This is a genomic window from Corynebacterium bovis DSM 20582 = CIP 54.80, from assembly GCF_030408615.1.
GTDB classification, from domain to species: Bacteria; Actinomycetota; Actinomycetes; order Mycobacteriales; family Mycobacteriaceae; genus Corynebacterium; species Corynebacterium bovis.
Window position 1 is genome coordinate 115,343 of the sequence record NZ_CP047187.1, and the last position, 57,671, is coordinate 173,013.

At 74.4% G+C, this 57,671-nt stretch carries 40 protein-coding genes (2 of these 40 running past the window's edge); 21 read left to right on the forward strand and 19 right to left on the reverse strand.

Annotation, left to right across the window (positions count from 1 at the left end):
- Positions 1–7,074, forward strand: partial view of a non-ribosomal peptide synthetase gene (locus CBOVI_RS00330; RefSeq protein ID WP_183273685.1) — the end only. It extends 8,286 nt beyond the left edge of the window; 7,074 of the gene's 15,360 nt are visible here — the last part of the coding sequence; its start codon lies beyond the left edge, outside the window; the stop codon is at positions 7,072–7,074.
- Positions 7,074–12,188, forward strand: coding sequence for a condensation domain-containing protein (locus CBOVI_RS00335; protein ID WP_183273686.1), 5,115 nt, complete (start codon positions 7,074–7,076; stop codon positions 12,186–12,188). Before CBOVI_RS00330 ends, CBOVI_RS00335 begins: the two co-directional genes overlap by 1 nt.
- Before the next feature lie 118 nt (positions 12,189–12,306).
- Here the strand turns inward: CBOVI_RS00335 and CBOVI_RS00340 are convergent, their stop codons facing one another.
- From CBOVI_RS00340 to CBOVI_RS00360, 5 genes are all read right to left on the reverse strand, one after another.
- Positions 12,307–13,359, reverse strand: a complete 1,053-nt coding sequence (locus CBOVI_RS00340; protein ID WP_010264581.1) for a hypothetical protein — start codon at positions 13,357–13,359, stop codon at positions 12,307–12,309.
- Positions 13,360–13,637: 278 nt separating this feature from the next.
- Entirely contained in the window at positions 13,638–14,531 is an 894-nt protein-coding gene (locus tag CBOVI_RS00345; protein WP_010264576.1) for a 3-hydroxyacyl-CoA dehydrogenase NAD-binding domain-containing protein, read from the reverse strand.
- A 1-nt stretch (position 14,532) separates the two neighbouring features.
- Entirely contained in the window at positions 14,533–15,759 is a 1,227-nt protein-coding gene (locus CBOVI_RS00350) for an acyl-CoA dehydrogenase family protein (protein ID WP_010264572.1), read from the reverse strand.
- 13 nt (positions 15,760–15,772) lie between these two features.
- A complete protein-coding gene (locus CBOVI_RS00355; RefSeq protein WP_010264568.1) occupies positions 15,773–16,939 on the reverse strand; it encodes an acyl-CoA dehydrogenase family protein in 1,167 nt (388 codons plus the stop codon).
- Between the two features lie 115 nt (positions 16,940–17,054).
- A complete protein-coding gene (locus CBOVI_RS00360; RefSeq protein WP_010264565.1) occupies positions 17,055–18,377 on the reverse strand; it encodes a CaiB/BaiF CoA transferase family protein in 1,323 nt (440 codons plus the stop codon).
- A 411-nt stretch (positions 18,378–18,788) separates the two neighbouring features.
- Between CBOVI_RS00360 and CBOVI_RS00365 the strand changes: the two genes are divergently transcribed.
- The 7 genes from CBOVI_RS00365 (at position 18,789) to CBOVI_RS00395 (ending at position 26,411) form a co-directional block, all read left to right on the forward strand.
- Positions 18,789–19,652: a LysR family transcriptional regulator gene (locus tag CBOVI_RS00365; RefSeq protein WP_010264561.1), complete on the forward strand. Its 864-nt coding sequence runs from the start codon at positions 18,789–18,791 to the stop codon at positions 19,650–19,652.
- Positions 19,653–19,936: 284 nt separating this feature from the next.
- Positions 19,937–20,866 carry a 3-hydroxyacyl-CoA dehydrogenase gene (locus CBOVI_RS00370; protein ID WP_010264559.1) on the forward strand — a complete coding sequence of 310 codons (930 nt, stop codon included), beginning with the start codon at positions 19,937–19,939 and terminating at the stop codon, positions 20,864–20,866.
- The gene (locus CBOVI_RS00375) at positions 20,856–22,181 is read left to right on the forward strand and encodes a M20 metallopeptidase family protein (RefSeq protein WP_010264556.1); all 1,326 of its coding nucleotides are present in this window, start codon (positions 20,856–20,858) and stop codon (positions 22,179–22,181) included. The genes CBOVI_RS00370 and CBOVI_RS00375 overlap by 11 nt, the downstream gene beginning before the upstream one ends.
- A 340-nt stretch (positions 22,182–22,521) precedes the next feature.
- Positions 22,522–23,472, forward strand: a complete 951-nt coding sequence (locus tag CBOVI_RS00380) for an amidohydrolase family protein (RefSeq protein ID WP_010264553.1) — start codon at positions 22,522–22,524, stop codon at positions 23,470–23,472.
- Between the two features lie 61 nt (positions 23,473–23,533).
- Positions 23,534–24,187 (forward strand): hydrolase, encoded by a 654-nt coding sequence (locus tag CBOVI_RS00385; RefSeq protein WP_010264551.1) that lies wholly within the window; start codon positions 23,534–23,536, stop codon positions 24,185–24,187.
- Positions 24,188–24,413: 226 nt separating this feature from the next.
- Positions 24,414–24,887: a DoxX family protein gene (locus CBOVI_RS00390; protein WP_010264548.1), complete on the forward strand. Its 474-nt coding sequence runs from the start codon at positions 24,414–24,416 to the stop codon at positions 24,885–24,887.
- Positions 24,888–25,208: 321 nt separating this feature from the next.
- On the forward strand, positions 25,209–26,411 hold the full coding sequence (locus CBOVI_RS00395) for an MFS transporter (protein ID WP_232625749.1): 1,203 nt from the start codon (positions 25,209–25,211) through the stop codon (positions 26,409–26,411).
- Here CBOVI_RS00395 and CBOVI_RS00400 read toward each other — a convergent pair.
- Positions 26,380–27,507, reverse strand: coding sequence for a pirin family protein (locus CBOVI_RS00400; RefSeq protein WP_010264543.1), 1,128 nt, complete (start codon positions 27,505–27,507; stop codon positions 26,380–26,382). The genes CBOVI_RS00395 and CBOVI_RS00400 overlap by 32 nt on opposite strands.
- Positions 27,508–27,646: 139 nt before the next feature.
- On the opposite strand from CBOVI_RS00400, the gene CBOVI_RS00405 reads away from it, so the two are divergent.
- Positions 27,647–28,261, forward strand: a complete 615-nt coding sequence (locus tag CBOVI_RS00405; RefSeq protein WP_125175353.1) for a cysteine hydrolase family protein — start codon at positions 27,647–27,649, stop codon at positions 28,259–28,261.
- A 296-nt stretch (positions 28,262–28,557) separates the two neighbouring features.
- On the opposite strand, the gene CBOVI_RS00410 is transcribed toward CBOVI_RS00405, so the two are convergent.
- From CBOVI_RS00410 to CBOVI_RS00430, 5 genes are all read right to left on the reverse strand, one after another.
- On the reverse strand, positions 28,558–30,291 hold the full coding sequence (locus CBOVI_RS00410; protein WP_010272404.1) for a hypothetical protein: 1,734 nt from the start codon (positions 30,289–30,291) through the stop codon (positions 28,558–28,560).
- Positions 30,288–31,004, reverse strand: coding sequence for an ATP-binding cassette domain-containing protein (locus CBOVI_RS00415; protein ID WP_010272406.1), 717 nt, complete (start codon positions 31,002–31,004; stop codon positions 30,288–30,290). Before CBOVI_RS00415 ends, CBOVI_RS00410 begins: the two co-directional genes overlap by 4 nt.
- Before the next feature lie 401 nt (positions 31,005–31,405).
- Positions 31,406–33,244 carry an alkaline phosphatase D family protein gene (locus tag CBOVI_RS00420; protein WP_232625751.1) on the reverse strand — a complete coding sequence of 613 codons (1,839 nt, stop codon included), beginning with the start codon at positions 33,242–33,244 and terminating at the stop codon, positions 31,406–31,408.
- Positions 33,245–33,684: 440 nt separating this feature from the next.
- Positions 33,685–34,569: a chymotrypsin family serine protease gene (locus CBOVI_RS00425; protein ID WP_125187225.1), complete on the reverse strand. Its 885-nt coding sequence runs from the start codon at positions 34,567–34,569 to the stop codon at positions 33,685–33,687.
- 245 nt (positions 34,570–34,814) lie between these two features.
- Positions 34,815–35,729 carry a phospholipase A2 family protein gene (locus CBOVI_RS00430; protein ID WP_125197000.1) on the reverse strand — a complete coding sequence of 305 codons (915 nt, stop codon included), beginning with the start codon at positions 35,727–35,729 and terminating at the stop codon, positions 34,815–34,817.
- Between the two features lie 226 nt (positions 35,730–35,955).
- Here CBOVI_RS00430 and CBOVI_RS00435 point away from each other — a divergent pair, with 226 nt between their 5' ends.
- Together CBOVI_RS00435 and CBOVI_RS00440 are read left to right on the forward strand one after the other, a co-directional pair.
- Positions 35,956–36,465, forward strand: coding sequence for a hypothetical protein (locus CBOVI_RS00435; RefSeq protein WP_125187223.1), 510 nt, complete (start codon positions 35,956–35,958; stop codon positions 36,463–36,465).
- Between the two features lie 2 nt (positions 36,466–36,467).
- Complete coding sequence (locus CBOVI_RS00440) at positions 36,468–37,322, forward strand: DUF998 domain-containing protein (protein WP_157998210.1); 855 nt, start codon at positions 36,468–36,470, stop codon at positions 37,320–37,322.
- Positions 37,323–37,411: 89 nt separating this feature from the next.
- Here the strand turns inward: CBOVI_RS00440 and CBOVI_RS00445 are convergent, their stop codons facing one another.
- Positions 37,412–38,830, reverse strand: coding sequence for a lipase family protein (locus CBOVI_RS00445; protein ID WP_183273687.1), 1,419 nt, complete (start codon positions 38,828–38,830; stop codon positions 37,412–37,414).
- A gap of 798 nt (positions 38,831–39,628) precedes the next feature.
- On the opposite strand from CBOVI_RS00445, the gene CBOVI_RS00450 reads away from it, so the two are divergent.
- Positions 39,629–41,179, forward strand: a complete 1,551-nt coding sequence (locus CBOVI_RS00450) for an amino acid permease (protein WP_125187221.1) — start codon at positions 39,629–39,631, stop codon at positions 41,177–41,179.
- A gap of 160 nt (positions 41,180–41,339) precedes the next feature.
- Complete coding sequence (locus tag CBOVI_RS00455) at positions 41,340–42,383, forward strand: ABC transporter substrate-binding protein (protein WP_029157792.1); 1,044 nt, start codon at positions 41,340–41,342, stop codon at positions 42,381–42,383.
- A gap of 10 nt (positions 42,384–42,393) precedes the next feature.
- Here the strand turns inward: CBOVI_RS00455 and CBOVI_RS00460 are convergent, their stop codons facing one another.
- The 3 genes from CBOVI_RS00460 to CBOVI_RS00470 all read right to left on the reverse strand — a co-directional run bounded on the left by CBOVI_RS00460 (position 42,394) and on the right by CBOVI_RS00470 (position 45,432).
- Positions 42,394–43,506 (reverse strand): aldo/keto reductase, encoded by a 1,113-nt coding sequence (locus CBOVI_RS00460; protein ID WP_043361005.1) that lies wholly within the window; start codon positions 43,504–43,506, stop codon positions 42,394–42,396.
- An 81-nt stretch (positions 43,507–43,587) separates the two neighbouring features.
- Positions 43,588–44,133 carry a hypothetical protein gene (locus tag CBOVI_RS00465; RefSeq protein ID WP_010267120.1) on the reverse strand — a complete coding sequence of 182 codons (546 nt, stop codon included), beginning with the start codon at positions 44,131–44,133 and terminating at the stop codon, positions 43,588–43,590.
- A gap of 123 nt (positions 44,134–44,256) precedes the next feature.
- The gene (locus tag CBOVI_RS00470) at positions 44,257–45,432 is read right to left on the reverse strand and encodes a glycoside hydrolase family 26 protein (protein WP_010267121.1); all 1,176 of its coding nucleotides are present in this window, start codon (positions 45,430–45,432) and stop codon (positions 44,257–44,259) included.
- A gap of 370 nt (positions 45,433–45,802) precedes the next feature.
- Between CBOVI_RS00470 and CBOVI_RS00475 the strand changes: the two genes are divergently transcribed.
- Together CBOVI_RS00475 and CBOVI_RS00480 are read left to right on the forward strand one after the other, a co-directional pair.
- Positions 45,803–46,447 (forward strand): FadR/GntR family transcriptional regulator, encoded by a 645-nt coding sequence (locus CBOVI_RS00475; RefSeq protein WP_029157793.1) that lies wholly within the window; start codon positions 45,803–45,805, stop codon positions 46,445–46,447.
- Positions 46,448–46,494: 47 nt separating this feature from the next.
- Positions 46,495–47,967 (forward strand): MFS transporter, encoded by a 1,473-nt coding sequence (locus CBOVI_RS00480; RefSeq protein ID WP_125187220.1) that lies wholly within the window; start codon positions 46,495–46,497, stop codon positions 47,965–47,967.
- Between the two features lie 159 nt (positions 47,968–48,126).
- Here the strand turns inward: CBOVI_RS00480 and CBOVI_RS00485 are convergent, their stop codons facing one another.
- Positions 48,127–48,972 carry a PaaI family thioesterase gene (locus CBOVI_RS00485; protein ID WP_010268192.1) on the reverse strand — a complete coding sequence of 282 codons (846 nt, stop codon included), beginning with the start codon at positions 48,970–48,972 and terminating at the stop codon, positions 48,127–48,129.
- A 216-nt stretch (positions 48,973–49,188) separates the two neighbouring features.
- Here CBOVI_RS00485 and dps point away from each other — a divergent pair, with 216 nt between their 5' ends.
- The 5 genes from dps (at position 49,189) to CBOVI_RS00510 (ending at position 54,172) form a co-directional block, all read left to right on the forward strand.
- Positions 49,189–49,695 carry a DNA starvation/stationary phase protection protein Dps gene (gene dps / locus CBOVI_RS00490; protein ID WP_010268188.1) on the forward strand — a complete coding sequence of 169 codons (507 nt, stop codon included), beginning with the start codon at positions 49,189–49,191 and terminating at the stop codon, positions 49,693–49,695.
- A 634-nt stretch (positions 49,696–50,329) separates the two neighbouring features.
- The gene (locus CBOVI_RS00495) at positions 50,330–51,676 is read left to right on the forward strand and encodes a glycosyltransferase 87 family protein (protein WP_010268184.1); all 1,347 of its coding nucleotides are present in this window, start codon (positions 50,330–50,332) and stop codon (positions 51,674–51,676) included.
- A gap of 119 nt (positions 51,677–51,795) precedes the next feature.
- The gene (locus CBOVI_RS00500) at positions 51,796–52,362 is read left to right on the forward strand and encodes a hypothetical protein (protein ID WP_029157851.1); all 567 of its coding nucleotides are present in this window, start codon (positions 51,796–51,798) and stop codon (positions 52,360–52,362) included.
- Positions 52,363–52,792: 430 nt separating this feature from the next.
- Complete coding sequence (locus tag CBOVI_RS00505) at positions 52,793–53,074, forward strand: hypothetical protein (protein ID WP_125186350.1); 282 nt, start codon at positions 52,793–52,795, stop codon at positions 53,072–53,074.
- Between the two features lie 273 nt (positions 53,075–53,347).
- On the forward strand, positions 53,348–54,172 hold the full coding sequence (locus tag CBOVI_RS00510) for an HNH endonuclease family protein (protein WP_185741552.1): 825 nt from the start codon (positions 53,348–53,350) through the stop codon (positions 54,170–54,172).
- A 141-nt stretch (positions 54,173–54,313) separates the two neighbouring features.
- On the opposite strand, the gene CBOVI_RS00515 is transcribed toward CBOVI_RS00510, so the two are convergent.
- The 3 genes from CBOVI_RS00515 to CBOVI_RS00525 form a co-directional block, all read right to left on the reverse strand.
- Positions 54,314–55,066 (reverse strand): CPBP family intramembrane glutamic endopeptidase, encoded by a 753-nt coding sequence (locus CBOVI_RS00515; RefSeq protein ID WP_010273281.1) that lies wholly within the window; start codon positions 55,064–55,066, stop codon positions 54,314–54,316.
- Between the two features lie 187 nt (positions 55,067–55,253).
- Entirely contained in the window at positions 55,254–56,249 is a 996-nt protein-coding gene (locus tag CBOVI_RS00520; protein WP_010272385.1) for an NAD(P)/FAD-dependent oxidoreductase, read from the reverse strand.
- A 106-nt stretch (positions 56,250–56,355) separates the two neighbouring features.
- A protein-coding gene (locus CBOVI_RS00525; protein WP_029157993.1) for a hypothetical protein crosses the window boundary here: on the reverse strand, positions 56,356–57,671 show its 3' portion. 283 nt of this gene lie beyond the right edge of the window; the window shows 1,316 of its 1,599 coding nt (coding positions 284–1,599); its start codon lies off the right edge, out of view — the gene reads right to left on this strand; it ends in the stop codon at positions 56,356–56,358.

Here is a 57,671-nt window from a genome sequence, read left to right on the forward strand (position 1 = left end):
CGCGCGACCCGCCTCGTCCCGGCCGCGACGGCCGCCGCGGTCCGCGGGCACGTGCTCGCCGCCCTCGCCGACGGTGTGGGTCTCGGCGGGGGGTCCGCCGGCCTGACGGTCCTGCCCGTCACCCCGACCCAGGAGGGGCTGGTCCTCATCGACGACGCCGCCGACCCCGGCGCCGCCGCGTACGTCGTGCGCATGGCCTTCACCGTGTCGGGGCTGCGTGACGCCCGGGCGCTGGCCCGCGCGTGGCGTCGGCTCGGCGACCGGCACCCGGCGCTCGCCGCGACGTTCCACCGGGGCCGCGACGGCCGCGTCCGCGCGGTGAGCGGCCCGGGCACGGCCCCGTCGGCGGAGATCGTGGACGGGCCCGGCGCCGCCGGGGACCCGGTCGCGACCCCGTTCGACGCCCCCTTCGACCTCGCCCGCGGGCCGCTCGCCCGGCTGCGGGTCACCCCGGGGCCCGACGGCCGCCACCGCGTGGAGGTCGCCCTCCACCACGTCATCGCGGACGGCTGGTCGGCGCCGGTCATCATGCGTGACCTCTTCGCCCTCCTCGCCGCGGACGCCCGCCCGGCCGACCCCGCGGCCACCGACCCCACCGCCACCGACCCCGCGGCCCGCGTCGACCCGGTCCCGGCCCTCGCCGCCGTCACCGCGCGCCGCCACCCGGACCGCCGGTGGCGTCGCCTGCTCCGCGACGCGCGCCCCACGGCCCTCGCGCCGGGCGGCACGGACGACGGCACCCGCGCGGACACCGTCGTCACCCTCGACCCGGCGACGACGCGCGGCCTCGCCGCCGTCGCCCGCGAGCGCCGCACGACGGTCGCGGCGCTGCTCCACGGCGCATGGGCCGTCGTCACCGCCGCCCGCACCGGGCAGTCCGGCGTGACCTCCGGGTCGGTCGTGTCCGGCCGGCCGACGGGCGTGCCCGGCGCGGCGGAGGCGGTGGGCATGTTCGCCGCGACCGTCCCCGTCGCCGTGCGGGGCGTGGACCCGGCGGCGCTCGACGCCCCCGATCCCGCCGTCACCGCCCGGGCCGTGGCGGACGCGGCCCGTGGCGCCGCGGAGACGCTGCGGCTCGCCGCGGATGTGCCGCCGTCGCTGGCGGCGGTGCAGGCGCTGTCCGGCCCGGCGCGGGCGTCGGGGGAGGCGTTGTTCGACTCGCTGGTCGTCGTCGAGAACTACCCCCTCGACCCGGCGGCGGTGACCTCCCCGGTGGAGGGCGTGACCGTCTCCGACCTGCGGTACACGGACGGGTCGCACTACCCGGTCATGCTCGTGGTGAACCCGGGGGAGCGGCTGCGGCTGCGGCTCGCGGTCGCCGGCGGGGTCACCCTCGCGTCGGGGGCGGCGCCGGAGGAGGTTCTCGACGACCTGGCGCGGGCCTGCCGGGCGGTCGCGGGCACGTCGCTGCCGCCGGACCGGACGGGGGTGCCGCCGCTGTCCGGGCCGGCTCCGCTGCTCGCGGCGGAGGGGGTGGCCGTGCGGTGGTCCGCCGCCGAGGCGGCCCGCGCCGTCGACGCGCTCGCCGCGCACCTCCTCGACCGAGGTGCGGGCCCGGGGGTCACGGTCGGCGTGGCCCTCCCCCGTGGAGTGGAACAGGTGTGCTCGGTGCTGGCGGTGTGGCGGGCCGGTGGCGCGGTCATGCCCCTGGAGGTCGACGGGAACGGTGAGCTCACCCCCCGGTCCGGGGAGATCCTCGCGCGCTCCGGGGCGACGCTCCTCCTCGATCGCAACACTGTTACGAACGTGCTTGTTGAGGGGGTCGCCGGCGGGAGGGCGGCGTCGACCCCCGGCCCCCGCCGGCGGCGGCACCTCGACCCGGGCGACCCCGCGTACGTCATCCACACCTCCGGCACGACCGGCGACCCGAAGGGCGTCACCGTGCCGTGGCGGGTCCTCGACGGCCTGCTGCGGCACCAGGTCGCGCAGGGGGTGCCGGCCCCCGGGGACGTGCTCGCGCACCTCGCCCCGGACCAGTTCGACGTCGCCGTGCAGGAGGTCGCGACGGCCGCGCTCGGCGGGCACCGGCTCGTCGTCGTCGACGACGCCACCCGCCGCGACACCGCCGCCCTCGCCCGGGTGCTCGACGACGAGGGCGTGGACGTGGTCTTCGCCACGACGACGCTGCTCGACGCCCTCGCCGCCCACCACGCGCGGACGGGCGCGCCGGTGCTCCGCACGCTCGTCCAGGCCGGCGAGCGGCTGGACCCCGGGGCGCACCTCCGCGCGTGGTGCACCGCCCCCGACGGGCCGGTGCTGCGCAACGACTACGGCCCCACCGAGACCCACGTGTGCCTGTCCACGGTCGTCGACCCGGACGTGCTCCGCGCGGGCGGGCCGGTGCCCGTCGGGGAGGCGTTGCCGCACGTCACGGCGGCGGTCCTCGGCCCGGACCTCGCGCCCGTCGCGGACGGGGTGACGGGGGAGCTGTACATCGCCGGCGACGTCGCGGACGGGTACGCCGGCGACCCGGCGCTCACCGCGACGCGGTTCGTCGCCGCGCCGGGTGGTGGCCGGTGGCACCGCACGGGTGACCTCGCGCGGCGGGGTGCGGGCGGGGCCGGCGACGGTGACGGTGCCGTGGTCGTCCTCGGGCGCGCGGACGACCAGGCGAAGATCCACGGCGTGCGCGTCCACCCGGCGGAGGTCGCCGCCGCCGCACGGCGCGTGCCGGGGGTCGGTGCGGCGGTGGCGGTCGTCGTCGACGGCCGGCTCTGCCTCGCGGTCACCGGGTCGGGGGACGACGCCGCCTGTGCGCCGGAGGACGTGCGGCGCGCCCTGGAGGCGTGGGCGACGGGCGACGGGTCGGGGACGACCGGCCCGGCGCTCGTGCCCGCGGAGGTCCTCGTCCTCGACGCGCTGCCGACCGGTGCGACGGGGAAGGCGGACCGCCGGGCCGTGGCCGACCTGTTCCGGGCGGGAGGGGGCGGCGGACCTGCCGGCGCCGGCGCCGGTGCCGCCGCCGCTGCCTCCGTCGCGCCCACCACGCCCACCACGCCCACCGCGGCGGCTGCGCTGCCGGTGACGCTCGCGGCGTCGGCGCTGCGTCGCGTGCTCGTCGAGGACGGCACCCTGCCGGAGGACCGCGAGGTCGGGCCGGCGGACGACATCGTGGCCCTCGGCGGGAGCAGTCTGTCCGCCGTGCGGTGGGCGGCGCGGGTGAGCGCGGTGCTCGGCACGCCCGTCACCGTGCGGACCGTCATGGAGGAGCGCACCCCGGCGCGCGTCGCGGCGGCCGTGGCCGGCGGCCCCCGCGCGGGTCACGGTGCGGGTCACGGTGAGAGTCACGGTGGTGACGCCGCAGGTCAGGGCGCGGGTCGCGGGACCGGTGCCGGCGCCGCGGCGACCGCCCCGGAGACCGTGCGCCGCCCCGCGCCGGACACGCCCCTGGAGCCGACCGCACCGCAGCGGCGGTTCTGGGCGCTGTCCCGGGTCGACCCGGCCGGGGTGACCTACACCCTGCCGCTGCTCGCGGAGTTCACCGCCGACCCCGGCACCGCCGGCACCGCCACCGCGGAGTCGCTCGCCGCGGCGGTCCGCGACGGCCTCGCGGCCCTCGTCCGGCGGCACGAGTCCCTGCGCACCCTCGTCACCGGCGGGACCGACGGCCCCCGACAGGTCATCGTCGACCCGGACTCGGCGGTGGACATGCTCGACGTCGCCGTCCTGCCACCGGGGGAGGAGGTCACCGACCACCGTCGCCGCCCGTTCCGGCTGGACCGCGAGCTGCCCGTCCGGGCGGCCGTCGCGCCCACGGGGCCGGGCCGGGCGCTCGTGTCGCTCGTCTTCCACCACGTCGCCGTCGACGGCTGGTCGTTGCCCGTCGTCGTCGACGACCTCGCCGCGGTGTGGTCGGCGTCGTCCCCGACCGGGGCCACCGACCGGCCGGTGCCCGCGGGCGCACCCGCGGAGCCACCCACCCCGGCACCGTCCCCGGCGGCGATCACGGCCGCGCAGGACCGGTGGCGGACCCGCAGCGGCACCGCGGACCGGGACCTGGCCTTCTGGCGGGAGACGCTCGCGGACCTGCCGTGCCCGATGCCGTTGCCCCTCGACCGCCCGCGGAGCGTGCCGGGGGAGGACACCCCGGGTGGCCGGCTGCTGCGCATCCCGCTGCCCCCGGCGGAGGCCGACCGCCTCGTGGAGACCGCCCGGGCGCTCGACGCGACGCCGTTCATGCTGCTCCATGCGGCGGTCGCGGCGGTGCTGTCCCGGATGGGCTGCGGGGAGGACATCGTCGTCACCACCCCGGAGTCCGGGCGGTCCGGTGCGGGCGCGGCGCTCGTCGCGGACCCGGCGGACCCGGTGGCGGCGGACCTGTCCACGGCCGTCGGGTGCTTCGTGAACCTGCTGGTCCTGCGCGTGTCCCTCGCCGGTGACCCGGAGGTGCGGGAGATCGTCGACCGGGTGCGCGCGGCGGGCCTCGCCGCCGTCGAGCACGCGGGGACCCCGTTCGAGGACCTCGTCCGGGAGCTCGCCGCCGGTGGGGTCACGGGCCACCACCCGTTGGCGACGGTCGGCGTCGGGGTGCAGACCTTCCCGGCCGGATTGCCCGCGCCGCGCGGCTGGTCGGCCCGGGTTCTCGACGACGACCCGGGGGTGTCCCGGTTCGACCTCAACGTCGACCTCGTCACGGGGTCGGGGGAGGCGTGCCTCGCCGTGGAGTTCGACACCGCGCTGTTCGACACCCGGACCGTCCGGCGTCTCGTCGACCGTGTGCGGCGCGTGCTCGCCACGGCCGCCGAGGCTCCGGGGACGCGGTTGTCCCGGCTGCCGGTCCTTCTCGACGACGAACGCCTCCGGCTGCCCGCCGTCCCCGCGCCGACCGGCACCGCCGCGACCGGTGACGCCGCGACCGGCCACACCGCGACCGGCACCGGTGACCCGGGTGGGCGTCGGCGCGCGGACCTCGTCCGGGGCGTGCCGACCGCGGGGGCGGTCGTCGGCCCGGACGGGCGGCGCATCCCCGCCGACGAGCTGCGCGACCGGGTGGACACGCTGGCCCGTGACCTCGTCGCCCGGGGCGTGCGGCCCGGTGACGTCGTGGCCGTCTCGTGCGACCGGGACGCCGGGCTCGTCGTCGCCCAGCTCGCGGTGCTGCGCACCGGGGCGGCGTACGTGCCGCTCATCCCCGGGACGCCGGAGGAGCGACGGCGGGTCGTGCTCGCGGAGACGGGGGCCGGCGTCGTCCTCACCTCCGGGGACGTGCGCGACGTCCTCTCCGGGGCCACCGCGACCGCCACCGACGCCGGGGCCACCGACGCCGGCGCGGGCACGCCGGCCCTGCCCGACCCGGCGGACATCCCCGGCGACCTGCCGGCGTACGTGCTGTTCACGTCCGGGTCGACCGGGCGGCCGAAGGGCGTGACCGTCACCCGCGACGCGCTCGGAGCCCTGCTCGCGGCGACCGACCGGGCGGTGCCGCTGGGGGCGGACGACGTGGTCCTGGCCGTCTCCCCGTTCGGGTTCGACATCGCCGGGTGGGAGCTGCTCGCCCCGCTGGCGGGCGGGGCGGCGCTCGTCGTCGCCGACGAGGACGAGCGCCGGGACCCGGACGCGATCCTCGGGCTCGTCCGCCGGCACGGCGTGACGGTGTGCGAGGCGACGCCGGGGTTGTGGTCCCTCGTCGCCGAGGCCGCCGCCCGCGGACACGCGGCGTCGACCGGGGCTGCGACCGGAACCGGAACCGGAACCGGGGCGGGCGTGACCACCGGCCCGCTCCACGGCCTGCGTGCCCTCGCCGGCGGCGAGGAGCTCCCCCGGGCGGTGGCGGAGGCCCTCGCCGGCGTCGGGGCGCAGGTCTGGAACCTCTACGGGCCGACGGAGGTCACCGTCATCGCGACGGCCGGCCCGTGGACGGGTGGCCGGCCGGACATCGGCACGCCGCTGCCCGGGGTCACGGCCGTCGTCCTCGACGACCGGCTCGCCCCCGTCCCCGAGGGGGCGCTCGGCGAGCTGTACCTCAGCGGCCCGCAGGTGGCGGCCGGCTACCTCGGCGCGCCGGCGGGCACGGCGGCGGCGTTCGTCGCCGACCCGTGGGGTGCGGGCACGGTCATGTACCGCACGGGTGACCTCGTGCGCCGCCGCGCCGACGGCACGTTCCACTACGAGGGCCGGCGGGACGGTCAGGTCCAGGTGCGCGGCCACCGGGTGGAGCCGGCGGAGGTGACGTCCGCGCTGCTCCGGCAACGGGGCGTGCGCGCGGCGGCGGTGCGGGTGCTGGACCGCGGCGGCGCGACGACGCTCGTCGGTTACGCGGTGACCGACCGTCCCGCCACCGACCCCACCGCCACCGACTCCGCCGCCACCGCCACCGACCCCGGCACGTCCCCGGACCTCCTCGCGGCGCTGCGCCGTGAACTGCCGGAGTACCTCGTGCCGTCGCAGGTCGTCACGGTCGCGGAGCTGCCGGTCACGGCGAACGGGAAGGTCGACGTCGACGCCCTGCCGCTGCCGCCCGCGGCCCGCTGGGAGGCCCCGCGCCCCGGGACCGAGCGGACCCTCGCGGAGATCGTCGCCGAGCTGCTGGACATCGACGTCCCCGGCCGGCACGACGGCTTCCTCGCCCTCGGCGGGGACTCCATCACCGCGGTGCGGCTCGCCGCGCGGGCCACCGAGGTCGGTCTCGCACTCGGAACGGCGGACGTCGTCCGGGCGGGGACCATCGCGGAGCTCGCGGAGACCGCCGACCGCGCGGCCGCCGGTCGTCCGGAGGTCGGGGACGACGCCCACCCCTCCGCCACGGCCGACTCCACCGGGGCGACCGCCACGGCCGGCGGCTCCACCGGTGCGGGGGCGGAGGACGGCGTCGACACCCCGGCCCCGACCCCGACGGGCGGCACCGGCGGGTCCTCCCCGGTGGGGGACCTGTCCGGTCTGTCGGCCGGGGACCTCGACCGGGTGGCCGCGATGTTCGGCGGGTTCGCGCCGGGCGCGGCCCCCGGCTCCGGCCCCGGCTCCGCCGACCCCGACCCCACGGACCCCGGCCCCGGCCCCGGCGGTCCGGGAGTCACCGACCCCCACTCCACCGACCCCGACACCGACCCCCACCGCACCGAAGGAGACCGCACCTGATGACCCAGGACACAGCCGCAGCCGGGGGAGCCCCGGGCATCGCCGACATCCTCGCGGGCACGCCGCTCCAGGAGGGGCTGCTGGCCCTGCACCGGACGGGCGAGGGGTCGGACCCGTACCACATCCAGTGCGTGTTCCGGATGGACGGACCGCTGGACGCCGACCTGCTGCGACGCAGCGTCGTCGCGGCGGTGGACCGGCACCCGAACCTCCGGGCGGCGTTCGTCGACCGGGGGGTGCCGCACCCGGTGCAGGTCATCCCGGTGTCGGCGCCGCTGGACTGGGAGGTCGTCGACGCCGTGCCGGGCGCCGCCGACCCGGCCGTGGCCGCCGCCGAGTTCCGCCGGCCCTTCGACCTCTCCGCGCCGTCCCCGATGCGCTTCCGGCTGCTGCGCCGCTCGGCGACGCGCCACGAGCTCATCTTCACCGCCCACCACATCATCATCGACGGCTGGTCGGCCCCGCTGTTCTTCCGCGAGGTCATGGAGATCTACGAGGCGGACGGGGACGCGTCCCACCTCCCGGCCCCGGCGCCGTACCGCGCGTACATCGCGTGGCTCGCGGAGCGGTCGCGGGACCGGTCGCTCGCCCGGTGGCGGGAGCGGCTGGGGGAGGGGACGACGCCGTGCCACCTCTCCGCCGCGGCGGCCTCGGGTGACGCGGCGTCGGGCGACTCCAGCGACCGCACCGGTTCCACCGACCGCACCCCCGGGCCGGGGCACGCGACCGTCGAGGCGGCGCTCGGGACCGCCGCGACGAGGGTGCTCACCGACTGGTGCCGCGCGCACCGCGTGACGGTGAGCACGGCGACGCTGTTCGCGTGGGCCGTCGTCCTCGGTGTGCTCACCGACCGCGACGACGTCGTCACCGGCACGGTGGTGTCCGGCCGGCCGCCGGAGGTGCCGGGGATCGGGTCGATGGTCGGGATGTTCATCAACACGGTCCCGGTGCGGGTGCGGTTGCGGCCGGGGGACGACGCCGCCTCCCAGGTCGAGGCGCTGCACCGTGATGTGACGGAGATGCGGGAGCACGAGTACGTCGGCCTCGCCGACATCCAGCGGCAGGCGGGTCAGCGGGACCTCTTCGACACGCTCGTCGTGTACCAGAACACGCCGGGTGGTGACGACGGTGTGCGGACGACCTCGCAGGGCGTCCGGGTGACACCGCTGCGGACGGCAGACTCGACGCACTACCCGTTCACCCTCGTGCCCGCCGTCGTCGACGGGCGGCTCACCGTGCGTGGGGAGTACCGGGAGGACGACGCGGGCCGGACCGGCCTGCCGGTCCGGCCGGAGCGGATCGTCCGCGCGGTGACCGCGCTGCTGGAGACGCTGCCGCTGTCCGACGGGACCGCCCTCGCGCGCCTCGGCACCGGCTTCGGTGCCGGTGACGGCGACGGCGACGGCGGTGACGGCGACGGCGGTGCGGGCGGGGGCCGGACCGGGGCCACGTCCCCCGACGCGACCAGCCCTGACGCGACCAGCCCCGACGCGGGCACCGTCACCCCGGTCCACGGGCGGCTCGCCGCGCTCGTCGCCGCGGACCCGGACGCCCCCGCCGTGTGCGACGGGTCGACGGTGCTCACCCGCGCCGGACTGTGGGACCGTGCGGGACGCGTCGCCGCCCGGCTCCGCGCGCTCGGCGTGCGGCAGGGCGACCGGGTGGGCCTCAGCCTCCCGCGCGGCGTCGGTGCCGTCGCGGGCATCGTGGGGTGTCTGCGCGCCGGGGCGGTCATCGTGCACACGGACGTCACCGCCCCCGCCGACCACCGCCGGGGTGTGCTCGCCCGCGCGGGCGTCCGCGCCGTGCTGACCGGCGCTGATGCGCCCGACACCACGGCCGTGGTCGCCGACGCCGGCGCTGGTGCGCCCGCCGCCGCGCCCGGCGACGGGGTCCCGGAGGGCGCGGAGCGGGTCGTCGTGACCCCGGACGGCACCCTGCCCCCCACCGCGACCGCACCCCGGACACCCCCGACACCCGGCGACGCCCGGCCGCGCACCCCGGACGAGCCCGCGTACGTCATCTTCACCAGCGGGTCGACGGGCGCGCCGAAGGGGGTGGTCGGCACGCACCGGGGGCTGGCGGCACTCGTCGACGCGCACCGGCGGCTCGTCCTCGACCGGCACAGCGCGCGGCTCGGGCGGCAGCTCGTCGTGGGGCACGCGTGGTCGCTGGCGTTCGACGCGTCGTGGCAGCCGCTCGCGGCGCTGTTCGCGGGGCATGTCGTCGCGGTGCTCGACGACGCCGAGATGCGCGACCCCCGGCTCTACCGCGCGGCGCTCGCTCGGCACCGGGTGGACGTCATCGAGACGTCGCCGACGATGCTCGGGCAGCTGGAGCGGCAGGGGCCCGGTGCCGGTGGGGACGCGGGTGCGGACCTGAACCCGGACCCGGACGCGCCCGCCCCCTGGCCCGGCCTGGAGGTCCTGGGCCTCGGCGGCGAGGCCGTCGACCCGGCGGTGTGGTCGCGCCTCGCCGCGGCGGCCCGTCCGGAGGCGTACAACTTCTACGGCCCCACGGAGACGACCGTCGACGCCGTGTCCGCCCGGCTCCGCGACCACCCCGCCCCCGTCATCGGCCACCCCCTTCCTGGCACAGCTGTGATGGTTCTGGACCGCTGGCTCCGACCCGTCCCGGACGGTCTTCCTGGCGAGCTCTACATCACCGGGCCGCAGGTCACACAGGGGTACACCGGCCGGGAGGACGCCGCGCGCCTCACCGCCGCGGCGTTCGTCGCCGCGCCCGGAGGAGCACGCGCGTACCGGACGGGGGACATCGTCGTCCGCCGCGCGGGAGCGCTCGCGTACCTCGGCCGCGCGGACGACCAGGTGAAGGTCCGCGGGTTCCGGGTCGAGCCCGCCGAGGTCCTCGCCGCCGTGCGGTCGCTGGAGGGGGTCGACGACGCCCGCGTCGGTGTCCACCGTGGCCCCGGGGGCCCGCGCCTCGTCGCCGCGGTCGTCCCGCGGTCCGCGGCGGACCGGGAGGACCCGGCGGGGGCGGCGGCCCGGTGGACCGCGCACCTGCGGGGGCGGGTGGCGGCGCACCTCGTGCCGTCGGCCGTCGTGCCGGTGGACGGGTTCCCGCTGACACGGAACGGGAAGCTGGACACGGCGGAGCTCACGGCGAGGGCCGCGGCGCTGCGCGGTGCGGGCGCGGCAGGCGCGTCCGCCGCCCCCGACGGCCCGGTGGAGCGCGAGCTCGCCGACGCCCTCGGCGCCCTCACCGGCACCCCGGTCACCGACCGGGACGAGGACATCCGCGACCTCGGCGTGGACAGCATCCTGCTCATGCAGTTGTGCTCCGACCTCGTGGAGCGCGGCGGCCCGCTGGCGCGCGTCACCCCGCGGCTGGTGCTCGCCGCCCCGACGGTGCGTGGGATCGCCGGGACGCTCGCGTCCCTGGACACGGCCGGTGGCGACGCCGCCGGGAGCGGCACCGGCGCATCCGGGACGACCACCCCCGCGCCCGCCCGTCCCGCCGACGCCGGCGACATCCCCGTCACCCCGGTGCAGGAGTGGCTGCTGCGCGGCGGCGGGTGGCGCCGGTTCTGCCAGTGGGCCCCGGTCACCGTCCCGTCGGGCCTCACCGCGGCGGACCTGCGTGACCGGCTGGGCACGCTCGCCGCCGACCACGGGCTGCTCCGCGCGACGGTCCTCGGCGCGTCCCGCGGACCCGTCCCCGGCGAGGGGGGACGTGGGGCCGCCGGGTCGCGGCGTCGACCCCGGATCACGGTTCCCGCCCTGCCGGACGACCCCACCGACCGGGCCGACTGGATCCGCGCCGTCGGCGACGCCGTCCTCGTGACACACCCCGGCCACGGCGGGCGGCCGACCCCGCAGGTGCTCGGCGCGGTCGCGCGGCAGGTCATCGAGACGGTGGACCCGAACTCCGGGCACATGCTCCGCGCCGCATGGTTCCCCGGCGACGACGGCACCGGTGGGCTGGTCGTGCTCGTGGCGCACCACCTGGCCGTCGACGGCATGTCGTGGCGGGTGATCCTCGACGACCTCGCGCGCGGCACGTCCCTGCCGGAGACGACGCCGTTCCGCCGGTGGGCGGGCTTCATCGACGACGAACGGTCCCGGCGGGCCGGCGCCCCCGCCGACCCCGGGCGCGCGGGCGGCGGTGCCGACGCCGGCGGTCCCGAGGCGGCGCAGGGCCACCCGGTGGACGGCGGGCCCGCGGGAGCGTGGGAGCGGTACCTCGCGACCGGCGACCGGTCCGCCCTGGGATCGCGGCGCGTCGACCCGGCGGTGGACCGGGCCGCGGACGCGCACGCCGACACCACCGTGGCGTCGCCGGAGGAGACCTCCGCGCTGCTTGACATCGCCGCCTCCGCCGGGCGCGCCGGCACGGATGCCGGTGAGCGGGCGGAGCGGGCGGGTCTGCGCGAGGTCCTGCTCGCCGTCCTCGCGGGGGCGGTGGCGCGGTGGCGTGGGACGCGTCGCCTCGTCGTCGACCTCGAGGGACACGGTCGCGACGACGACGTGCTCACCCGGCACGGCACGGTGGCCGACGACCTCTCCCGGACCGTCGGCTGGTTCACCACGGTCACGCCGCTGGTGCTGCCGGACCCGGCTGGCCCGGACCCGACCGGTGCCGCCCCGACCGGTGCCGCCCCGGCGGGACCCCCGGGTCATGGTTCTGACCCGGGTGAACCCGGGATCATCGACCGTGCCCGGGAGGTCGCCCGCGAACTCACGCGGCGGCCGGGCACTCCGGTCGAGCACTCCGTCGACTGCGGTGTGTGCGGGCACGGGGTGGAGGTCGAGGTCAACTACCTGGGCCGGTTGGACATGGGAGCGGGCTCCGGCGGCGACACCCCCGCCGACCGTCGCGCCGCGCCGGCCGGTGAGGCGCCGGCGTCGGGGGCGTGGACGGTCGTGACCGATGAGGCCGTTCTCGAGGCCCTGCCGGAGATGCCCGAACCTGACCTGCCCAGGACCTACGCCGTGGAGGCGACGTTCTCCGTCGCCCCGTCCCCGGACGGGCCGCGTGTCACGGCGCGGTTCAACCTCGCCGCGGCGGTGTTCGGCGCGGACGATCTCGCGGCGCTGACCTCCGCGTGGCGCGGGGAGCTGGGCCGGGTCGTCGGGGAGCACCGCCCGCGGTGACGCGCACCGGGTGGCCGGGTGCCCGCGGTGACGCGCACCGGGTGGCCGGAGCGTCCGAGGTGACGCGCGGGGTGCGCCCGCGTCGCCCGGCTCCCCCCCCCGGAGCCCCGCGGCCGTCCTACGGCCGGTGCAGCGCCAGCCCGGTCACGGGCGAGCCGAGCGCGGCGATGACAACGCCCTGGTCGGACCCGTCGAGCGGCACCCGGCGGATCTCGCCGCCCAGGTCCGCGACGTACGCCACCCGCGCGACCCGGTCCACCGCCAGCCCGATCGTCTCGTGGAATCCGCGCGCCAGGATCTCCGGCTCCGCGCCCCCCGCGCCGCCCGCGCCCGCACCCGCACCCGCGCCGTTACCGCCGTCACCGGCCCCGACCCCACCGGCCGGTAGCGGCGCCCGGTTGAGCGTGTTCCCGTCCGGCTCGGCCCCGCGGTCGGTCCAGTAGAGGTACCCGTCGGCGATCTCCAGGTCGATCGGCTCGGGCAGCCCCTCCCACAGCACCTCGATGTCGGGCCGCGCGTCGGCGCTCGCCCCGTCGGGCAGGTCGAGCGGGGCGCGGAGGATCCGCCCGCGCCCGCCCTTCGCGGGCCCCTTCTGCGTCCAGTACAGGTACCCGGCGTCGAGGTCGAGCGCCACGCCCACGCACTGGTCGGTCCAGTCGCCGTGATCCTCGTTGACGACGAGATCGCGCAGGTCGGACCCGTCGAGCCGGCACGTGGACACGCGGAACCCCTCGCGGTCGCCCCAGTAGAGCCGCCCGCGCCCGTCGGTGGTGAGCTGCTTGCCGGTGGTGATCCCGCCGGCGGGCACGATGTCGCGCGGGGTGCCGCCGGTGACGGCGACGGCGTGCAGTCCGCCGTTGCGCGCGGTGAAGTCCGGTTCGCCGGTGGTGTCGCCGTCGGCGGCGGGCGAGGGGGTGCCCATCGTCGTCCAGTACACCGTGTCGTCGATGACTGTCACACCGTCAGGGGCGTCGTTCGGGCTGTCGGCGACGGGGTGGACGGTGCCGTCGTCGGTGTCGACGGTCACGACCTTCCCGTCGGCGATGAGCAGCGCGTAGAGCGTCGCGGGCCGCCCGTCGTCCCGGTCGGTGGCCTGGACCGTGCCGGTGGTCCGGCCCGTGCCGGTCACCTGGCCTGCGGTGGTGGTCTGCTCTGCGTCGGTCGTGGTCATGGTCGTCAGCTCCTTGTGTGCGCGTGTCCGTGTGTCCGTGTGCGCGTGGGTCTGTGCGTGCGCGTGGGTGCCGCGGCCCGGGTGCGGCCCGGGTGCGGCTCGGGTGCGGGGCCTGCCGCCGGGGTCACTGTGGCACGGTCATGGGGTCTGTTGTGGTACGACGCCACACTCCAGCGTCCGCACCCCTCCATTGTGCCTGGCGTGGTCCGGCGGGACGGGGACGAGCGCAGTGCCGCCCGCACCGTTCCGCTCGCCCGCCCGCACGGCCCCGCCCCGGGTCAGCTGTCGACGGAGCGCAGCGCGGCGAGGACGGCCCGCGTCCGGGCGTCGCGCGCGGCGGTGAGCCGCCGGTAGCTCTCCTCGTCGGCGCCGTAGTCGGCCTCGATGGCGTCCACGACCTCACCCATGCGGGCGGGGTCGGGTGCACCGCTGTCGAAGTCCATCGCCGCGCCGACGTGCTCCAGCAGGTGACGGGCACCTGCGGGGCCGCCGCCGAGGCGCTGCCCCTCGAACGGGCCGATCGTCGCCCACCGCAGTCCGAGCGACGTGCGCACGATCTCGTCGAGCTCCGCCGGCCCGACCACGCCCTCCTGGACGAGGTACGCGGCCTGCTCGTTGAACACCCGCTGGAGCCGGTTGCCCACGAACCCGCGGATCTCCTTCCGCAGCGGCACGGGGTTCCGCCCGAGCGACCGGTACACCTCGACGGCCCGCGCGACCGCCGCGTCGGACGTCGCCGGGGAGGGGACGATCTCGACGAGCGGCATGAGCTCCGGCGGGTTGAAGGGGTGGCCGATGATGATGCGGGAGGCGGCGTCGTTCCCCTCGGCGATGTCCGACGGCAACAGTGACGAGGACGACGAGGCGAGGACCGTCCCCTCCGCGGTGGCCGCCGCGAGGGTGCGGAAGATCTCCTGCTTGATCTCGACGCGCTCGGGCCCGGCCTCCTGGACGAAGTCGACGCCCGCGCCGGCGGACGCGGCCTCGGCGGCGTCGGCGTACCCGGTCACGGAGCCGTCACCGGCGGTCGGCGCGTCGGGGAACGCCTCCGCGAGGATGTCCGCGAGGTCGTCGCGCGGGTCGGTGACCCGCACGGCCCACCCGGCCCCGGCGAAGAGCCGCGCCCAGGACAGGCCGATGACGCCCGCGCCGACGATGAGTGCAGTCGACATGTCAGGCCTCCTGTGCGAGCTCGTTGTGGAGCAGGGCGCTCGGCGCGGACTCCGGGGAGCCCGACGCGAGCACGCGCGACCGCGTCTCGAGGACGCCGCCGAACGCCTGCGTGACCGCCGTGAGACCGGCGGCGACGTGGCTGATGCGCGCCTCGTAGGTCATGCCGATGCCGCCGTGGAGCTGGACGGCCTCCTCGGCGATCTGCCGGGCCTGGCCGGCGACGAAGGCGAAGGCCTCGTCGGCGGTGGAGGTGAGCAGGTCGAGGGAGTCCCCGCCGTCACCGTCACCGGAGCCGTCACCGGAGGCGGTGCCGACGACGGGCCCGCCCGCGGTCTCGGCGACGGCCGTCGCCCACAGGGCCATCGAGCGGGTGAGCTCGACGTCGGAGTACATCTGCGCCGCCCGGTGGACGAGCACCTGGAACTTGTTGAGCGTCACGCGGAACTGTTTGCGCACCGTGAGGTACTCCGCGGTCATGGACAGCGCCGTCTCGGCGAGGCCCACGGCGTACGCGGTCTCCGCGATGCGGCCGAGGGCCGTCGCCCGCCGGAACGCGCGGAGCGCGGCGGCGGCCCGGTCGCCGGAACCGGAGCCGGAGCCGTCCCCGAGCCGCACGGCGGGCGTGCCGTCGAAGGTCACGAGAGCCGACCGGGTCCAGTCGGCGGCCCGGTGCACGTCGAGGGTGAGGCCGTCGGCCCCCGCCTCGACGAGGTACACACCGAAGTCCCCGTCCTCGACGGCGGTGACGAGGAAGGCCGAGGCCGCGTCCGCGACGGGCACGGCGGTCTTCGTCCCGTGGAGGGCGCCGTCGGTGACGGTGGTGGTGCGGTCCTGCATCCACGACCGGCCGGGCTCGGCGTGGGCGAGGGGCACGACGGCCTCCCCGCCGGCGATGCGCGGCAGCCACGTCGAGCGCTGCCCGTCGTCGCCGAGGTCACCGATCAGCCAGGACGCGACGTACGCGCCGTCGATGAGCGGTTCCGTCGCCGCGGCGGCGCCGGCGGCGCTCATGGCCGCGTACACCTCCGCGACTCCGGCGCCGGCGCCGTCGTACTCCTCCGGGACGGTGAGCCCGGTGAGCCCGAGTTGGGCCACCGCGGCCCACACGTCGGTGCGCAGGGCGAGTCCGTCCTCCGGGGCGTGGCCGGGGTCGCCGGCCGCCCTGCCGAAGACGTCCTTGGCCGTCTCCGCGAGCATTGTCTGTTCGTCGTTCAGTCCGAGGTCCATGGTGGGTCCTTCCTCACAGTCCGAGAATGGTCTTGGCGATGACACCGGTCTGGATCTCGTTGGTGCCGCCGAAGATGGAGAGTTTGCGCATGTTGAGGTACTCGGCGACGGGGTCGCCGTCGTCGGGGCCGCCGGTCGCGGGGGTGCCGGTGATGATCGCGGCGTCGCTGCCGAGGGCCTCGGCCTCGAGCTCGATGAGCTCCTGGAGCAGCCGGGTGCCCTCGAGCTTGAGCAGGGACGACGCCGGGCTGGGCTTGCCGTCCTGGCTGGCCGCGGTGACGCGGAGCTGGGTCGCCTCGAGGGCGGTGATGCGGAGCTTCGCGCGGAGCAGCCGGTCGCGGAAGGACGGGTCCTCGATGACGGGGTGCCCGTTGACGGTCCGCTCGCGGGCGACGGTCACGAGGTGCTCGTACTTGCGCTGGTTGGAGCCGACCTGGGCGATGCCGTTGCGCTCGTTGCCGAGGAGGAACTTCGCGTAGGTCCAGCCGGCGTTCTCCTCGCCGACGAGGTTCTCGGCGGGGATGTGCACGTCGGTGAAGAAGAACTCGTTGACCTCGACGGAGCCGTCGATGAGCCGGATCGGGCGGTGCTCGATGCCGGGGGTGTCGAGGTCGACGAGGAGGAAGGAGATGCCCTTCTGCGGCTTGTCGGCCTTCGGGTCGGTCCGGGCGAGGAGGAACATCCACTCGCCGTACTGGCCGAGGGTGGTCCACGTCTTCTGCCCGTTGACGACGTAGTGGTCGCCGTCGCGCACGGCGGTGGTCTTGAGCGAGGCGAGGTCGGAGCCGGCCTCGGGCTCGGAGAAGCCCTGGGACCACCAGATGTCGAGGTTGGCGGTCTTCGCGAGGAAGCGTTCCTTGAGCTCGTCGCTGCCGAACTCGGCGATGATCGGCCCGACCATGCTCGTGTTGAACGCGAGGGGCTGGGGGATGCCGGAGCGCTGCAGTTCGGAGGTGAAGATGTGGTGCTGGAGCTCGGTCCAGTCCTGACCGCCCCACGCGACGGGCCAGTGGGGGACGGCCACGCCGTGCCGGTTGAGGATGCGCTGGGTGGTGATGATGTCGTCGCGGGTGGTCTGCCCGGCGCGGGAGCGGGCGCGGACGTCGTCCGGCACCTCCCGGAAGATCGAGCGCAGGTCGTCGCGGAACTGCACCTCTTCGTCTGTGAGTTCGAGGTTCATCGTGGTCTCCTTGGTGTTGTGGGGGGTGGGGTCCCGGGTGGGGGTCGACGCCGCCCGCCGCGGCCGGTCGCCGGTGGTGCCGGTGGTCGGTGGGGGTCGACGCCGCCCGCCGCGGTCAGTCGCCCGGGGTGCCGGTGGTGCCGGTGGTGCCGGTGCCGCCGGATGCCGCGACGGCGGCGAGGACCTCGTCGGTCGAGGCGCCCGCCGGCTCGGGGAGGCGGCGGATGTTCACGGGGGTGCGGGACATGCCGATGGGGTTGGCCACCGTGCGCATCCGCCCCTCGGTGGGGTGGTCGACCTCGGGCATGAGGTCCATCTCGCGGACGTACGGGGAGTCGGGCAGCCCGTCGATGTCGCGGACGACGGCGTACGGGAAGTCGTTGTCCTGCAGGTACGTCTCCCACTCGTCGAGGGTGAGGCGGGTCGACGTGGCGAGGATCCGGTCCATGCCCCGGGTGAAGGCCGCGGAGTCGATGCGGTCGCCGTCCCAGCACGGGTCGTCGGCGAGTTCGTCGCCGGTGGCGGTGAGGAGGAGCTTGATGTCGGCGTAGGTGTAGGGCACGGCGGCGACGGCCTCGCCGTCGGCGGTCTCGAACGCGGAGTGGATCCGGTTGAGGCTGAGGGGGTTGCCGATCTCCGTGTCCTGGGCCGGGCTGAAGACCTGGCCGGAGAGGTGTTCGACGGAGTTCATGTGGATCATGACGTCGGCCATGGGGATCTCGACGTGCTGGCCGAGGCCGGTGGCGCGCCGCTCGTAGAGGGCGGACACGACGCCGAGGGCGAGCCACAGCGAGGAGGTCTTGTCCGCGATGAACGTCGGCATGTACGTGAGGGAGCCGACGGAGCGGCGCTGGAGGTCGACGTCGCCGGTCTCCGCCTGGATGACCTCGTCGTACGCGGGCCGGTTCGCGGAGGCGGAGCGCTGGTTGAAGCCCTGCCCGTGGGCGTAGACGAGCCCGGGGAACCGGTCCTTGATCTGCTCGTACCCGATGCCGAGGCGGGTGAGTGCCCGGCCGCGCATGTTCGTCACGAAGACGTCCGCGGACTCCAGGAGGTCCATGAGGTGGGCGAGGTCGTCCTCCTTCTTGAGGTTGAGGGCGACGCTGCGCTTGTTCCGGTTGACCTGGAGGTAGAGGGGTCCCATCCCCGGGTGCCGGCCGACGTTCGCCGGGGAGAACCGGGCGGTGTCGAACGGCGGTTCGATGCGGATGACGTCCGCGCCGAGGTCGCCGAGGACCTGGGTGGCGAAGGGGGCCATGACGACCGTGGAGAGGTCGACGACCGTCACCCCGGCGAGGGGGCCGGTGGGGTCGCCGCCGAGGGCGAGCTGCGCGGAGCCGAATCCCGCCGGGGTCGCCGGCGTGTCCGTGGTGGCCCGGTGTCCGGGTGTGCGTTCGGAGGGGGTGCCCTCCGCGTCCGAAGTCTCACTGCTGTTCATCTGTCGAGCCTGATCCTCACTGTCGGTGTCGGGTGGGTACCTGGCCGACTGTAGGCCGCATTGAGATCGTGAATTGCCTTTCGTTCTTGATACTTTTGTCATACAGTCTTTCGCTGGCGTGGATGCGGGGACGGAAAGTCGGGGCGTCGCCCGGGGTGGAGTCCGGGGCACTGTTTTTCGCCCGCGAGGATTCAGTGTTCACGAAATACGGATACCGCGGGATTGGTGACGGCAGCACGAAACCCGGTGCCGCGGGATTTCCGGGGGAGGCCCGAAAACCCGGTGACGCGGGATTTTCCTCCCTGGCACCCCGGGGTGTTTCGGCGCCGGCGGTCGGCGGAGTAGGCTGACCCGGCCTGGACAACTGTGATCGGGACGGCTGAGTGCGGCCGGGGACGGCGGAGAGCAAACGTGGTCGACATTCCTCACCTGCGGTGTTTCATCGCGGCGTACGACGAACTCAGCTTCACCCGGGCCGCGGCGTCGCTCTACGTCTCCACCTCCGCCCTCAGCCAGCGCATCAAGGCCCTCGAACGGCACCTCGACCGCGTGCTCTTCGACCGGTCGACGCACGTCATCCGCCCGACGACCGAGGCCCGGCGGCTCTACCCGGAGGCGCTGCAGATCGTCCAGTCCTTCGCCCGGCTCCCGGAGGTCGTCCGGGACCCGGGGACGGGGACGCGGGTGCGCATCGCGGTGCCGGACGTCGTCGGACGGGGGACGCGGGAGCGCCTCGACCGGCTGACCGCCGGGCCGGACCCGCGCGTGGCCGTAAAGTTCATCCAGATGGCCTCCCTGGAGATGGAGGGTGCGCTGCTGGAGCGCAGCGTCGACCTCGCCCTCGGCCGGGTCCCCGCGGTGAACCCCGGGGTGGTGGAGGAGTGGTGCACGGAGGAGGTGCTCGTCATCATCGCCGACGCGGAGGCGCTGCCCGGTGACGGGCCGGTGAGCCTCGCCGACCTGGAGGGGTTCACGCTGGTCGGCGGGCCGAAACACTGGCGGTTGTGGCGGGACACGGACTACCGGCGGCTGCGCCGGGCGGGGATCACCCTCGACACGGGGCTGCCGCAGCTCGACGTCGGCGGGATGATGATCCACCTCCGGCACCACCGGCGGTTCTCCGTCGTGCCGGAGGACTCGGACATCGTCTGCGCGGTCGACCGGGACGTGTTCGTCGTCCGGCCGTTCCCCGGCGTGACCGGGGAGATGCGCGTCCTGCGGCGGCGGGAGGACGACTGGGTGCGCCCCGTCGCCCGCGCCCTCGGCGCCCCCTGACGCCGCGCCCGCCGCCCGCCCCCTTACGCCGCGCCGCCCGTCCCCGGCCCGCGACTTTTCCACCGGGTGACCCCGACTTTCCCCCCGGTGCCTCACCGACTTTTCCCGTCCGTTGTCCCCGGCGTGGGACGGCGTCGTCCCCGTGCCCGGAACTCCCCGCCCGACTTTTTCCCGCGCGGCGGTGTATGACGGTAACTGCCACCGACATTTCGTCGTCCGCACCACACACGCCGGGACCGTCGTCGTCGACGGTTCACGGACAGCACGGGAAAGCAGGGTATTTCATGGCAGACACCACAACTATTTCCTCCGTCACCGTTCTCGGTGCCGGGGTCCTCGGCGCGCAGATCGCCTTCCAGGCCGCCTACGCGGGTTTCGACGTCGTGAGTTACGACATCAACGACGACGCCCTCGCCGCGGCCCGCGACCGCTTCGACCGGACCGAGGGCTACTACCGCCGCGAGGTCGACGGTGCGGACGACTCGACCCTCGCCGCCGCCCGCGACCGCCTCACCCAGAGCGCGGACCTCGCCGCGGCCGTCTCCGCCGCGGACCTCGTCATCGAGGCCGTCCCGGAGACCCTCGACCTCAAGCGCGAGGTGTGGGGGTCCGTCGGGGACGCCGCCCCGGAGGGTGCGGTCTTCACGACGAACACCTCCACCCTCCGGCCGAGCGACTTCGCCGGGGCCTCCGGGCGGGAGGAGCGCTTCCTCGCCCTCCACTTCGCCAACCACATCTGGGTGAACCGCACCGCCGAGGTCATGCCGACCCCCGCGACGGACGGCGGGGTCTTCGACACCGTCGTGCAGTTCGCCCGGGACATGGGCATGGAGCCGGTGGTGCTCAAGAAGGAGCAGCCGGGCTACGTGCTGAACTCCCTGCTCGTCCCGTTCCTTGAGGCCGGTCAGCGGCTGTGGGCGGACGACGTCGCGGACCCGCACGAGATCGACCGGGACTGGCGGATGTCCACCGGCTCGCCGATGGGCCCGTTCCAGGGCATGGACGTCATCGGCCTGCGTACGGTCCACCAGATCGCGGAGGAGCACGCGGACGAGACGGGCGACGACCTGCTGCGGGAGGCCGCCCGCCGGCTGCAGGAGGAGTACCTCGACCAGGGCCTCACGGGCCAGGAGTCCGGACAGGGCTTCTACCGCTACACCGACGACGGGTCGGTCGCCACCGACCCGGGGACAGGAACCTCCGATGAGCACTGACACGGATCTCACCGACCGGATCGACGCCGCCGCCCGGGACGTCGAGGATGACGTCATCGAGTGGCGGCACCACATCCACAGCCACCCCGAGCTGTCGAACCGGGAGGAGGGGACGGCGTCGTTCATCGTCGACCGGCTCCGGGACTTCGGGTACGACGACGTGACGACGGACATCGCCGGCCACGGCGTCGCGGCGGTCCTCCACGGCGGCGCGGAGCCGGACGACGGCCACCGCCGGACGGTGCTGCTCCGCGCGGACATCGACGCGCTGCCGGTGCGGGAGGAGACCGACGAGGACTTCGCCTCCGACGTCGTCGACGAGGACTACCCGGGCGGCCCGTTCCCGGTGGCCCACGCCTGCGGGCACGACTGCCACACCGCGATGCTCTTCGGCGCCGCGAAGGTCCTCCGCGAGGTCGCGGACGACCTGCAGGGCGACGTCGTCCTCGTCTTCCAGCCGGCGGAGGAGGGGCCGCCGGTGGACGAGGACGGCGGGGCCCGGCCGATGCTCGCGGCGTTGGAGGACGACGTGCTCGCGGACCTCGACGCGGCCCCGACGATGGCGTTCGGGATGCACGTCGCCCCCGGCCCGTCGGGCTGGATCTGCTACGCGCGGGACGTGCAGAACGCGTCGTCGGAGCTGGTGAAGATCACCGTCACGGGCGAGCAGGTCCACGGGTCCCAGCCGTGGTCGGGCCGCGACCCGATGCCCCCGGCGGCGGAGATCCTCACCGCGATGGGGCAGGTCTACCGGCGGATCGACGCCCAGGACGCCGTGACGGTGAGCATCGGCCACATCGAGGACGAGGGCCGGTTCAACATCGTCGGGGAGTCCGTCACGATGTGGGGCACGGTCCGGTGCCTCGCGGACGGTGTCATGGACCGGGTCAACGAGATCATCGAGCAGACGGTGACCCACATCCCCGAGGCCTACGGGTGCTCGGGGGAGGTGGAGTTCCTCCAGCAGGTGCCGCCGGTGGTCAACGACGGGGGGTGGATCGACGCGGTCCTCCCCACGTTGGAGCGTGTCGCCGGGGAGGACGGGCACGTCGTCGAGGTCCCGGCGTCGATGGGGTACGACGACGTCTCCGAGTTCATCAACGCGTACGGCGGGGTGTACGCCCTGCTCGGCGTGCAGGACGTGACGGTGGACGAGGACGGGGAGCCGGTGCCGGAGGACGGCGGCCGGGGCCTCGTGCCGAACCACAGCCCGCGGTTCTACGCGAACGACGACGCGCTGGTCACGGGCGTGCGGATGCACGCGCACGTGGCGCTGGACCACCTCCGGGGTGCGCTGGAGCCGGAGGACGACTGACGGCGGAGGGGGCCGTCGTCCCCCGGGACGGTGACCCCGCGACCGTGACCGGCCCGGTGACCGGCCCTGCGAGCTGCACCGCGACCGGCCCGGTGACCTGCACCGCGACCGGCCCGGTGACCTGCACCGCGACCGGGACCGTGACCTGCACCGCGACCGGTGCCGGCGCGGCGGTCCACCACAAACGGGGGCAGCGGGGGACGCGGGGTGGCGGAGCCGGCGGTTCTGCGTAACATGGTGACGTGTCAACTACTTGGTTGACATGTCACGCCGCCGGGGCCCGGGCCCTCCTGACGGGGACGACCATGTCGACACGACGAACAGGAAAGGCAGAGCACTCATGAACATCGACGTTCACGCCCACTACTGGACAGACAGCTACCTCGACCGCATCCAGGCACTCGGGAAGGACGACACCGACACGCAGCGCGGCATGGGCGCCGGCGACGGGAAGGAACTGCAGGACCGCCGGGAGCTCATGGACCGCTCCGGGGTCGACCTCCAGATCCTCTCCGCCGCGCCGCAGATGCCGTACAGCGACACCGACCGGGACGGTGCCGTCGAGGCCGCCCGCTTCGTCAACGACCAGTACGCGGAGCTCGTCAAGGAGTACCCGGACCGGTTCCGCGCGTTCGTCGCGCTGCCGATGCCGCACATCGAGGAGTCCCTCGCCGAGCTCGCCCGCGGGCTCGACGAGCTCGGCTTCCTCGGCGTCGTCTTCAACACGACGATCAACGGCCGGCCGCTCGTCGACCCGGAGTTCGCGCCGATCTTCGAGGAGCTCAACCGCCGCAAGGCCGTCGTCTACATCCACCCGGCCGGCAACTCCGTCGACACCCCGCTCATCCGGGACCACCACATGACGTGGATGGTCGGCGCGCCGATGGAGGACACGGTGTCCATCATGCAGCTCATCACCGAGGGCTTCCCCACGAAGTACCCGGACATCACCTTCATCAACTCCCACCTCGGCGGGGCGCTGCCCATGCTCCTGCAGCGGGCGGACAACCAGGTCGGCTGGGAGGCGCCGGACACCCCGGAGAAGCCGTCCGAGGCCGCGCGCCGGATGTACTTCGACTCCGTCGGCCACGGGCACGTGCCCGCGATCCGCGCGGCGGTCGACTCGTTCGGCGCGGACCGCATCCTCCTCGGCACGGACTTCCCGTACGAGGCCGGGGACATCTTCACCCGGGCCGTCGAGTACATCCCGGAGGGGCTCGACGAGAAGGACGCGACGGCGGTGCTCTCCGGCAACGCCGCGCGGCTCTTCCCGTCCCTCGCGGACAAGTGAGCCGGCTCCACCGCACCACCGACCACCACAGGTCACCACCGACACCGAAGGAGACACCACCATGACCGCACCCGACCTCAAGGACAGCGAGCTCACCTCCCTCATCGCGAAGGAGGACGCCGTCCTCCTCCTCGTCGACCACCAGCCGCAGATGGTCTTCGGCGCGCGGAGCGCCACGGACCCGCAGGCGCTCATCAACAACGTCGTCGCCCTCGCGAAGCTCGGCAAGCTCTTCGAGATCCCGACGATCCTCACCTCCATCGCCGCGGAGACCTTCGGCGGGCACCTCGCGCACCAGCTCACCGACGTCCTCCCGGACCACGACGTCATCGACCGGTCGTTCATCAACGCCTGGCAGGACGGCCGCATCCGGGACGCCGTCGAGGCCACGGGCCGCCGCAAGCTCATCATCGCGGGCCTGTGGACGGAGGTGTGCCTCACCCTGCCGGCCCTCTCGGCGAAAGAGCAGGGCTACGACGTCTACGCCGTCGTCGACGCCTCGGCGGGCTCCTCGCAGGCCGCGCACGACGCCGCCATCCAGCGGCTCATCATGAACGGTGTCACCCCCGTCTCCACGGCGCAGCTGCTCTCCGAGTTCCAGCGGGACTGGGCGCGGGAGGACACCTACGGGCCGGTCAACGAGATCGTCCGGGACCACATGGGTGCCTGGGGACAGGGCGTCGACTTCGTCGCCCAGTTCTCCGGGCAGCACTGACCCGGACCCCGGACGCGGCCCTGACCGGGGCCCGGGACGGCACCGGCCCGGGCACCCTGACGGGCGTTCGCCCGGACGCGCCGCACGCCGGGCCGGGTATCCTGGACGGTGTGCGGCCACGGCCGGACGACCGCCGCCCCGCGGCGACGGGTGGTGGCAGAGAACACCTGATACACGACGATCACGACACCAGACGAGATCACGACACCAGACGAAAGGACGGGCTATGTTCTGCTCGAAGAACGCGAAGACCACGAAGACCTCCACGGACGCGAAGGCGAAGGGTGAGGGCAAGGACGACGGCGCCTCGACGGGCTCGAACTCCGTCGCCCGCCTCGGCCGCCTCGCGCTGAGCCCGATCTTCCTCGTCGGCGGCCAGAGCGCCTTCTCGAACGCGAAGGCGATGGCGCCGATGATCGAGCAGAAGGCCAAGCAGGTCGGCCTGTCGAACCTGCCCGTCCCGGCGGAGACGCTCATCAAGGTCAACGGCGCGGGCATGATGGTGCTCGGCACGGCCCTCGGCCTCGGCATCGCGAAGAAGCCGGCCGCGCTGGGCCTCGTCCTGTCCCTCATCCCGACGACGCTCGCCGGCCACGCCTTCTGGGAGGAGGAGTCCGAGGGCGACAAGAAGGGCCAGCTCATCCACTTCCTCAAGAACACCGGGCTCATCGGCGGCCTGCTCGCCGTCGCGTCCCGCTGATCCACCCGCCCCGGGGTCACCCCGGGGCACCCCGGGACCGGGACGGCACCTCCGACCCGGGCCCGCGCGGCGGTCGCCGTCGTCCCCCGGACCGGGGGCGGACCACCCCGCGAACCCACGACCACGACACCCACGCGCGACCTCACGCGGCGCGACCACGCACGACCTCACGCGGCCACGCGCGGCACGACCACGCACGACCTCACGCGGCCACGCGCGGCACGACCACGCACGACCTCACCACCAGGCACGGGGGCACCGGCAGGGGACCGGCGTCCGGGGGACCGCGTGCCGTCCAGCTCAGACACACCGGGATCCTCCATGACCACTGACGCCACACCCGCCTCCCCCGCGCCCCGCCACGGCTCGATGTTCAGCCTGGCCCTCGCCGTGTACATCTTCACCGTCGTCATGGTGGGGACGACGATGCCCACGCCCCTGTACCCCACCTTCTCCGCGAAGTTCGGCTTCGGGGCGTCGCAGACGACGCTCCTGTTCGCCGTGTACGCCGTGGGCGTCGTCGTGGCGCTCATCCTCCTCGGCCGGCTGTCCACCCGCGTCGGCCGGAAGCCGATGATCCTCGCCGGCATCGTCCTCTCCCTCGCCTCCGCGGCGGTGTTCATGATCGGCTCGGAGGTGTGGCTGCTGTACATCGGCCGGGTGCTCTCCGGGCTCGCGGCGGGCATCCTCACCTCGACGGGCACCGTGACCGTCATCGAGAACGCCCCGCGCGGCCGGGAGTCCCTGGCGACGGTCCTCGCGACGGCGGCGAACATCGGCGGCCTGGGCCTCGGCATCCTCATGTCCGGCCTCGTCGCGCAGTGGGCGCCGGGGCCGCTGTTCACGCCGTTCGCCGTGCACGCGGTGCTGCTCGTCCTCGCGGGTCTCGGGCTGGCGGGGGTCGTCGACCGGGTGCGGCGGGACAGCAGCGGGCCGATCATCCAGCTGCCCGGTGTCCCGCCGGAGGCCCGGCACATCTACGGGGTCTCCGCCATCGGCGCGGTCGTGGGGTTCACGACGAGCGGCCTGTTCTCCGCGGTCGTCCCCGGCTTCGTGAAGGGGCCGATCGGCATCTCGTCACCGGCCGTCATCGGCGTGACCGTGTGCCTGTTCTTCCTGTCGTCCGCGGCGGCGCAGATCATCCTCAGCCACTACTCGGACCGGTCGCTCGTGACGGTCGGGTCGGTCGCGTCGATCGTCGGGCTCGTGCTGCTCATCGTGGCCCTCGTGACGACGAACGTCGTCGCCCTCGTGCTGTCGTCCCTCGTGGCGGGCGCCGGGCAGGGGCTGACGTTCACCGCCGGGATGCGGGCGGTGACCGCGGCGACGCCGCTGGAACACCGGACGTCGGTCGTCGCGGCGTACTTCGTCGTCGCCTACGTGGCGATCTCGGTGCCGCCGGTGCTCGCGGGGATCCTCACCGGGCCGATGGGGGTCGTCGGGTCGACGCTGCTCTTCGCCGTGGTGCTCATCGCGTTGACCCTGTTCGGCCTCACTCGGCGCCGCGAGTTCGAGGGCGTCTGAGCGCCTCGCCGCGCAGCGCGACCGTCTCCGTCCGCGACCCCGGTTCCGGCTCGTCCGGGCGGGCCTGCGGGGCGGGGTTCCGCCGGGGCCGCAGCACCGTGTCCGGCAGCGTGGGGGCCGGCAGCCACGACAACCCGTCGGCGTTCCGGTCCGGCCCGCCGAGGCCGACGTAGCCGTCGACCGTCCCGAACCGGTCCGTGCGGGCCTGCCACTCCTCCCGGAACGTGCGGATCTCCTCCCCGGTGCGGCCGACGAAGTTCCACCACATGATGATCTCCTCGTCGAACGGTTCCCCGCCGAGGAGCAGCATCCGCGCCGGGTCGGTGCCCCGGTTGGCGAGGTGCAGCCGGCTGGCGCCGACGCCCGTGTACCCGACGGCCGCGCGGGGGACGGTCACGCCCTCCACGGTGACGTCGCCGGCGTCGACGAGGACACCGTGCTCGAACGTGGCGTCGACCTCGAGAACCGCCTCCGCACCCGGGTCGAGCCTGATCTCCGCCCCGAGCAACGGCGTGTGCGTCGCCACGGGGCTGGTCTCACCGACGAGCGAGCCGAGGAACACGAGCACCGACCCGCCCGGGATCTGCACCGGGTCCGGCGCATGGTGCTCGAACACGCGGCCCGTCGTCGACCGCACCCGGTCCGGCAGGGCGACCCACAGCTGCACCCCGTGGAGGCGGGTCGTCCCCGGCGTGGACGTCTCCGAGTGGCAGATGCCCGCCCCCGAGGTCATGAGGTTCACCTCGCCGGGGCGGACCGTCCCGCGGTGGCCGCCGGAGTCGATGTGCGTGATCTCCCCCTCGAACAGCCAGCTCACCGTCTGCAGGCCCGTGTGCGGGTGCGGGGCGACGTCCATCCCCCGCGACGCGCGCACGTCGTCCGGGCCGTAGTGGTCGGCGAAGCACCACGCGCCGATGAGGGAGCGGCGGCGCTGGGGGAGGGTCCGGCGGACGGTCATCGCCCGGGGGCCGCCGAGGGGGACCTCGCGGGGGGTGATGATCTCGACGGGCACCTCCCCGGGGCAGGCCGCCGAGGCGTCCGGGGCCCCTCCGGGGGCGCACACGATGTCGTCGGGCTGCGGGTCGGGGTTGCTCATGCGGGAAATTCTACGTGGGTCGGCGCGGGGCGGCTCCGCTGGTGGAGTGCGCGCGGGCGGCGCGGGGCGTGCGCGGGGCGTGCGCGCGGGCGGCGGCTCCGCTGGTGGAGTGCGCGCGGCCGCCGGTACCGTGGAGGGCATGACTGTGACGCAGATCGACAGCGCCGGCACCACCGGCGCCGGCACCACCGAGACCACCACCACCGATGCCGGCCGCGCCGGCGTGACGGCGCTCCTCGCCGTCGACATGCAGCGCGGCATCCTCGCCGCCGCCCCCGACGAGGACCGCGGGCGGATCGTCGCGGCGACCGCCGCCCTCGCCGACCGCTTCCACGAGTTGGGCCTCCCCGTCATCTGGGGCCGCGCCCACGGCCTGCCCGCCGGCCGGACCGACATGCCGCTGCCGCAGGGCGAGCCGCCGGCCGACTTCGCGGAGCCCGGGGACGGGCTGCCGGTCGCGGAGGGGGATCCCGTCGTCACCAAGACCGCGACCAGCGCCTTCACCGACCCTGAGCTGCGGCGGATCCTCGACGAGCGCGGGGTGACGCAGCTGGTGGTGACGGGCCTCGCCACCGGGATGGGCGTGGAGTCCACGGTCCGTGCCGCGTACGACGCAGGCCTCTCCGTCGTCGTGGCCACCGACGCCGTCACCGACCCGGTGGCGGAGCGGCACCGCGCGTGCCTGGAGCTGACGCTGCCGGGTGTCGCGGAGCTCGGCACGAGCGCGGACATCCTCGCGCTGCTCGCCGACTGACGCCGGCGCGGGGGCGAGCGTGCGCGTGCGATCCGCGCACGTCACGCGTCATTCCCGCGCCCCGCGGCGGCGGGCGGTGGGGTGGTGTGGGCTACTGGCAGCGCGGGGTCAAAAACGGGGCGGAAATTGACTTGGCGCTGCCAGTTGCTGACAGTGAGGCGCGCCGCGCGACCTGGCGCTGCCAGTTGCTGACAGCGAGGCGCGCCGCGTGACCTGCAGCTGCCAGTGGCGGACGTGCGCGTGCAGTTCCGCGCGGTGGTGCGCCCCGTGCGCCCCGCGCGACCCGGCGCCGGCACCTAACCGGTGCCGAGCCGGTAGCACTCCCGGGCCTTCCGCAGTGACTCCCTGACCACGTCGGGGTCCACGGACGAGCCGGGTTCCGGGTACGGGTCCAGCGCGTCGGACGCCATGGGGAGGCTGATCTGGTCGGGCGTCGCGGTGCTGATGTCGCGCGGCCTGCACGCCCCGGAGAGGCTGTCGGTGAGGTCGTCGCGGATCGTCGACGGCGACACGCCTCCCGGCGCCCGGACGCCACGCAGTCCCGCCAACCCCACGGCGGGGGCACCGTCGACCCGGGGGCCGGCCGAGGCGCTGTCGACGACCTTCACGACGTCCGGCAGCTCGTCCCGGAACCCGGACCGCGCGTACACCTCGCGCACCGCGGCGGCGACGGAGGGCAGGTAGGCGCGGTCCCGGGGCTGCGCGCACACCGTGGGGGCGACGCCGTCGCAGACCGCGGTCGCGTCGCCGCCCCACGGCCGGATGTCCTGCTGCCGGATCATGCCGAACACCGGGACGACGAGGATGAACGTGACGATCAACGCGAGCGGGGGAACCCAGATCCGGCGCAGGTGGAACCCCACGATCGTCCCGACGGCCGCACCCGCGGTCACGAGGAGGATCGACGCCACCACGTTCGCGGTGCTGCCGGCCAGGTCGGAGCCGACGGCGGCCCACCGCACCCCGTCCGCGCGTTCCCCGGCGACGCACACGACCGCCAGGACGGCGACGGCCACGACGGCCGTCACGGAGACCGCACGGCAGACCGTCCCCACGGCGGAGCGGAGCACCGCCGGCCGGCCCCTGTCGCTCAGGGTCTCCCACACGGCGACGGAGCTCCGCCACCGGTACTGGCCTGCGACCACTCCGCAGGCGCAGGCCACGGGGGCGGCGAACAGCGTCGTCAACGGGACGTAACTCGCGAGGAGCAGGCGGATGCTCCCACCCCAGTACCCCACCGAGACGACCGGGGTCCACCACAGGGCGACGGCGACGGCCGCAGCGACGACGGGGAGGACCATGGCCCGGCGGACACCGGCGGAGAGGCGTCGCCGGGAGGAGGGGCGGGTGCCGGGCAGGGTGATGCGCCGGGAGGAGGGGCGGGTGCCGGGGAGGGGTCCGCGTCGGCCCCCGACCCGTGCGACGGTGAGCCGACCGGGGACGACGACGCCCGCGACGTACACGGCCGCACCGGCGACGAACACCGCGAGACACAACGGCCAGCTGAGGTCGAGGGCACCGCCGGTCGTGTGCACCGGCCCGGGCATGCGCAGCGCCCCCCACAGGGTCATCGCGGTCCCCGGCTCGGCGGGCACGGAGAACGCCATCGACGCGATGCCGAGCACGGTGGGCGTCACCCAGATCATCCAGCGGGGGAGGAACGCCAGGGAGAGCAGTCCCGCGCCGATGAGCCCGAGGCAGTTGCGCAGCATCGCCGCCGCCCCGGAGTCCCACATGTTCCCGGGGTAGAACACCGCGGAGGCGACGCCGGCGGACAGCGCGGCCACGGCGACGAGCGCCGCCCGGCGTCGCCGGACCGGGCGGACGGAGAGGCGGTCCCAGTCGTCCTCGACGGTGAACAGGAACAGGACCGGGACGGACAGGGTCATGGCCAGCCACAGGGAGCGGATCGGCAGCGTCGTCCCCTCCTCCATCGGGAGTGCCGCGACGAGGAGCGCGACGATGAGCGTCGCGAGGAACGCCGAGGCGACGGCCTGCGGTGCCCGGACGTGTCGGAGCCAGAGGATCATGACCCGACCATCGCCAGGTAGCGCCTCTCGAAGTCGGCGAGGTCACCGTCCCGGGCGAAGTCACGGCGTGGACAGTGGGTGACGACCGTCCCGGCCTTCATGACGGTGACGGTGTCTGCGACGGTGAGGATGTCCTCCACGATGTGGGTGGAGACGACGACGACCGCGCGTGTGGCGATCTGCGCCGTGATGTCGCGGAGACTCTCCCGTTGGCTCACATCGAGGCCGGCGGACGGTTCGTCGAGAATGACCAGGTCCGGGTCGCCGATGATCGCCGACCCCACGCCGACCCTCCGGCGCATTCCCCCCGAGAGTGCGCCGATCCTCGTGTCCCGTTCAGCCGTGAGGTTGATGCTGTCCAGTGCTCTGTCGACCTCGGCGGGGGCCTTGTCCTCCGGGATCTTTCTGAGCCAGCACATGTAGGACAGGTGTTCGGCGACGGTGAGGCGGGACCTCCGCATGGTGTCCTGGGGGAGGTACCCGAGTCTCCTGCGGAGGAGGGGGACGTCCCCGTCGGGCCACACCGCCTCCCCGAGGGAGATTGTTCCCGACGACGGTTTCTGCAACGTCGCCATCGTCCGCAGGAGCGTGGTCTTCCCCGCCCCGTTCTGGCCCATCAGCGCGTGCAGACCGGGCCCCAGGGTGAGCGACACCGAGTCGACGACGGTCCTCCGGCCGTATCTCACCGATACCTGGTCTGCGACGAGGGTCATGTGACGGGTGCCTTCCGGGTCGGGGAACTGTGCTGGGCGCCGGTGTCACCGCTGGCGTTCGCCGGAGGCGCAGGGTGACGTGGCGGAGGAGTCACAGGCCTGGAACATATTCCATACGCGCGATAAGCAGTAGGTACAGCGAATAAATACCCCAATGTCGGGGTGGTGCTGCGTGACCGAGTGGTGCCCTGCGAGCGGTCCTGCGAGAGGTGCGGTGGTGCGGGCTACTGGCAGCGCGGGGTCAAAAATACGCCCGAAATTGACCCGCAACTGCCAGTTGCTGACAGCGATGCGCGCCGCGTGATTTGGCGCTGCCAGTTGCCGACAACGCGCCCCCCGCCGCGCGCCCCGCCCCGCGCCGCACGCCCATCTGCCCCCCCGCGCCCCCGGCGCGCGCCGCGTCAGTACACCGTCTGCGACCGGTCCAGCTCGGCGTCCACGGGCCGCGCGCCGGGCTGGTCCCGCAGCGCCTCGAAGCTCGCGGCGTGCCGGAAGGGCGCGGTCGGGGAGAGGACGTCGTCGGTGAAGAACCAGTCGCAGTGCGTGCGGTCGGCGCTGACCTCGACCGCCATGTAGCCGTGGAACCGCAGGTCGATCCACTTGTACCAGGGGGCGACCTGCCGCAGCAGGTCCTGCCCGATGCCCAGCAGCCCCTCGGCGAGCGGGGCGAGTTCCCGGGTCTTGGCGATGGTGTCGAACGCGCTGCCGGCGGAGACGGACGGGGTGACGAACTCCGTGGCGACGACGTCGTGGTTCTGGTTCATGCGGAACGCCGCGGGGTCGCGGGGGATGTCGGCGGCCCAGGAGGTGTGGATGTCGCCGGTGAGGAAGACGACGTTGCGCTTGTTCGTCTCGACGAAGGTGTCGATGACCTTCTGCCGTTCGGCCATGTACCCGTCCCACTGGTCGGTGTTGAGGGCGATGCCCTGCCGGGGCATGCCGACCTGGTTGACGAGCCAGTCGGCGACCTGCGGGTCGAGGGTGTTCGGCAGGGTCATCGGCGCGAACATGACCTCGTTGGCGATGACCTGCCACTGGGCCGTCGAGGCGGTGACGACGTCGCGGAACCACGTGAACTGCGTCTCGCCCATCATGGAGCGCCCGTCGCGGCCGGCGGAGCGGAGCATGTCGGGGTCGGACTGGAGGAACCCGGGCCAGCCGGACTGCAGCAGTTCGTAGTCGCGGTAGCTGCGCAGGTCGGGGATGACGAGTTCGAAGAGGTCGCCGTAGCGCAGCGTGCGGTAGAGGTGGCGGTTGTCGTCCCGGCCCTCGGTGCGCACGGGCATCCACTCGAAGTACGCGCGGGTGGCGGCGGCCTTGATGGCGGGGAAGTTGTCGCCGGGTTCGCCGGAGTTGCCGGCGATGCCGTCGCGCCAGACGTTGTCGGCGAACTCGTGGTCGTCCCAGATGCAGATGAACGGCTTCGCGGCGTGGAGGTCGGCGAGGTCGGGGTCCTGGTGGTAGGAGCCCTGGCGGACGCGGTAGTCGGTGAGGCTGGTGGTCCGGTTGGCGGGGGCGACGGGCCGGACGACGGTGTTGTAGAGCCCGGGGTACTCCCCGGCGGCGTACTCGTAGGTGTAGTCGCCGAGGTGGAGGACGAACTCCAGGTCGTCGCGGCCGACCATGTCGCGGTAGGCGCGGAAGTAGCCGGACTCCATGTTGGAGCAGGAGCACACGCCGAAGCGCACGCGGTCGGGCCGGGTGCCGGGGGCGGGGGCGGTGCGGGTGCGGCCGGTGCGGGAGCGCTGGTCCCTGGCGGGGCCGTCGAGGACGGTGAAGCGGTAGAAGTACGTCGTCGCGGGCTGGAGGCCGCGGACGTCGACCTTGACGGTGTGGTCGTTGTCGGTCGTCGCGGTGACCTCGCCGGACCGGACGACGCCGCCCATCTGCGGGTCGGTCGCCACCTCCCACCGGACGCGGGTCGGGGCGCCGACGCCGGAGCCCGGCGTGGCCTCGGGGACGGGGGTGACGCGGGTCCAGATGATGACGCCGTCGGCGAGCGGGTCACCGGACGCGACGGAGTGGACGAACGCCGGCCCGGGCCCGGGGTCGCCGGCGGGGGCGGGGGCCGCGGCGCCGGGGTTCGCGTTCGCCGCGGCGGTGGGCATGGCGCGGGCGGCGAGGGTGGAGCCGCCGACGACGGCGGCGCCGATGAGGAAGGAACGACGACCGACGCCGCCGGTGCTCGTGGTGGGACGGTCGGGGTCCCGGTGGTCGGCCGGGGAGGGGGTGTCGGTCATCGTCTGCCTCGTCTGGTGCGTCGGTCGGTCCTGGTGTCGGACACAGTGTGACGTGCCCGGCGGGCGGGGCCGGCCGGTGGGCGGGCGGGTGCCGCGGGGACGTCGCCACGGGGGCCGGGTCGGTGGCCGCCGCGCGGGGTCACTGTGGGATCACCTGTGACCATAAGGCCCCGGGGCGCGGTGCGCTCGCCGGACGGGCGAAGTGGGGTCGCGGGGAGGGTGAAGTTCACGGGATGTTGGGGGTGCGGTCGCCCGGTGTTCACCCGTCCGGGTGGCAGCGACGGTGCGACGCGACAGCGGGGGTGCAGCCGCCCGCGGGGCGGGAGGGGGGCGACGTACGTCACCCCGCCGCGCCGCCCCCGCGCCCGCGCACCGGGTCCCCGCCCGCGGCGCGCGTCACCCCGCCCGCGCCGCCCCCTCGTCCCCCCGGGGCGGAGGCGTCAGCCGTTGAGGGCCTGCGTCGTGCTGTCGAACGCGTTGAAGAGCAGCGGCGACCCCCCGGAGAGGATGCCGACCGGGTGCCACGTCCCGCCCCGGTTGACGGTCAGCGCGCCGCCGGAGTCCCCGGACAGGGCCGGGATGAGGGCGACGATGTCCTGGCTCACGGGGTTGACCCCGAGCACCGGCCCGCACGTCCGCCCGGTCCGGGAGCCGTCCTTGCACACGGTCTCGCCGACGCGCACCTGGTCGACCGGCAGCGGCTCGCCGAGCTGCCGGGGAGTGGAGCTGAAGTTCGCGCGGAGGACGGCGTCGATCCCCGGGGCGATCCCGGAGGTCGGGTGGCTGGAGACCTGGTGGGTGTCGGTGACGCCCGGGGCGAGGGGGAAGACGGCGTAGTCCGTGACCTGGGGGGTCGTGGAGCCGGCCGGGATGGTCGGTTCGTGCCGCCAGCGGATCGTCGACGGGTCGCCGGACCAGATCAGGTCGCCGTCCTCGCTCCACACGGCCGTGATCGGCTCGCCGAGGACGGCCGGGTCGACGCAGTGGCCGGCCGTGACGCCGTAGAGCTGTCCGTCCGCCCCCGCGATGTCCGAGAGCGTGCACTCCCCGACGGGGCCGCGCGTGGTCCCCATGATGATGGTCGACCCGGCGTGCATCGCCGGTCCGGCGGGTGCAGCGTCCGGTGCGGCCTCCGGCGCGGGTGCCGCGGCGGGTGCCGGCGCGGCGGGCTCGGCGTCGGCGGTGACGGTGCCGGCCGTGCCGACGGTGACGCCGGCCGTCGCGGCGGCGGCGAGCGCGGCGGTGGCGAGGCGGCGGCGCACCGTCCCCGGGGTGCGTGCGGCGTGCCGGGCGGCGTGCCGGGCGGGGGTCGTGGGTCGGGACATGGTGGGCCTTTCGTCGGGCGGCCGGGGGCGGGGTGCGGGCCCGGCCGGTGGGGCGTGATGAGGTGATGGTCGGGACCCAGTCTGCCAGAAAACTGGCACAGATGAGAGAGAATACTCATCGTCATCCCAGTTCACAGGACATTTCGGGGTGAGGTTCACTGTGTTGGACGGGCGGCGTCCGGGTCGTGGGGCGCCCCGGGTCGCGGCGGGGCCGGGCCGCGCCCCGGGTCAGGGCCGGGCCCGGGTCACGGGGTGGACCACGGGATGTGCTCGTCGACCGGCACGCCGTCGTGCTGACGCACCGAGTTCAGCGTCACCGCCGTCGCGGCCGCGGTCGCCGCCGTCGTGCACACGGCCCGGTCCACGGCGGAGGTGCCGTCGTCCCCCGTACCCGGGCCACCGCCGGATGCGGCACCGGATGCGCCGCCGCCCGCCCGGCCACCTGCACTGTCACCTGCACTGTCACCTGCACTGTCACCTACCCGGCCGGCGGCGTCGCACGCGGCGTGCATCCGGTCCGCGAGCTGCCGGTCCAGGCCGCGCCGGATCGCCGGCGGGACCGGCTCGCCGCGCCGCCCGGCCACCCGCAGCAGGTCGTAGCCCAGGTCATGGGTCCGGCACGCCGGCTCGAACCGCGCGGGGAGCGGCACCGGCGAGGAGCAGCCGCCGCCGGGGTTCTCCGGGTGGCCGTCGACCACCGTCGGCTCATACCCCAGGTCCCTCACGAGGTCGGGGGTCAGCCACGACGCCGCCCTCCCGTCACCCGGCACCCCCGCAGTCCCCGGCGCGCCGGGTGTCCGGCCGGGTGCGGGCGGCGTCGTCATCCCGGCGACCGCCACCGCCGCGGCGGTGGCTGACCCCGGGCCGCCGGTGGGGAGGGCGGCGCCGGCGGGGAGCGGGCCGTCAGCGGACAGAGCACCGGCGGGCAGAGCACCGGCGGGGAGAGCGGCGGAGGACAGATCGGCGGGGAGCGCGTCGACGGCCGGCGACACGAACGCCCCCACCCGCCCGGCGGCGTCCGCGACCCCGATGCGGGCACCGACCCGCCCCGCGGCCGCGGCGACCCCACCGTGGGCGGCGGCCGTGACCGGCACCACCGCGCCCGTGAACGTGGCGGCGGTGAGGAGGGCGAGGGTCGCGAGGCGTCGTCTCGAAGGCATGGGGTGAAACCTAACGTCCGCGGGGCGCGCCGGGGATCGTCCCGGAGGATGACAGTCCGCGCCGACGGGATGACGTCCGCGCCGGTCGGCCGTGCCGGGGACGGAGCCGGGGGCGCGGAGGAATCAGTCCCCGGAACGACGCGGCCGGGCACCCCCGGGTCCTAGCATCACAGGTACTGCAGCACACGACCGACAACGGACCATCACGGAAGGGTGAGCCAGAACCATGTCCCAGACCACGGCCACACGCCCGCGCGCCGGGTCCACGCCGCACGCCCCCGCCGACCACGCCGACCGTACCGGCCGTCCCGACCGGGGTGCCGTGCCCACCGCCGGGCCGGCCGCCCGGCCCGCCGCCGACCACGCCGCCCACGCCACCGCCCGCACCCGCCCGGCGACGCTCGCCGCCGCGGTCGCCGACATCGCCGACCGCCCCGGGGCGACGTGGTTCGCGGCGTCGGCGGTGTGCGCGGCCCTCGTCGTCGCGACGGCCCTGTTGTCCCCGGTCAGCGGCCCGTGCGTCTTCGCCGTCATGGCGGTGCTGTTCCTCGGCGTCGGGCTCCGGCTCGACCACCGCGCCGGCCGCACCGGCCGCGCCGCCCACACGGCACACACCGCCCACGCCGGCCGCGCCGCCCACCCCGGCCACCCCGGCGCGCACCCCGGCGCGCACCCGGCCCCCACCCCGCGCCGCGCACCCCGCACCGGCGCGACGGCGGCGGGAGAGGACGCATGACGGTGACCGTCCCACGCCCGGTCCAGCCGCCGTCGGGCGCGGCCCCCGGTCCCACCCGCGCCCGACTCCACCCCCCGGCCGCCACGCTCGCGGGGGTCATGCTGGTCCTCGCCGGGGCGGTGTACGCCAGCCCGCTGGTGGAGTTCGTCCACGACGGCCCCGTCTCCCCGCAGGACTCCTACCTCTCCGAGCTGTCCGCCCGGTCCCAGCCCGGGTCCTGGGCGTTCCGCCTGGCCGACGGCCTCGCGGGGGCACTGCTCCTCACCGCCGCGGTACTCGTCACGGTCCTCATGGTCGGGGCGCGACGACGCGCGCGGCTCCGGCGCACCGCGGCGTCCGGCGGGGAGGCGCGGGGGACGGCGGGGGCGGTGGTCCGGGGAGGGGCGGCGTCGTCCCCCCTGGGCACCCTCACCGCCCACCTGCCGGTGCAGGCGGTCGCGGTCGCGGCCCTCGCGGTGTTCGGGGTGGCGACCGTTCTCGACGCCGCCTTCCCCCTCGACTGCCCCGTGAGCCAGGAGTGGTGCGTCGCGCTGGAACGCGCCGGGGAGGTCAGCGCCGCGCACCATGTCCACACGGTGACGAGCGTGCTCGCGTCGACCGCGTCGACGACGCTGGCCTGCGCGGTCGTCGTCGCCGGCGTCGTGCGGTCGCCGCGGATGCACGCCACCGCGGTCGAGGCGGCGCTCGCGGCCGGGGTGATCCTCACCACCGTCGGGTTCGGGGTCTGGTACCTCGTGTTCGACGGCGTCCCCGGCGACATCCAGCGCCTCAACACCCTGTGCGTGTGCGCGGTGCTCGTCGGCGCCGGCGTGGGGCTCATCCGCGGGCGCACGACCGTGCCCGGCCGGGCGGGCTGACCGGGGCGGGCTGGTCACGGCCGGGCGGGGGGCGCTGCACCGCCCGCCCCCCCGGCGCCCCGCCCGGCCCGCGGTGACTCAGCGGCGACTCAGCGGGAGCCCGCGGCGGCCGCCGGCGGGGGCGTCGGCAGGCTGTCCGGCACCGGCTTGCCGACGAAGCGGTCCGTGAGCCAGCCGAGGGACTCGCCCATCGTCGCCAGCGTCGAGACACTGTGGCTGAGCAGGCCGTACTCCCGGTACGTCAGCGGGGTGCCCGCCGCGCGGTACTTGTCCCGCAGCGCGTGGACGTCGGTGGTGGTCATGACGCCGTCGCCGGTGGTGTTCGCGGCGTTGACCTGCGGGGTGAGCTCCCAGAACCCGGCGTCACCCTGGGTGAGCAGCACGGGCACCGACGGCGCGGGCGCGTTGACGAGGTTGATCTTGTCCAGCACCTCGCCGAGCCGCGGGACGGAGCGGATGTCCTCGTAGCCGGGGGCGGCGATGTCCTTCCAGTGGAGGTTCGCGTACCGCCCCGCCGCGGCGAGGAGCCCCTTGTCCTTGAGGTCGTCCATCATCGCCTGGCCGGTGGCGTTGAGGTAGTCGCGCAGGTGCAGGTCGTAGGCCCGGTCGAGGCCGGTGATGGCCATGCCGACGACGCCCGCCCACAGCGGGCTGTTCCCGGCGTAGGTCAGGGCGCGCTCCGGGTTCACGAGCACACCGCCCTCGACGACACCGACGATGTCCGGCCGCAGCTCCGGGGCGTAGCTGTCCAGCATCGCCGCCGCCCACGCGCTGCCGATGGCCCCGCCGGAGTAGCCGAAGATCGCGGTCTTCTGGCCGGGCTCCACGCCCGTGTTCGCCGAGGCCCGGGCGGCGCGGAGGCCGTCGAGCGTCGCGGCACCGTACTCCGGGCCGGCGCCGAAGTCCGCGTTCGGGCCCTGGATGTCGGAGATGACGACGGTCTTGCCGGAGAGCAGCGCCGGCGTGGCGTACATGACCTCGGGCGTGTAGATGAGGTCGTCGACGTTCGCCGTGCCCGTGAGGAAGCGGGAGGGGTTGTCCTCCGGGTTGAGGGTGTCGTAGAGCGAGTCGTAGACGAGCACCTCGCCGGACGGGTTCAGCGGGTGGAGCACGGAGGTGACGGTCGCGGACGGCCGGTCGAGCGCGTCGGTCGTGCGGTAGAGGATCTGGGTCATGCGGACCGGGGTGGGGACGCCGGCGATGGTGACGGTGAGGTCACGCTCGCGGAGGATGTCGCCCGGGGCGGCGGCCGCGAGGGTGGCGGCGTCGGGGGCCGCGAAGAAGGCCTGGTTCTCGGCGGAGGTCGGCAGGGACGGCAGGGCCGACGACCCGACCGCCGCGCTCGACGCCGGCCCCGGGATGATCGGGGCGGCCGGGGCCCCGGCGCCCGGGGCGGGGGCGGGGGCCTGGGCCGGGGCGGCCGCCGAGGCGGGCACGGCGGTCGGGACGGCCACGGCGAGGGAGAGGGTCAGCGCCGCAACGGCGGCGCGGGGGCGGAGGGTGGTCATCGGTCAACCTTTCCGGTCGTCGGGACAGGCCGGTCGAGAGCGGCTCCGGGGCGGGGTCCGGGACGTCGCGGTCGGCACCTGACGGCAGGTCGGACGAGTGTGACGAATGGTGAATATCCCGGGATTCCGCGGGGCGGTGACGTGACATTCACAGCCGCACTCATTCACTGGCTGTCGTCCGGTTCCACGTGGTGTCCCTCGTCGTGTCGTCGGGTGTCCCCGCCCGTCGGAGTGGCCGGTCTGGGCCGGTCAGAGAGCGAAAACGGCGTTCGTGTGTGCTGTGTCACCGGTGCGCTGGAGGTGACGTTAGCAGTTGGGGGTACCGTATAAACTTTCGATTCCACCCGCGGAGACTTTGGTCATATTTAACAGTTATCAACGTTCTCTCAGGCGTCATGCGTGACACTATTCCGCGTTTGTCGTGCGTGACGTCGAATTGCGACTCCGAAGAAATCTTCGGGGTTCGCGCGGTGCGCCGGCGCGGGGGTGTGCGGGTGGGCACCGCCCGCGCGGGGGTGGGTCGCGCCCGGCCGGCCGGACCGCGGTTCGGTCCGTCGTCCCCCCACCCCGGACCCGCTCCCCGGGTGCCGGGCCCGCTCCGCCCGCGCCGCGCCCCACCCCGCCGCGCCCCCGGGGTGCGCGGCGGCCCCCCGATTGTTGCGGTCGTGTGAATTTTTCGCCGGTGTCGCCGGGGGCGGGGCACAATGCTCGACAGAGGTTCTCCATCGACCTCCCCCGATGGAACGGTGAACCGACGATCGGCGACCCCGTGGCGGGGTCCGTGAAGGAGAGACGGCCATGACAGAACATCAGGACGGGACCGGGCCCCGGGACGCGGCTGCCCCCGACGGGCCGCCCGTGACCGGAACTGCCGGCACCGCCGGGACCGCGAACCCCGCCGGCACCGCGACGCCCGCCGGGACCGCGAACCCTGCCGGCACCGCGACGCCCGCCGGCACCGCCGGCCCCGACGCCGCCGACGGCCTGGAGCGCGGCCTGAAGAACCGCCACCTCCAGCTCATCGCCATCGGCGGCGCCATCGGCACGGGCCTGTTCATGGGCGCGGGCAAGACGATCTCCCTCGCCGGGCCGTCGGTGATCCTCGTCTACGCCGTCATCGGGTTCATGCTCTTCTTCGTCATGCGCGCGATGGGCGAGCTGCTCCTGTCGAACCTGTCCTACAAGTCGCTGCGCGACGCCGTGTCGGACATCCTCGGCCCGGAGGCCGGCTACGTCACCGGCTGGACGTACTGGTTCTGCTGGATCGTCACCGGCATGGCGGACATCGTCGCCATCACCGGGTACATCCAGTACTGGTGGGCGGACGTGCCGCTGTGGCTGCCGGGCGTGCTGACGATCCTCCTGCTGCTCGGGCTCAACCTCGTGGCCGTGCGCCTGTTCGGCGAGATCGAGTTCTGGTTCGCCATCATCAAGATCCTCGCCATCGCCGTGCTCGTGCTCGTCGGCGTCGGCATGGTCCTCACCCACTTCCACGGCCCGGGCGGGCAGGCGCAGGTCTCCAACCTCGTCGACCACGGCGGCGTGTTCCCCAACGGTTTCCGCGGCTTCCTCGGCGGCTTCCAGATCGCGATCTTCGCCTTCGTCGGCGTGGAGCTCGCCGGCACCGCCGCCGCGGAGACCCAGGACCCGGAGCGCACCCTCCCGAAGGCGATCAACGCGATCCCGTGGCGCATCGCCCTGTTCTACATCCTCGCGCTCGCGGTCATCATGACGGTCATCCCGTGGAACGAGGTCGCGTCGAACTCCAGCCCGTTCGTCCAGATGTTCGCGCTCGCCGGGCTGCCGGCGGCGGCGGGGATCGTGAACTTCGTGGTGCTCACGTCGGCGGCGTCGTCGGCGAACAGCGGCATCTTCTCGACGTCCCGGATGCTGTTCGGCCTCGCGCTCGAGGGCGCGGCGCCGCGCGCGATGGGGGCGCTGTCCGTGCGGAAGGTCCCCGCGGTCGCGCTCATGATGTCCGTCGTGTGCCTCGTCCCCGGGGTGGTGCTGCTGTACGCCGGGTCGACGGTCATGGACGCGTTCACGGTGGTCACGACCGTCTCCTCCGTGATGTTCATGGTGGTGTGGACGCTCATCATCGTGTCGTACATCGTCTACCGGCGCCGGCGGCCGGAGCTGCACCGGGCGTCGTCGTACCGGATGCCCGGCGGGGTGGTGATGTGCGTGGTCCTGCTGGCGTTCTTCGCCGCGATGATCGTCATCCTCGCGACGGCCGCGGACACCCGGGCGGCGCTGGCCGTCACGCCGGTGTGGTTCGTGGTCCTCGCGGTGGGGTGGTTCGCGTCCGGTGGTCGCGCCGCCGCGGCCGGGAGGGTCGACGCCGCCTGACGCCCCCGCCCCCGCGGGGGGAGTTCCCCCTCCCGCCCGAGGTGGCCCCTGCGGACGGGGGTGCCGCCCGCGACGGGCGCGCCGGCAGCGGGGGGAGTTCCCCCCGCGACGAGTCGGAATTTCTGTATGAGGTAACCCTCACCACAGTATGCTCACCGGCATGAACACGCGCTCCACACGGCCACACCGCCGCCGCCCCGTCACCGTCGTCGCCTCCGTCCTCGCCGCCTCGGCGCTGACCCTCGGCCTCGCGGCGTGCTCCACCGACTCCCCGGCCCCGTCCCCCCAGGGCAACGGCGACGCCTCCGTGAGCCTCGACGGCCCGGGCTTCCGCACCGCCGACGCGGACACCGCCGCCCTCGGCACGGACGCGAAGGAAGGGCAGTGGCCGCGCACGATCCGCCACGCGAAGGGCGAGACCACGCTGGAGCGCCGGCCCGAGCGCGTCGTCGTCATCGACGGCGGGGAGCTGGACGTCGCGCTCGCGTACGGCGTCACACCGGTCGGCGTCGTCACCTCCGGTGGGGGAGAGACCCCCTCCTACCTGGCCGACCGCACGGCCGGCGTCGAGACCGCCGGGACCTACAAGGACCCCAACCTGGAGAAGATCGCCGCCCTGAAGCCGGACCTCATCATCGGCAGCGCGCTGCGCGTCGGCGAGCTCTACGACCGCCTGTCCCAGATCGCGCCGACGGTCCTGTCGATCCGCCCCGGCGTGCCGTGGAAGGAGGACGCGCGCCTGTTCGCGCAGGCCATGGGCCGGGAGAAGGAGTACCGGGAGGTCTTCGGCCGGTACAACGACCGGGTCGCCGCGCTGCGCGGCCGCATCCCCGCCGACGGCACGGTGTCGCTCGTCCGGTTCATGGGCGAGGAGGTGCGCCTCTACGCCAACGGCAGTTTCGCCGGCGTGATCCTCAAGGACCTCGGCATCGCCCGCCCGCCGGTGGAGGACGTGCCCGACCTGCGGGTGAAGCTGTCGGAGGAGAAGATCGACTCGATCAGCGGCGACCGCGTGCTCTACAGCGCCTACGGCGACCAGGGGGAGGGGCAGCTGCGGAGGGTTGTCGACGGCCCCCTGTGGTCACGGGTCCCGGCGGTGGAGAAGGGTCGCGCGGAGCAGGTTCCCGACGAGACGTGGTTCCTGGGTCTCGGCCCGCTGGGGGCGGACCGGGTTCTCGACGACCTGGAGCGCATGTACCCGTAGGCCGCGCGTCCTACTCCCCGGCGGAGTCCGTCGCCCCCTGCCACTGGTTGATGCCCCGGTCCACGGCGAACCGGTCGATGGCGGCGAGCTCGTCGTCGTCGAAGGAGAGACGGTCCAGCGCGGAGAGGGAGTCGTCGAGCTGCTCCACCGAGCTCGCGCCGATGAGCGCGGACGTCACCTCCGGGCGGCGCAGCACCCACGCGATCGCCATCTGCGCGAGGGACTGCCCGCGCGCGGCGGCGATGTCGGTGAGCCCGCGCACCGCCGCGAGGGTGTCGTCGGTGAGGAAGTCCGGGTTCATCTTCTCCGCGCCGAGCCGCGAGTCCTCCGGCACCCCGTGGAGGTACCGGTCGGTGAGCAGCCCCTGCGCCAGGGCGGAGAACGCGATGACGCCCATGCCCTCGTCGGCGCACGTGCGCAGCAGGGACTCGCGGGCGGCGGGGATCTGTCCCGGGTCGGAGGGGCCGTCGGGACCCTCGGTCCACCGGTTGAACATGGAGTAGCTCGGCTGGTGGATCGTCAGCGGCGTGCCGAGGTCCCGGGCGACGGCCTGCGCCCGGCGGGTGAGCTCCGGGGAGTAGGAGCTCACCCCGACGTACAGTGCCCGCCCGGACCGGACGAGGTGGTCGAGGGCGGCGACGGTCTCCTCCACGGGCGTCTCCGGGTCGGGCCGGTGGTGGTAGAAGATGTCCACGTAGTCCAGCCCCATCCGGCGCAGCGAGGCGTCGCAGCTGGCGACGATGTACTTCCGGCTGCCGCCGAACCCGTACGGCCCGCCGTGCATGTACCAGCCGGCCTTCGAGCTGATGATGAGCTCGTCGCGGTACGGGCGGAAGTCGCGGGCGAGGAGCCGGCCGACGTTCTCCTCGGCGGAGCCGGGCGGCGGGCCGTAGTTGTTCGCGAGGTCGAAGTGGGTGACGCCCCGGTCGAAGGCCCGGCGGAGGATCGCCCGCTGGGTCTCGAGGGGGCGGTCCCCGCCGAAGTTGTGCCACAGGCCGAGCGTGACCGCGGGCAGCTTGAGACCGGAGTCACCGCTGCGGCGGTACGGCATGGCCGTGTGGTCGGCGGGGTCGTAGCGGTCGTCGGCGGCGTGGTACACGTCCGGGTTCGGTGGTGTGCTCATGCCGCCCCAGGGTAACGACGCCCGCCGGTGGGTGGGGGCGCCGCCGGTCGGTGGGGGCTGACCGGTGGGCGCCGCCTCCGGTCAGTGGGTGAGCAGCGGCCCGCTGGTGACCTGCATCCCCTTCGACGGGTTGACGATGATCTTGTGGCGCCCGTTGGCGGGGTACGCGTTCATCGACCGCTGCGTGGCGTTCTTCCCGGCCCACATGTCGACGTGCTGGACCGGCGTGCTGCGGTGCAGGTCGTGGAGGCACTCGGCGCAGGTGTCCTCGGCGATGAAGTACCGGTGGACGGCGGGGATGTAGAACCGGGTGCCGGGCTGGAACGGGCCGCCCTTGCGCGGGTTCGCCACGGCGAGGGTCGTGGGGTTCTCCCACGTGCCGTTGCCGCCGGCGAGGGTGTGGATCGACGACGGGTGGGCGTTGCTCTTCGGCCACGCGATGCCGCGCGGGTTGTCGTTGTCGCTGGTGATGTTGTCGCCGTCCTGGCCTCCGTAGAGGGTGAGCTGGACGTTGTCCATCGTGTACTGGTTCGGGGCGGCGGAGGCGCCGGGGGCGGCCGCGGCCCCCGCGCCGAGGAGGGCGAGGGTCGAGGCGGCGGCTGCTGCGGCGGTGCGGAGGGTGAACACGGTGAATCTCCTTGGGGTGTGAGGGTGTGAGGGGTGGTGGATCAGGGGTGGTGCGGTGCCGGTCCCGGTCGGGGGCCGGTCACCGGTGGGTGGGTGAGGGGTGGGGGGGACGACGCCGACCGCTCAGCGACCGCGGAACGCGGCGGTGCTGACGTGCCGGGCGGTGTCACCGCCGACGACGTTCCCGCGGCGCATCATCGAGGCGAAGGCGGGGAAGCGGTGGTCGTCGGACGAGCGGACGGCCGTCCAGTCGATCCACCGGCTGCCCTCGTTCTTCGCGACGTTGAAGTAGTTCATCATCTTCACGCCGCGGCCGTCGGAGCCGTGGCGGTAGTAGCTGGTGAACCCGTACAGGTCGTTGAACCACTGGTTCTTGTCCCCGCCGGCGTCGGACGGTGTGCCGGTCTCCGGGATGGAGAGCGGCTTGCCCGGTGCGATGTCCGCGACCTGGTCGAGGGACCGGCGCAGGATCGTCTCGGGGGACTCCCAGGTGGACCGGGAGCGGGTGTTTCCCCAGTTGTAGGCGTCGACGCCCACCCAGTCGACGACGTCGCCGCCGGGGTAGTAGTCGGCGGGGTTGCCGCCCGACGAGCACAGCCCCTGGTTCCCGCAGGCCATCGGCGACCAGATGTACTGCACGGCGTTGCGGGACGTCAGGCCGGCGGCGTCGAAGCGGCCGTGGATGTGGCGGTAGGCGTCGACGTAGTCGGCGGGGCTCTGCCGCGACGTGGCGGACCAGCGGTACCAGTCGCCGTTCATCTCGTGGCCGGGGCGGATGTAGACCTTGCGGTCGTCGGCGGTGCCGGGGCGGCCGTCGTCGCCGGCGACGAACCGGCTGACCGACCGGGCGACGCGGTCGATGCGCGCGTCCATCCGGCCGTGGGCGATGGCCGTGTCCACGGCCGCCGAGTCGCGCTGGGCCCCGCCGCCGCCACCCCGGGCGCCGGCGTTGGGGTTGCCGTCGGTGTCGAACTCGAGGGTGAGCACGGGGACGGAGCCGTCGTTCCACGCCCGTGAGAGCGCGGAGGGGACGTCGTTGATGCTCTGGTCACTGAAGTTGCTGAACAGCAGCGCTGTCGCGGGGGTGGTGCCGGAGACGGCGCGGGTGTCGGCGGCGGTGTGGCCGGTGCCGTCGAACATGCCGACGAGCATCTGCGAGGGCTCGGCGGCGGAGGCCGTGCCGGCGGTGACCGTCGCGGCGAGGGATGCGGTGGCGAGGGTGACGGGCGTGGCCGTCCGCGCGCGGCGCCGGCGGCCGTCCCGCTGGAGGAGGCGGCGGAGCCGGGGGAGGCGTGTCATGGGTGTCCTTCCTGGTGGTGTCGGTCGTACTGCTCGGTCGTGTCGTTGCGGCACCGCGGAGGTGCCGGACAGGTGGTGGACGGAGGGGGACGATCACGTGGCCGCGGGCCGGGGTCCCCGCTGGTCGGGGGCCCGGTGGCGCGGCCGGTCGAAGGAATCGGGTGACAGGGTCCGGGGTGGCGGGTCGACCGTGTGGCACGGATGTGCGGTGACAGGCCCGGCCGGTGGCGCGGGCGTGTGGCACGGATGTGCGGACACGGTCAGGTGGTGGATCTGGTGTTCGGTGTTGCGGTGTCTGTGCTGGTGCAGCCGCCCCGGAGCGAAAGTGACTAAGTGAGTAAGTCACTACGGCTGTTGTACAGTTGGCCGCATGTCACAGTCAAGAGCGGACGCCGTGAAGCACCACCTCCTGGGGGTGATCCGGGAGGGCGGCCTCACCGCGGGCGGGCGGCTCCCCTCGGTCCGGCAGCTCGCCGAGGACTGCGGCGTGACCACGCCGACGGTCCGCGAGGCGCTCCGCTCCCTGGAGTCCGCCGGGGTCGTCGAACTCCGCCACGGCTCGGGGACGTACGTCAGCCCCGGGGCGTTCCGGCTCATCGTCGCGAACCCCACGGCCGTGCCGACCGAGCAGCAGCGGCGCGAACTCCTCCACGCCCGCGAGGTGCTCGAACCGGCGATCGCGGCGGAGGCCGCGCGGCACCGCACCCCCGCCCACGCCGACGCCCTCGCGGACGCCGCGGAGCACGCGGTGCGGGACGTCCTCCCCGACGACCACGTGAGTTTCCACGTGCTCGTGGCGCGCGCGACGGGCAACGTCGCCCTCGTCGAGGTCGTCGAGGGGCTGCTCGCGGCGCGGCGGGGCGCGCACGAGAGGACCCGCTCCGCCATCGCCGACCGCACCGAGGACCGGGAGCAGCACCGGGCCATCGCCGCCGCCGTCGCTGCCGGGGACGCGGACGCGGCCGAGCGGCTCATGCGGGACCATCTCCGCTGGCTCGCCGCGTCCGGCCGCTAGCCCCCGTTTCGCCCCCCGCTGTCCGGGGTCCGGTCTAGGGTGTTGCCATGTCGCACACCACATCTGCAGCCGTCGACATCGCGCGGCGGATGGACCGCCTCCCCCTCCTCCGGAGCCACCGCTTCATGACGCTCGTCGTCGGCGCCGGCCTGTTCTTCGACTGCTACGAGAACTTCCTCGCCGTGACGATCGCCAAGGTCCTGGAGCGGGACTTCGCGTTGTCCGGCATGACCCTGTCCCTCGTCCTGGCCTCGGCGTTCATCGGCCAGTTCATCGGCGCGCTCCTGCTCGGCCGCCTCGCCGACCGCATCGGCCGCCGCCGGGCGTTCATCGTCAACCTCCTGCTGTACTGCGGGTTCTCGCTGGTCGCGGCGTTCTCGCCGTCAGCCTGGTGGTTGATCGTGTGCCGGTTCATCGCGGGGGTGGGCATCGGCGGCGAGTACGCCCTCGCGGACTCCTACCTCTCCGAGCTGTTGCCGGCGCGGGTGCGCGGCCGGTACATCTCGTGGGCGTACACGGTGAGTTTCTTCGGTGTGCCGGCGGTCGGTGTCCTCGCGCTGTGGCTCGTGCCGCTCAGCCCGGCGGGGATCGCGGGGTGGCGCTGGTTGTTCGTCATCGGGGCCCTCGGCGGGGTCCTGGTGTGGTGGGTGCGCCGGGCGGTCCCGGAGTCGCCGCGGTGGCTGGCGCTGCACGGGAGGGTCGACGCCGCCACCCGGATCGTCGAGCGCCTGGAGGATGAGGCCCGCCGCGCGGGGCACGTCCTCACCGACCCGGGGCCGCGGGTGCCCGCCGGTGGGCCGGGGGACGGCGGGGGCGCGCCGGGCGCGGGTGCCGCGGTGCCGGCCGGTGGGGCCGGGCCCGACCGGGTCGGCGGTGCCGCGGGGCAGCCGGAACGGTCGCCGGGCGCGGCGCAAGGGGGGAAGCCGACGTTCGCCTCCCTGTTCCGCCCCCCGCTGCGCCGCCGGACGGTCATGACCTCGCTCCTCAGCGGGCTCCAGGTCTTCGGCTACTACGGCTTCGGCACCGTCGCGACGTTGGTCCTGACGGCGAAGGGGTTCGACGTCATCCACTCCCTCGGCTACATCGCCCTGACCTACCTGGGGTACCCGGTGGGTTCGGCGCTCTCGGTGCCGATCATCGAGAGGGCGGAACGGAAGGTCCTCGTCATGGTGTCGGCCGGCGCGATGGCCGTGTTCGGCGTGGCCTTCGGGCTGGCGCAGGCGCCCTGGCAGGCCGTCGTCGCCGGGCTGCTGTTCACCGTGTCGAGCAACGTGGGGTCGAACGCGTACCACATCTACCTCGCCGAGAACTTCCCCACCCGGGTGCGCGGGACGGCCGTGGGCTTCGCCTACTCGATGTCGAAGATGGTCGCCGCGCTCCTGCCGTTCATCCTCATCCCGCTGCTCCACGCGGCGGGGCCGGGCCCGGTGTTCGCGGTGGTCGCGACGGCGTTGGTGCTGGCCATCATCGTCGTCGGCGCCCTCGGCGGCCGCACGACGGGGCGCGGCGTCGACGAGTGAGGCCCGGTCACCCCATCGGGGCCAGCCGCGCGGCGGGGTGCGCGGTCACTCCGCCGGGACCAGCCGCGGGGCGGGGTGTGCGGTCACTCCGCCGGGACCAGTCGCGGGTCGGGGTGTGCGGTCACCCCTCCGGCAGCAGCCGCGGGGCGGGGTGTGCGGTCACTCCTCCGGGACCAGTCGCGGCGGGATGCCCGCGGCGAGGATCTCCTCGCGCGTCAGCGCCCCGGCCGCGAGCACGTCGCGGCTCACCCGGCGGGCCCGGTCCTCGGGCAGCGGGATCCGGCGCACGTCGCTGAGCAGGGAGGACAACCGCGCGGCGTCCGTGTGGAACGCCCGCCAGGCGACGGCCGTCGCCAGGGAGGACAACGTGATGCCCCGCGGTTCCCGCGCCGGCGTCGGTGCCGACGCCGCGGCGTCGCCTGGGTCGCCGGCCCGGTCACCGGTCGCACCGGTCGCGCCACCCGCGGCGCCCCCGGCTGTGGAGGACGCCGACCCCGCGGGAGCGCGGCGTCGTCCCTTCCGCAGCCGGCAGTGCAGGTCCTGCTGGCCGATGCCCACGACCGAGCCGTCGGGGTTCTCGATGACGGTCGTGAACGGGATGTTGCAGAACCCGTCCTCCGCGACCTCCGTGCGGATCGTGTCGAGGAGCTCGTCGGTGACCTCGATGCGCGCCGTCGCGCCGGACCGGCCCGGGCTGAGGTACTGGAACGTGCCCGTGCGGGTCCAGGCCTCGTAGTCCGTGCCCAACCGCAGCATCACGAGCGTGCCGAACAGGGCGTCCGTCATGGAGAACAGCGTGCCGCCGAACGCCGCCCCGTGGACGTTCCGGTTCCACGGCCGGAGGTGCAGCTCAAGGGTGCCGGCGGACCAGTCCGACGCGATGTCACGCACCCGGATACCCGACGCGAGCAGCGGCGGGTACAGGCTGAACGCCAGCGCGAACCGGCGGGGGTCGGAGAGGGTGCGCTGCAGAGCGGCGGCGGCGAAGGAGGGGGTGCGGGCCATGCGTGAATTCCGGTCTTTCGTTCGAAGGGGGGGGTGCGGTCCACGGTACAGGCGGCTCCAGACCACCGGCCGCGGCACGCACAACTGTCTTACAACTGTCCTCCGGAGCGCGGGCCCCGGTGGATGGGCGCGGGGCGCGGGGGGAGGACCGCAGGGCGTCCCCGGTTGACTTTCGGGCGCGGACATGGCGTCCGGACCGGGCGTACACTCGGCGGCATGAGCAACTACACGATTCCCGGACTGTCCGAAGGCGACGGCAAGCAGCTGGTCGACCTCCTCCAGGAGCGCCTGACCGCGTACAACGACCTCCACCTCATCCTCAAGCACGCCCACTGGAACGTCGTGGGCCGCAGCTTCATGGGTGTCCACGAGATGATCGACCCGCAGGTCGACCTCGTCCGTGGCTTCGCCGACGATGTCGCCGAGCGCATCGCCGCGCTCGGCGGGTCCGCGATCGGCACCCCGGCGTCCCACGTCGAGGGGCGCGAGCCGCTCGAGTACCCCGTCAACCGGGGCACCACCACCCAGCACCTCACCGCGCTGAACAAGGTCTACGACCAGGTCGTGGCGGACGTCCGCGCCGCCATCGAGGCCGCCGGCAAGGTCGACCCGGTCACCGAGGACCTCCTCACCGGCCAGTCCTTCGAGCTGGAGAAGTTCCAGTGGTTCGTCCGTGCGCACCTCGAGGACGGCCAGGGCAACATCGACAGCGAGAACGCCTGACGCATCCGGGGCCTTTCCGAGGCCCCTGACCTCCGGGTTCCTCTCCTGTAACCCGGGCATGGCCCCCGCGCCCGCGACGACACCGTCGCGGGCGCGTTGCGTGTGTGTCGGGTACTGGCAGCTGGGGGTTAAAAAACCGGGGATTTTTGACCTGGCGCTGCCAGTTGCCGACATCGAGTGGGTGGTGCTGACCCGGCGCTGCCAGTTGCCGACATCGAGTGGGTGGTGCTGACCCGGCGCTGCCGGTTGTCGACGCTGTGTGTCCGCGGTGTGCCCGTCGCGTCAGGAGGGGTGGCGTTCACGTCGCGGGGGAGAGGTGGGCCGGCGGAGGGAGCGTCGGGACCCACCCTGCATCACACCTGATACCGGGAGAATCACGACGGGCCCGTAGGATTTTCCACGGTCCGTCCCGTAACGTGACGACCTGCACAACGCCCCGTCCGGAACTGCGCGGCGGGCGGTGATCCCGCGTGCCCGTGTGCCTGCGCAGGCGACCGGCCGGACCACCGTGCTGTCGGTACCGCGTGCCTGCGTGTATGCGCCGCCGCGGACCGTGCGGCGCGGGGCGTACCCGTGTGCGCTGTGACGGCGCGGACACAGGAATGACCGAAGGCACGACCGAAAGGACCGCACCGTGAGCAACCCGGCGGACCAGACGAGCTTTGACGATCGGGTGGGTCGGGCGACGCCCACGGCCGCCACCGCCACCGCCACCGGCTCCCGCGCGCCCCGCCGGCGCCCGGCCTCCCTCACACCCCCGCCCTACCTCACGCGCCTGCCGCTGGTCGTCCTGTTCATCGCGGCGGTGCTGCTGGCGCTCCGGCTGACCGGCTTCGCGCTCGACCACGCCCGCGACCGGTACCTGCTGGACGTCGGCGTGTTCCGCGACGCGGGCGAGGCCTTCCTCCGCGACCTGCCGCTCTACGGCCCGGACTTCCCCAGCCGCAGCGGGTTCGCGTTCATCTACCCGCCGGTCGCCGCGCTGCTGTTCGTCCCGCTGACGTGGATGTCGGAGGAGGTGATGGAGGCGGTGTGGACCGTCGCGTCCGTCGTCGCCGCGTGGGGTGTCCTGGCGATGGCCGCGCGGCGGCTGGGGATCCGCTGGGCGCCGGTGGCGGCGGTGGGGTTGCTCGGCCCGGCGCTCGCGCTGGAGCCGGTGCGCTCGCACCTCATGTACGGGCAGGTGAACATCTTCCTCATCCTGCTGGTCACGGCGGACGTGCTGCGGTTCACGCCCCGGTGGCTGCGCGGCGTGGGCATCGGCGTGGCGGCGGGGATCAAGATCACCCCGGCGGCGTACGCGATCGTGTTCCTCGCCCGGCGGGACTGGGCGGGGTTGGCGCGGTCGGTGGTCGCGTTCCTCGCGACGGCGGTCGTGGGGGCGGTCGCGGCGCCGGGGCAGTCGTGGTTCTTCTGGACCAGCGAGTTCTTGGCCTCGGACCGGGCGGGGCAGCCGGACTACCCGTTGAATCAGGCGTTGACGGGGCTGCTCGCGCGGACGGGGATGGGTGGCGAGGTCGCCGGGCGGATCATGATCGTCGGGCTCGTGGTGTTCGCGGTGTGCGCGGTGTGGGCGGCGGTGCAGTTCACGCGCGTCGACCGGCCGGTGACGGTGCTGTTCATGACGGTCCTCGCGGTGAGTGTGTCCGCGCCGGTGGCGGTGACGCACCACTGGTGCGGCATCATCGTGGCCGTGCCGTTGGTGCTGCGGACCCGGGACGGGTTGACGTTCGTCGCGGCCGCGCTGGTCATCGCGGCGAATCTCGTCGCGCCGTACACGGTGTACGACGCGTCGCTCCCGCACTTCACCTTCTCCGCGTCGCAGTGGTTCCTGGGGAATCTCCAGGGGCTCGCGGGCCTGGTGGCGTTCGTGCTGCTCATGGTCGCCGCGCGGAGGGTCGGTGGCGGCCGGCGTCGCCCCGGGAGGGTCGGCCCGTGGGGGACGACGCCACCCGCCGCGGGTGTGCGCGCCGCGGTATAGTCCGGGTCCCCGGGGGCCGGACGGTGGGGGAGCGGCCGGAGTCACGCAGAATGTGAGGGTCACGGACAGCAGGAGGAGGACCGGTGGAGGAACCGGCGACAGGCACACCACGAGCTCCGTTGACACATGCGCTGATCGGCTCGGCGTCGATCGGCCTGGTCAACGCCGTTCCTGTCGGGGTGTGCCTCGCCGTGCTCAACGCGGTGGTCCCGCGTCCGGGGATGAGCCTGGTCCGGGTGGCGGTGCTGGCCGTCGTCACCGGGGTCTGTTCAGGCGTGGTCTGGGCCCTGGTTGACCGGCATCTCCAGTCGAGGACGGGGACGAAGGTCCCCCAGGGGTGGGCCGCGTCGGCGAACTACCTCGTCACCCCGCCGGTCGTCGGTCTGGTCGTCGGCCTGGCCTCGGCGACGCCGTCGGCCGGCGGGATCGTGGCGTCGGCCGCATTCCTCGGGTCGCTGCCGGAGGTGTTCATCATGACGCCGTGGAAGAGGGACCATGACCCCGAGCAGTTCGAGAGGGCCAACGCCGAGTTCGGGGAGATGACGCGGGAGTTCTGGTCGGAGCACCGTGACGAGGTCGCCGCCGAGGCCGCCCGGCGGACCCACGAGCGTGAGCTGCGCCATCAGGGGACGATCCGCCCCGAGAACCGCCCGACCGGGCCCGTCAGACGCCGCGACCTCGACTAGTCGGCATCAGTCACCCGCCCCCGCTCAGCCGTCATCCACCCAGGTGCGCAGGCGACGAGATACCGGGGGGGGCACACACGAGCATGTCGTCCACAATTGCGCAGGACATCGGTCACGTCATCACCTGAGCGCGCGACGAATGTCGCGGGCCTTCTACCGGGAATGCTGACCACCCACCGGTCCACGTCTCGTGTGGTCGAGACCTGCAGGCCACGCCCACCTGGCGTACGGCGGATTAGCTGTCACGATGGCACAGGAGAAATGTGGAATTTTACATCCCTTGATGCCCGTTCTCATTGTTGTTAATCTCAAACCGCCCGCAGGGTGAGCGGAGTCGCCACGCCCATCGCCGGCATCGTCACCGCTGGTGCCTGCGACACTGCCGGCGGAAGCAATGGTCACAGCTGCATCCTGCTCACGGGAAGGCGTCATGAAGTCGAACAACGCGTCACAGCATCTCTACAGTGCCGTCCTTGCTGTCGTGGTCACGGCAGTCACCGTTCCATTCCATCCGGGAATTCCCGTGTGGGCATGGGTGCTGGCTTTCATCGTGCTGTTCCTCGTCGCAGAATGCTGCCAGGTCTTCCTGGCGTCACGGTCCGGCGGCGAGGCCTCTGGTGCATCGGCCAGGCAGCCCCGGCTACTGATCACGTTCGCCGTGTGCGTGGCCATCGCTGTCGTCGGTGTCGCCGTCGGCTACGTGGTCACCTGACCGCGTCGGCCTCCGACTGCATCCGCGCTGGCGTCGGACGCGCTGACAGAAGGTCAGCGATGGGGATACGTCGGTCCGTCCCGGCTCTGGGGGGACACCGTGGGGGGCGGGCCAACCGGGGGCCGTCCCGTGCGTGGAGGACCCTGGCGGTGCCACCGGGTGTGACGTCTGTACGCTGGTGGGAATGTGGTGTCAGGAGTGGTTGGTGTGGTGAGAACGCGTCGAGCACCCCGGCGGAACGGACGAACCCGGGCGAGGAGGACGACCGTCGGCGTGCTGGCGGCGGCCCTCGTCGCCGTCGGTGCGGTCGCCGCGTGTGACGTCAGCGTCGAGGGGCCGTTCGGGCCGACCGGGACGCCGGCCGGCACGACCGCGCCGGCACCCGGGGGAGTCCCCGCCGACCGGGGCGCGGATGCTCCGGCGCCTGACCAGGGGGAACCCGCGCCCGGACCGGACGGGGCGCCCGCGCCGGCCCCCGCCCCGGAGGGTGCCCCGGCCCCCGCGCCCGCCCCGGACGGTGCCCCCGGCCCCGGTGCCGTCGACGTCGCCGCCGTCCGCGGACTCCTCGCGACGCTCCCCGTCAAGGGCCGTGCGCCGAAGACCGGGTACACGCGGGAGCAGTTCGGCCCGTCGTGGGACGACGTCGACCGCAACGGCTGCGACACCCGGAACGACATCCTGGCCCGTGACCTGCGCGACATCGTCCTCTCCGGGCGGTGCAAGGTGATGTCGGGGACCCTCGACGACCCCTACACCGGTACAACCATCCCCTTCGTCCGCGGTCGCCAGACGAGCAGCGCCGTGCAGATCGACCACGTCGTCGCGCTCTCGGACGCGTGGCAGAAGGGCGCCCAGCAGCTGGACCCCGTGCGCCGCACGGAGCTGGCGAACGACCCGCTGAACCTGCTCGCCGTGGACGGGCCGTCGAACACCGCGAAGGGCGCGGGTGACGCGGCGACGTGGCTGCCCCCGAACACGGCGTTCCGCTGCCGGTACGTCGCCACGCAGGTGCAGGTCAAGGCGAAGTACGGGCTGTGGGTGACGGCCGCGGAGCGCGACGCGGTGGACCGGGAGCTCGGCCGCTGCCCGGCGGGCTGACGGCGCCGGCCCCGCGCCCCCGGCGTGATGCCCCGCGCCCGGAGCGTGAAGCCCTCCTTGTCAAGGATGTGAAGCCCCCGTCGTGATGCCCCCCCGCCGTGCGGAGCGCCCCCGCGTCCCGCCCCCCCGCAGGTCAGCGCGTCACAGGAAGTGCCACGCCGCGGCGGCGGCGAGCGCGCCGACCGCGTTGAGGGCCCAGTGCAGGCCGATGGGCGCGATGACGCTGCCGGTGCGGTGCCGCAGCCACGTCAGGCCCGCGCCGGCCCCGGCGGTGGCGACGACGGCGAGCCCGATGCCCGCCCACTGGGCGAGCGTGCCGGTGCCGAGCACGGCGGTGAGCCCGGCGTTCGTCGCGGTGAGGCTCAGCGACGACGCCACGTGCCACAGCCCGAACAGCAGCGACCCGGCGATGAAGACGGCCTTCGTGCCGCCGAGCCGGTGCAGGCTGCCGTGGAGGACGCCGCGGAAGGCCAGCTCCTCCGGCAGCACGGTCTGGAGGGGGATGACGACGAGCGCGGCGAGGATCGCCGTGCGCGCCGAGGCGTAGGAGGAGTTGAAGAAGAACTCGCGGGTCACGGGCAGTGCCAGCCCGACGCCCACGCCGAGGACGACGAGCACCGCCGCGCCGGTGCCGTAGGCGAGGCCCCGGCGGGTCGTGTGCCGGCCGAGTCCGAGGTCGTGCCAGGTCATGCCGCGCATCCGCATGATGACGAGGAGGCAGGCCACGCCGACGGGCACGGTCGTCGCGACGGCGCTGAGGGAGGTGAAGTGCGCGGTGAGGTTGATCGCCACGAGGCCGGCGACGACGGTGGCGACGTCGACGACCGCCCGGAGGTCACGGCGGTGGAGTCGCCGCAGGCCGCGGGGTGCGGTCGGGGCGGTGGTGAAAGTCATGGCACGCCACCTTAGACGCCCCGGCCCGGCATGTGTAGTGGGCGGGGCTGGCCGGCGGCGTGTCGGGGACGTGTCCCCGCGGGTGCCCCACCCCCGCCGGCCGCCCGGGCCCGGGGGCCGACCGCCGCGTCAGACCGCGCACCCCGCCCCGCCGGTCACGCCCGCCCCGCCGGCGGCAGGTCACCGGTCACGCCGGCGGCAGGTCGGCCATGACGAGCTCGGCGTTGATCATCGACCCGGCCGTGACCCCCGCGGCGGCGGAGGACTCGACCATCGCCATGAGGTCGCCGGCGTTCCCGGCGGCCCACACGCCGTCGAGCGGCGTGCGCCCGGTCGGCTCGGCGGGGATGTGGTGGCCCATCGGGTGCTCGGCGGGGGTTCCGCCGAGCCGCTCGTACAGCTCGGTGTTGCTCTCGAAGGAGGGGCCGACGGCCACCGCGTCGACCTCCATCTCCGTGCCGTTGGCCAGGTGGAGGTGCACGACCCCGCCGACGCCCCGCGGCCGGGACACGCGGGTGACCGGGGACCCGACGGTCTCCACCCCTGCCCGGGCGAGCAGGCTGCGCTGGTCGTCGTCGAGCTCGACCGTGCCGGTGACGAACGTCACCCGGTCGCTGAGGTTGGCGAAGAGCAGCGCCTGGTGCGTGGACTGCGGCGTGGCGGCGATGACGGCGATGCGCTCGTCGCGCACCTCCCAGCCGTGGCAGTACGGGCAGTGGAGGACGTCGCGGCCCCATCCCTCGTCGAGGCCGGGGATGTCGGGCAGTACGTCGGTGAGCCCGGTGGCGAGGAGCAGGCGGCGGCCGCGGAGGGTGCGGCCGTCGTCGGTCGTGACGGTGAGGAGGTCGCCGTCGCGGCCGGCGTCGGTGACCCGGGCCCGGATGTGGGTCACCCCGTAGCGTTCGCTCTCGCGTCGGCCGCGGTCGAGGATGTCGCGGGGCGGGGTGCCCTCGAGGCCGAGGACGTTGTGGGCCCCGGCGGCGGGTGCGTTGCGGGGCTCGCCGGAGTCGACGACGACCACCGAGCGGCGGGACCGTCCGAGCACGGTCGCGGCGGCGAGGCCGGCGGGGCCGCCCCCGACGATGAGGACGTCGGTGACGGTCGCGTCGCCGGGGGCCGGGGAGCGGTCCGCGGCGTCGTCGGGTCGGGTGGCCGGTGCGGGATCAGGGTGAGGGGACGTCATGGGGCCATCCTCCGCGCACCCCGCCGGCGCGGCAACCACCCCGCCCCGCCGGCCGCCCAGGCCCGGGATCCGACCGCCGCGTCAGACCGCGCACCCGGCCGCCGGCTCAGGCCCAGGAGCGGACCGCCGTGAAGATCTCCGGCCACCGCCGGTCCGCGCGCCGGGTGGCGTACGCCAGCCCGCCGGCGGCCATGAGCACGGTGACGACGACGTCCACGGCGAGCCCGGCCCAGAACTGGACGCCCGGCCCGGAGGCGGTGGCCATGAGGGCCGACCCGGGCACGAGCGGGACGCCAATGACGGGAATCGCGCTGAGCAGCACGACCACCGTCATCGCGTTCCACCCGCCGCTGTTCCGCATGGGGTTCGAGCCGGGCTTCGGCGCGGGCGTCGGGAAGCGGGAGGACGCCGCGGCCCCGTAGCTGATGGCGATGACCACCCCGCAGGCCGTGACGGCGGCTGTCGCGGCCCACGACGTCGTGAACCCCTCCTGCACCCCGCGGCCGATGACGAACACGGCGGCGAGGGGCATGAACACCGTCGCGGCCGTCGCCGCCCGGGCGAGGACGAGGGGCCGTCCGCGGACCCCGACCGACATGTGCACCCAGTTGGAGGGGCCGTCCATGCCGAAGTCGTTGCTGGTCAGGCCGAGGACGAACAACAGGATCATGGACAGGCCCCACGTGCCCGCGAACCCGGAGTCCTGGGGCGCGCCGAGGAACAGCATCGCGACGACGACCGCCGGGGCCATGAAGAGCGTGGGCACGAGCCGCGAGTCGCGCCGCCAGTACCGCATCATCCGGGAGTACAGCGTGCCCGTCGGGCCGCCCGGCACCCACCGGAGGAGGACCGACCCGTCCTTGCGGTCCCCGGCGTCCGGGCCCTGCCCGGCCGCCACCCGGGTCAGGGACGACGCTGTCGCGCGCGTCCACACCACGCCGGCGAGGACGACGGTCGCGACGGCGACGAGCACCCGCCCGGCCGCGGCGATCCACGCCCCGGTCGCGAGGGACGTCGTGACGCCGGCCGCGGCCCCGAGCGGCGTCCACCCGACGACCGTCGCCACCGGCCCGAGGTCCCCGACGGTGACGCCGGAGTTGATGACGAGGTTGAACCCGACCAGGAGGACGACGAACGTGACGCTGATGATGACGGTCATGCGTTCCGAGGACCGTCGGTTGGTCGACGCCCCGGTGAGCGCGGCCAGGGTCTCCCCGCCGAGCACGGCGGTGGCCAGGCTGACGATGTTGCCCACGACCCACAGCGGCACGAGCACCGCGGCGCCGGTGGACGTGTACCCCGCGGCGTCGGCGCTGAGGATCCCCCACGTGCCGAAGCCGACGGTGACGGCCGTGTCGACGACCGCGACGAGACTCCGGGACTGGAGCATGGCGGCGAGGAAAAAGCCCGGCAGCAGGCGGC

Excerpts from the sequence above, each read along its gene's own strand:
- CBOVI_RS00335 (WP_183273686.1), top strand. The coding sequence starts at position 7,074 with ATGACCCAGGACACAGCCGCAGCCGGGGGAGCCCCGGGCATCGCCGAC.
- CBOVI_RS00340 (WP_010264581.1), bottom strand. The coding sequence starts at position 13,359 with ATGACCACGACCGACGCAGAGCAGACCACCACCGCAGGCCAGGTGACC.
- CBOVI_RS00345 (WP_010264576.1), bottom strand. The coding sequence starts at position 14,531 with ATGTCGACTGCACTCATCGTCGGCGCGGGCGTCATCGGCCTGTCCTGG.
- CBOVI_RS00350 (WP_010264572.1), bottom strand. The coding sequence starts at position 15,759 with ATGGACCTCGGACTGAACGACGAACAGACAATGCTCGCGGAGACGGCC.
- CBOVI_RS00355 (WP_010264568.1), bottom strand. The coding sequence starts at position 16,939 with ATGAACCTCGAACTCACAGACGAAGAGGTGCAGTTCCGCGACGACCTG.
- CBOVI_RS00360 (WP_010264565.1), bottom strand. The coding sequence starts at position 18,377 with ATGAACAGCAGTGAGACTTCGGACGCGGAGGGCACCCCCTCCGAACGC.
- CBOVI_RS00370 (WP_010264559.1), top strand. The coding sequence starts at position 19,937 with ATGGCAGACACCACAACTATTTCCTCCGTCACCGTTCTCGGTGCCGGG.
- CBOVI_RS00375 (WP_010264556.1), top strand. The coding sequence starts at position 20,856 with ATGAGCACTGACACGGATCTCACCGACCGGATCGACGCCGCCGCCCGG.
- CBOVI_RS00380 (WP_010264553.1), top strand. The coding sequence starts at position 22,522 with ATGAACATCGACGTTCACGCCCACTACTGGACAGACAGCTACCTCGAC.
- CBOVI_RS00385 (WP_010264551.1), top strand. The coding sequence starts at position 23,534 with ATGACCGCACCCGACCTCAAGGACAGCGAGCTCACCTCCCTCATCGCG.
- CBOVI_RS00390 (WP_010264548.1), top strand. The coding sequence starts at position 24,414 with ATGTTCTGCTCGAAGAACGCGAAGACCACGAAGACCTCCACGGACGCG.
- CBOVI_RS00395 (WP_232625749.1), top strand. The coding sequence starts at position 25,209 with ATGACCACTGACGCCACACCCGCCTCCCCCGCGCCCCGCCACGGCTCG.
- CBOVI_RS00400 (WP_010264543.1), bottom strand. The coding sequence starts at position 27,507 with ATGAGCAACCCCGACCCGCAGCCCGACGACATCGTGTGCGCCCCCGGA.
- CBOVI_RS00405 (WP_125175353.1), top strand. The coding sequence starts at position 27,647 with ATGACTGTGACGCAGATCGACAGCGCCGGCACCACCGGCGCCGGCACC.
- CBOVI_RS00410 (WP_010272404.1), bottom strand. The coding sequence starts at position 30,291 with ATGATCCTCTGGCTCCGACACGTCCGGGCACCGCAGGCCGTCGCCTCG.
- CBOVI_RS00415 (WP_010272406.1), bottom strand. The coding sequence starts at position 31,004 with ATGACCCTCGTCGCAGACCAGGTATCGGTGAGATACGGCCGGAGGACC.
- CBOVI_RS00420 (WP_232625751.1), bottom strand. The coding sequence starts at position 33,244 with ATGACCGACACCCCCTCCCCGGCCGACCACCGGGACCCCGACCGTCCC.
- CBOVI_RS00425 (WP_125187225.1), bottom strand. The coding sequence starts at position 34,569 with ATGTCCCGACCCACGACCCCCGCCCGGCACGCCGCCCGGCACGCCGCA.
- CBOVI_RS00430 (WP_125197000.1), bottom strand. The coding sequence starts at position 35,729 with ATGCCTTCGAGACGACGCCTCGCGACCCTCGCCCTCCTCACCGCCGCC.
- CBOVI_RS00435 (WP_125187223.1), top strand. The coding sequence starts at position 35,956 with ATGTCCCAGACCACGGCCACACGCCCGCGCGCCGGGTCCACGCCGCAC.
- CBOVI_RS00445 (WP_183273687.1), bottom strand. The coding sequence starts at position 38,830 with ATGACCACCCTCCGCCCCCGCGCCGCCGTTGCGGCGCTGACCCTCTCC.
- CBOVI_RS00450 (WP_125187221.1), top strand. The coding sequence starts at position 39,629 with ATGACAGAACATCAGGACGGGACCGGGCCCCGGGACGCGGCTGCCCCC.
- CBOVI_RS00455 (WP_029157792.1), top strand. The coding sequence starts at position 41,340 with ATGAACACGCGCTCCACACGGCCACACCGCCGCCGCCCCGTCACCGTC.
- CBOVI_RS00460 (WP_043361005.1), bottom strand. The coding sequence starts at position 43,506 with ATGAGCACACCACCGAACCCGGACGTGTACCACGCCGCCGACGACCGC.
- CBOVI_RS00470 (WP_010267121.1), bottom strand. The coding sequence starts at position 45,432 with ATGACACGCCTCCCCCGGCTCCGCCGCCTCCTCCAGCGGGACGGCCGC.
- CBOVI_RS00475 (WP_029157793.1), top strand. The coding sequence starts at position 45,803 with ATGTCACAGTCAAGAGCGGACGCCGTGAAGCACCACCTCCTGGGGGTG.
- CBOVI_RS00480 (WP_125187220.1), top strand. The coding sequence starts at position 46,495 with ATGTCGCACACCACATCTGCAGCCGTCGACATCGCGCGGCGGATGGAC.
- CBOVI_RS00485 (WP_010268192.1), bottom strand. The coding sequence starts at position 48,972 with ATGGCCCGCACCCCCTCCTTCGCCGCCGCCGCTCTGCAGCGCACCCTC.
- dps (WP_010268188.1), top strand. The coding sequence starts at position 49,189 with ATGAGCAACTACACGATTCCCGGACTGTCCGAAGGCGACGGCAAGCAG.
- CBOVI_RS00505 (WP_125186350.1), top strand. The coding sequence starts at position 52,793 with ATGAAGTCGAACAACGCGTCACAGCATCTCTACAGTGCCGTCCTTGCT.
- CBOVI_RS00515 (WP_010273281.1), bottom strand. The coding sequence starts at position 55,066 with ATGACTTTCACCACCGCCCCGACCGCACCCCGCGGCCTGCGGCGACTC.
- CBOVI_RS00520 (WP_010272385.1), bottom strand. The coding sequence starts at position 56,249 with ATGACGTCCCCTCACCCTGATCCCGCACCGGCCACCCGACCCGACGAC.